This window comes from Streptomyces sp. NPDC059256 (genome assembly GCF_042753785.1).
Taxonomy (GTDB): Bacteria; Actinomycetota; Actinomycetes; order Streptomycetales; family Streptomycetaceae; genus Streptomyces.
Genome location: NZ_JBHYZO010000014.1, coordinates 1 through 57394 on the forward strand (window position 1 = coordinate 1; position 57394 = coordinate 57394).

Annotated in this window: 48 protein-coding genes and 3 pseudogenes (1 of these 51 cut by a window edge); 23 read left to right on the plus strand and 28 right to left on the minus strand. The window is 67.8% G+C overall.

Annotation, left to right across the window (positions count from 1 at the left end):
- Positions 1-357: 357 nt before the first annotated feature.
- Together ACFXJL_RS25240 and ACFXJL_RS25245 are read right to left on the minus strand one after the other, a co-directional pair.
- Complete coding sequence (locus tag ACFXJL_RS25240; protein WP_384695892.1) at positions 358-732, minus strand: hypothetical protein; 375 nt, start codon at positions 730-732, stop codon at positions 358-360.
- Between the two features lie 213 nt (positions 733-945).
- Positions 946-1875 carry a LysR family transcriptional regulator gene (locus ACFXJL_RS25245; protein WP_384695894.1) on the minus strand — a complete coding sequence of 310 codons (930 nt, stop codon included), beginning with the start codon at positions 1873-1875 and terminating at the stop codon, positions 946-948.
- A gap of 61 nt (positions 1876-1936) precedes the next feature.
- Between ACFXJL_RS25245 and ACFXJL_RS25250 the strand changes: the two genes are divergently transcribed.
- The 3 genes from ACFXJL_RS25250 to ACFXJL_RS25260 all read left to right on the plus strand — a co-directional run bounded on the left by ACFXJL_RS25250 (position 1937) and on the right by ACFXJL_RS25260 (position 3031).
- On the plus strand, positions 1937-2302 hold the full coding sequence (locus tag ACFXJL_RS25250) for a DoxX family protein (RefSeq protein WP_384695897.1): 366 nt from the start codon (positions 1937-1939) through the stop codon (positions 2300-2302).
- Between the two features lie 274 nt (positions 2303-2576).
- The gene (locus tag ACFXJL_RS25255) at positions 2577-2837 is read left to right on the plus strand and encodes a hypothetical protein (RefSeq protein ID WP_384695900.1); all 261 of its coding nucleotides are present in this window, start codon (positions 2577-2579) and stop codon (positions 2835-2837) included.
- A 53-nt stretch (positions 2838-2890) separates the two neighbouring features.
- On the plus strand, positions 2891-3031 hold the full coding sequence (locus tag ACFXJL_RS25260) for a hypothetical protein (protein ID WP_384695903.1): 141 nt from the start codon (positions 2891-2893) through the stop codon (positions 3029-3031).
- 822 nt (positions 3032-3853) lie between these two features.
- Here the strand turns inward: ACFXJL_RS25260 and ACFXJL_RS25265 are convergent.
- The 5 genes from ACFXJL_RS25265 to ACFXJL_RS25285 form a co-directional block, all read right to left on the minus strand.
- The gene (locus ACFXJL_RS25265; RefSeq protein WP_384695906.1) at positions 3854-4108 is read right to left on the minus strand and encodes a hypothetical protein; all 255 of its coding nucleotides are present in this window, start codon (positions 4106-4108) and stop codon (positions 3854-3856) included.
- On the minus strand, positions 4105-4344 hold the full coding sequence (locus tag ACFXJL_RS25270; RefSeq protein WP_384695908.1) for a hypothetical protein: 240 nt from the start codon (positions 4342-4344) through the stop codon (positions 4105-4107). The genes ACFXJL_RS25265 and ACFXJL_RS25270 overlap by 4 nt, the downstream gene beginning before the upstream one ends.
- Positions 4345-4920: 576 nt before the next feature.
- Positions 4921-5142: a hypothetical protein gene (locus tag ACFXJL_RS25275; protein WP_384695911.1), complete on the minus strand. Its 222-nt coding sequence runs from the start codon at positions 5140-5142 to the stop codon at positions 4921-4923.
- Between the two features lie 370 nt (positions 5143-5512).
- Positions 5513-6421 (minus strand): DUF4240 domain-containing protein, encoded by a 909-nt coding sequence (locus ACFXJL_RS25280; RefSeq protein WP_384695914.1) that lies wholly within the window; start codon positions 6419-6421, stop codon positions 5513-5515.
- A gap of 734 nt (positions 6422-7155) precedes the next feature.
- Complete coding sequence (locus ACFXJL_RS25285; RefSeq protein WP_384695917.1) at positions 7156-9342, minus strand: BTAD domain-containing putative transcriptional regulator; 2187 nt, start codon at positions 9340-9342, stop codon at positions 7156-7158.
- 158 nt (positions 9343-9500) lie between these two features.
- Between ACFXJL_RS25285 and ACFXJL_RS25290 the strand changes: the two genes are divergently transcribed.
- Positions 9501-10040 (plus strand): hypothetical protein, encoded by a 540-nt coding sequence (locus ACFXJL_RS25290; protein WP_384632971.1) that lies wholly within the window; start codon positions 9501-9503, stop codon positions 10038-10040.
- Positions 10041-10794: 754 nt separating this feature from the next.
- Here ACFXJL_RS25290 and ACFXJL_RS25295 read toward each other — a convergent pair.
- Positions 10795-11913, minus strand: coding sequence for a LuxR C-terminal-related transcriptional regulator (locus ACFXJL_RS25295; RefSeq protein WP_384695922.1), 1119 nt, complete (start codon positions 11911-11913; stop codon positions 10795-10797).
- 601 nt (positions 11914-12514) lie between these two features.
- Here ACFXJL_RS25295 and ACFXJL_RS25300 point away from each other — a divergent pair.
- Positions 12515-13501: a tetratricopeptide repeat protein gene (locus tag ACFXJL_RS25300; protein WP_384695925.1), complete on the plus strand. Its 987-nt coding sequence runs from the start codon at positions 12515-12517 to the stop codon at positions 13499-13501.
- Between the two features lie 205 nt (positions 13502-13706).
- Here ACFXJL_RS25300 and ACFXJL_RS25305 read toward each other — a convergent pair.
- Positions 13707-14012 (minus strand): annotated as a pseudogene (locus ACFXJL_RS25305) (transposase); the annotation flags it as partial.
- Between the two features lie 184 nt (positions 14013-14196).
- Here ACFXJL_RS25305 and ACFXJL_RS25310 point away from each other — a divergent pair.
- Entirely contained in the window at positions 14197-14568 is a 372-nt protein-coding gene (locus ACFXJL_RS25310; RefSeq protein ID WP_358880656.1) for a cupin domain-containing protein, read from the plus strand.
- Positions 14569-14759: 191 nt separating this feature from the next.
- On the opposite strand, the gene ACFXJL_RS25315 is transcribed toward ACFXJL_RS25310, so the two are convergent.
- Positions 14760-15377: a hypothetical protein gene (locus tag ACFXJL_RS25315; protein ID WP_384695928.1), complete on the minus strand. Its 618-nt coding sequence runs from the start codon at positions 15375-15377 to the stop codon at positions 14760-14762.
- A gap of 74 nt (positions 15378-15451) precedes the next feature.
- Complete coding sequence (locus ACFXJL_RS25320) at positions 15452-16279, minus strand: CPBP family intramembrane glutamic endopeptidase (RefSeq protein ID WP_384695931.1); 828 nt, start codon at positions 16277-16279, stop codon at positions 15452-15454.
- 736 nt (positions 16280-17015) lie between these two features.
- Here ACFXJL_RS25320 and ACFXJL_RS25325 point away from each other — a divergent pair.
- A complete protein-coding gene (locus tag ACFXJL_RS25325; RefSeq protein WP_384695934.1) occupies positions 17016-18989 on the plus strand; it encodes a SulP family inorganic anion transporter in 1974 nt (657 codons plus the stop codon).
- Between the two features lie 351 nt (positions 18990-19340).
- Here the strand turns inward: ACFXJL_RS25325 and ACFXJL_RS25330 are convergent, their stop codons facing one another.
- The 4 genes from ACFXJL_RS25330 to ACFXJL_RS25345 all read right to left on the minus strand — a co-directional run bounded on the left by ACFXJL_RS25330 (position 19341) and on the right by ACFXJL_RS25345 (position 23218).
- Positions 19341-20567 (minus strand): cation:proton antiporter, encoded by a 1227-nt coding sequence (locus ACFXJL_RS25330; RefSeq protein ID WP_358880660.1) that lies wholly within the window; start codon positions 20565-20567, stop codon positions 19341-19343.
- A gap of 6 nt (positions 20568-20573) precedes the next feature.
- Positions 20574-20801: a hypothetical protein gene (locus ACFXJL_RS25335; protein ID WP_384635177.1), complete on the minus strand. Its 228-nt coding sequence runs from the start codon at positions 20799-20801 to the stop codon at positions 20574-20576.
- A 713-nt stretch (positions 20802-21514) separates the two neighbouring features.
- On the minus strand, positions 21515-22219 hold the full coding sequence (locus ACFXJL_RS25340; protein ID WP_384695938.1) for a response regulator: 705 nt from the start codon (positions 22217-22219) through the stop codon (positions 21515-21517).
- 3 nt (positions 22220-22222) lie between these two features.
- The gene (locus tag ACFXJL_RS25345; RefSeq protein WP_358880671.1) at positions 22223-23218 is read right to left on the minus strand and encodes a HAMP domain-containing sensor histidine kinase; all 996 of its coding nucleotides are present in this window, start codon (positions 23216-23218) and stop codon (positions 22223-22225) included.
- Positions 23219-23697: 479 nt separating this feature from the next.
- On the opposite strand from ACFXJL_RS25345, the gene ACFXJL_RS25350 reads away from it, so the two are divergent.
- Entirely contained in the window at positions 23698-23979 is a 282-nt protein-coding gene (locus ACFXJL_RS25350; RefSeq protein WP_384695941.1) for a DUF3040 domain-containing protein, read from the plus strand.
- Between the two features lie 161 nt (positions 23980-24140).
- On the opposite strand, the gene ACFXJL_RS25355 is transcribed toward ACFXJL_RS25350, so the two are convergent.
- The 3 genes from ACFXJL_RS25355 to ACFXJL_RS25365 form a co-directional block, all read right to left on the minus strand.
- Positions 24141-24890, minus strand: a complete 750-nt coding sequence (locus ACFXJL_RS25355; protein WP_384695944.1) for a hypothetical protein — start codon at positions 24888-24890, stop codon at positions 24141-24143.
- 279 nt (positions 24891-25169) lie between these two features.
- Positions 25170-25835 carry a 1,4-alpha-glucan branching protein gene (locus ACFXJL_RS25360; protein WP_384695947.1) on the minus strand — a complete coding sequence of 222 codons (666 nt, stop codon included), beginning with the start codon at positions 25833-25835 and terminating at the stop codon, positions 25170-25172.
- Positions 25836-26037: 202 nt separating this feature from the next.
- Positions 26038-29361: a S8 family serine peptidase gene (locus ACFXJL_RS25365; protein ID WP_384695949.1), complete on the minus strand. Its 3324-nt coding sequence runs from the start codon at positions 29359-29361 to the stop codon at positions 26038-26040.
- A 445-nt stretch (positions 29362-29806) separates the two neighbouring features.
- Here ACFXJL_RS25365 and ACFXJL_RS25370 point away from each other — a divergent pair, with 445 nt between their 5' ends.
- The gene (locus ACFXJL_RS25370; protein ID WP_384635167.1) at positions 29807-30040 is read left to right on the plus strand and encodes a hypothetical protein; all 234 of its coding nucleotides are present in this window, start codon (positions 29807-29809) and stop codon (positions 30038-30040) included.
- A 6-nt stretch (positions 30041-30046) separates the two neighbouring features.
- Here ACFXJL_RS25370 and ACFXJL_RS25375 read toward each other — a convergent pair whose 3' ends face one another.
- The 3 genes from ACFXJL_RS25375 to ACFXJL_RS25385 form a co-directional block, all read right to left on the minus strand.
- On the minus strand, positions 30047-31192 hold the full coding sequence (locus ACFXJL_RS25375) for an MFS transporter (protein WP_384695952.1): 1146 nt from the start codon (positions 31190-31192) through the stop codon (positions 30047-30049).
- A gap of 573 nt (positions 31193-31765) precedes the next feature.
- The gene (locus ACFXJL_RS25380) at positions 31766-32512 is read right to left on the minus strand and encodes a GntR family transcriptional regulator (protein ID WP_384635161.1); all 747 of its coding nucleotides are present in this window, start codon (positions 32510-32512) and stop codon (positions 31766-31768) included.
- A gap of 14 nt (positions 32513-32526) precedes the next feature.
- The gene (locus ACFXJL_RS25385) at positions 32527-33054 is read right to left on the minus strand and encodes a VOC family protein (protein ID WP_358881898.1); all 528 of its coding nucleotides are present in this window, start codon (positions 33052-33054) and stop codon (positions 32527-32529) included.
- 185 nt (positions 33055-33239) lie between these two features.
- Between ACFXJL_RS25385 and ACFXJL_RS25390 the strand changes: the two genes are divergently transcribed.
- The 3 genes from ACFXJL_RS25390 to ACFXJL_RS25400 all read left to right on the plus strand — a co-directional run bounded on the left by ACFXJL_RS25390 (position 33240) and on the right by ACFXJL_RS25400 (position 37599).
- Complete coding sequence (locus ACFXJL_RS25390) at positions 33240-35426, plus strand: thiamine pyrophosphate-dependent enzyme (protein ID WP_384635158.1); 2187 nt, start codon at positions 33240-33242, stop codon at positions 35424-35426.
- Complete coding sequence (locus ACFXJL_RS25395) at positions 35426-36808, plus strand: dihydrolipoamide acetyltransferase family protein (protein WP_384635155.1); 1383 nt, start codon at positions 35426-35428, stop codon at positions 36806-36808. The genes ACFXJL_RS25390 and ACFXJL_RS25395 overlap by 1 nt, the downstream gene beginning before the upstream one ends.
- Positions 36809-37122: 314 nt before the next feature.
- The gene (locus tag ACFXJL_RS25400; RefSeq protein WP_384695956.1) at positions 37123-37599 is read left to right on the plus strand and encodes a VOC family protein; all 477 of its coding nucleotides are present in this window, start codon (positions 37123-37125) and stop codon (positions 37597-37599) included.
- A gap of 87 nt (positions 37600-37686) precedes the next feature.
- Here ACFXJL_RS25400 and ACFXJL_RS25405 read toward each other — a convergent pair whose 3' ends face one another.
- Positions 37687-38094, minus strand: a complete 408-nt coding sequence (locus ACFXJL_RS25405) for a DUF1992 domain-containing protein (RefSeq protein WP_358881901.1) — start codon at positions 38092-38094, stop codon at positions 37687-37689.
- 91 nt (positions 38095-38185) lie between these two features.
- Here ACFXJL_RS25405 and ACFXJL_RS25410 point away from each other — a divergent pair.
- From ACFXJL_RS25410 to ACFXJL_RS25425, 4 genes and pseudogenes are all read left to right on the plus strand, one after another.
- Positions 38186-38688, plus strand: a pseudogene (locus tag ACFXJL_RS25410) (immunity 49 family protein).
- Between the two features lie 326 nt (positions 38689-39014).
- Positions 39015-39404, plus strand: coding sequence for a hypothetical protein (locus ACFXJL_RS25415; protein ID WP_384695959.1), 390 nt, complete (start codon positions 39015-39017; stop codon positions 39402-39404).
- 237 nt (positions 39405-39641) lie between these two features.
- A complete protein-coding gene (locus tag ACFXJL_RS25420) occupies positions 39642-40712 on the plus strand; it encodes a hypothetical protein (RefSeq protein WP_384695962.1) in 1071 nt (356 codons plus the stop codon).
- A gap of 19 nt (positions 40713-40731) precedes the next feature.
- Positions 40732-40926 carry a hypothetical protein gene (locus ACFXJL_RS25425; protein ID WP_384695965.1) on the plus strand — a complete coding sequence of 65 codons (195 nt, stop codon included), beginning with the start codon at positions 40732-40734 and terminating at the stop codon, positions 40924-40926.
- Here the strand turns inward: ACFXJL_RS25425 and ACFXJL_RS25430 are convergent.
- A complete protein-coding gene (locus tag ACFXJL_RS25430; RefSeq protein ID WP_384695968.1) occupies positions 40881-41753 on the minus strand; it encodes an alpha/beta hydrolase in 873 nt (290 codons plus the stop codon). The genes ACFXJL_RS25425 and ACFXJL_RS25430 overlap by 46 nt on opposite strands.
- 377 nt (positions 41754-42130) lie before the next feature.
- Between ACFXJL_RS25430 and ACFXJL_RS25435 the strand changes: the two genes are divergently transcribed.
- The gene (locus tag ACFXJL_RS25435) at positions 42131-44056 is read left to right on the plus strand and encodes an NAD(P)-binding protein (RefSeq protein WP_384695971.1); all 1926 of its coding nucleotides are present in this window, start codon (positions 42131-42133) and stop codon (positions 44054-44056) included.
- Positions 44057-44230: 174 nt separating this feature from the next.
- Here ACFXJL_RS25435 and ACFXJL_RS25440 read toward each other — a convergent pair whose 3' ends face one another.
- Positions 44231-44962: a class I SAM-dependent methyltransferase gene (locus tag ACFXJL_RS25440; RefSeq protein WP_384695974.1), complete on the minus strand. Its 732-nt coding sequence runs from the start codon at positions 44960-44962 to the stop codon at positions 44231-44233.
- 121 nt (positions 44963-45083) lie between these two features.
- Positions 45084-47402, minus strand: coding sequence for a hypothetical protein (locus ACFXJL_RS25445; protein WP_384695977.1), 2319 nt, complete (start codon positions 47400-47402; stop codon positions 45084-45086).
- A gap of 335 nt (positions 47403-47737) precedes the next feature.
- Between ACFXJL_RS25445 and ACFXJL_RS25450 the strand changes: the two genes are divergently transcribed.
- From ACFXJL_RS25450 to ACFXJL_RS25460, 3 genes and pseudogenes are all read left to right on the plus strand, one after another.
- Positions 47738-48115: a hypothetical protein gene (locus ACFXJL_RS25450; RefSeq protein ID WP_384695980.1), complete on the plus strand. Its 378-nt coding sequence runs from the start codon at positions 47738-47740 to the stop codon at positions 48113-48115.
- Complete coding sequence (locus ACFXJL_RS25455; RefSeq protein WP_384695983.1) at positions 48112-49212, plus strand: winged helix DNA-binding domain-containing protein; 1101 nt, start codon at positions 48112-48114, stop codon at positions 49210-49212. The genes ACFXJL_RS25450 and ACFXJL_RS25455 overlap by 4 nt, the downstream gene beginning before the upstream one ends.
- Positions 49213-49255: 43 nt before the next feature.
- Positions 49256-49467: pseudogene (locus ACFXJL_RS25460) on the plus strand (alpha/beta hydrolase); the annotation flags it as partial.
- Between the two features lie 139 nt (positions 49468-49606).
- Here the strand turns inward: ACFXJL_RS25460 and ACFXJL_RS25465 are convergent.
- The 3 genes from ACFXJL_RS25465 to ACFXJL_RS25475 form a co-directional block, all read right to left on the minus strand.
- On the minus strand, positions 49607-50368 hold the full coding sequence (locus ACFXJL_RS25465; RefSeq protein ID WP_329026344.1) for an SDR family oxidoreductase: 762 nt from the start codon (positions 50366-50368) through the stop codon (positions 49607-49609).
- Between the two features lie 229 nt (positions 50369-50597).
- Positions 50598-51680 carry an FAD-dependent oxidoreductase gene (locus ACFXJL_RS25470; RefSeq protein ID WP_384695987.1) on the minus strand — a complete coding sequence of 361 codons (1083 nt, stop codon included), beginning with the start codon at positions 51678-51680 and terminating at the stop codon, positions 50598-50600.
- Positions 51681-52269: 589 nt separating this feature from the next.
- Positions 52270-53052, minus strand: a complete 783-nt coding sequence (locus ACFXJL_RS25475) for a LuxR C-terminal-related transcriptional regulator (protein WP_384695990.1) — start codon at positions 53050-53052, stop codon at positions 52270-52272.
- 461 nt (positions 53053-53513) lie between these two features.
- Here ACFXJL_RS25475 and ACFXJL_RS25480 point away from each other — a divergent pair, with 461 nt between their 5' ends.
- The 3 genes from ACFXJL_RS25480 to ACFXJL_RS25490 all read left to right on the plus strand — a co-directional run.
- Positions 53514-54680: a helix-turn-helix domain-containing protein gene (locus ACFXJL_RS25480; protein ID WP_384695992.1), complete on the plus strand. Its 1167-nt coding sequence runs from the start codon at positions 53514-53516 to the stop codon at positions 54678-54680.
- 183 nt (positions 54681-54863) lie between these two features.
- On the plus strand, positions 54864-56594 hold the full coding sequence (locus ACFXJL_RS25485; protein WP_384695995.1) for an FG-GAP repeat domain-containing protein: 1731 nt from the start codon (positions 54864-54866) through the stop codon (positions 56592-56594).
- A 452-nt stretch (positions 56595-57046) separates the two neighbouring features.
- Positions 57047-57394: the 5' portion of a hypothetical protein gene (locus tag ACFXJL_RS25490; protein ID WP_384695996.1), read on the plus strand. The gene runs 150 nt beyond the window's last position; 348 of the gene's 498 nt are visible here — the first part of the coding sequence; the start codon lies at positions 57047-57049; the stop codon falls past the right edge of the window.

Sequence of the window (57394 nt, forward strand, 5' to 3'; positions counted from 1 at the left end):
GATCTGGCGCGGACTCGCCACTCGGTACGACAAATCTCCCGAGAGCTTCGAGGCAGGACTTCACCTCCGAGGATCAATCATGTGGCTGAAGCACACCGGTAAGAGAGACCGAGCAGGAACTGCAGCACACAGACGGTGGCCAGCTGAGCGGGCGAGACTCCCCGGCCGCCCGTCACGCGGGTACCAGTCGGCGAAGTCCTCGTCACACCACAGGCCATCCAGCCGGCCACGCACCCATTACGCCGTCGTGCCGTTCGGGTTACTCGCCCGCGCAACCTGCGCAGTCAGAGGCGGGACTTGCTCACCGGAACGGGGGCGAAGGGACAACGGACACCTCGACAAGTTCGTCGGCCGGAACTACCTGAGCATGCCCGTTGACCATGCTGTCGCACTGGGAAACTTCAAGATCCCCGACAGAGTCAAGCTCAGCGCGACTTCGTTGCGGGAGCTGCTCCCTGCAGCCACCAGTGGGGCCAAGCTCCCCCGTTCCTGGATGCCCGATCCGGAACTCCTGCTACCGCCATCCGCGCGCAGGGGTTCCTCGCCCTCGCGGTGGAACGGCGCGCCGTCCAACTCGATGGCGAACTGGGCCAGGAGGTCGGGCCAGGGGGCGAGGGCTGTCTTCAGCTCGCCGATGCTCTGCGGGCCTTCATCCGACGCGAGTTTGCACGGCGAGCGGGTCGGCAACATGAGTCCGTCCGGTGTCGCCTGCTCACGGGTCGGGTCACTCATCGCGCTTCCTCCCGGGCCGGCGGCGGCCACCCCTCAGTGTCGTCCACCAGCCGCCCCCAACCCAGCACCCCTCACCCCTTCGAATGACACGGCCCAGCGTGATGACACCGCCCCCGCAGGACCGACGTGTGGAACATCAGCACGTCCACCCACAGCACAGGACCATCCCCGCAGCGCGGGGCCGACCACACAGGCCCCTTCCCGGGGTCGTGTTCAGTCGGAGCATCCCCGCAGCGCGCCGGCAGTCTGTCGGCCCCGTCGCCAACTCCAGCTCAGCCGCCGCGCGATGGCCTCCAACAGTTCATCCAGTGCCGCCTCATGCGTCCGCCCCCGAGGCCGGGCCAACCCCACCCGGCTGGGCGAGACCCCGGAGACGGGACGGAACACCACGTCCGGGTGGGAGTAGAAACGGGGCACCGACGCCGGGGCCAGGGCCACGCAGCCGCCAGCCACCGCCCCGAGCCACTCGTCGGGACGGCTGGTGACCGCGCCGACCCGGACGGGGTGCCCGTCCCGCTCCTCCGCGGCCAGCCAGTGCTCCCTCCAGGCTCCGGTCTCGGCTCCGGCCGCGACGAACGGCTCATCCGACAGCTCCCGGAACTGCACCGTCTCGCTGTTCGCCAGCGGATGCCGGGCTGGTAGCAGCACCCCACGCTCCTCAACGAACAACTCCCGCACCGCGAAACTCTCCTGCCCTGGGAACGGCAGACGCACCACTGCCGCATCCACCTCCCCCCGAGCCAGGCCGGCACTCGGGTCCGACCAGTCGAACTGCCGCAGTTCCACCCGCCACTCCGGCTGCGCCTGGCGGAACTCGGCGATGACCTCAGGGACTGCACCCACTGCGCCCGCGTCCAGGAAGCCCAGACGCAGCACCCGCGCCGCTCGGCCGGTTGCCTGCACCGCCTCGTCCCAGCCGTCCAGCAGTGCGGGCACCCGCGAGGCGAGCTCACGACCAGCCTCGGTCAGCGCCATCCCTGACCGCGAACGCGCGAAGAGCCGTACCCCGAGACCGTCCTCCAGGCGCCGGATCTGCTTGGTCAGCGCAGGCTGCGAGACGAACAGCCTCTCCGCTGCCCCGGTCAAGCTGCCCTCCTCCGCCACTGCGGCGAAGTACCGAAGCAGGCGCGTGTCCAGGTCCATACCAGCAGGTTATAGAAACAGGTATTGGACGCTGCCGAATTGCACCGCGGACGCTGAAGACATGACCGGTACCCCACGCGCGCTCCTCGTCGTCACCCTGCTCACCGCCGCCATCAACATCGGTATCGCGGCCGCCGACCTCACCGGGGCACGCTTCGTGCTGGCCAACTCGGCGGAGGTGGGTGTTCCCCGATCCTGGCTGCCCTGGCTGGCCGCCCTCAAGCTGGCTGGTGCGGCGGGCCTCCTCCTCAGCCTCTTCGACGCCGCACCGCGCCTCCTTGGCGCCGCCGCAGCCTGCGGTCTCGCCCTGCTCTACCTGGGCGCGCTCGCCTTCCATCTTCGCGCCCGTGTGCTCTACAACCTCGCGTTTCCCGGCTTCTACTTCGCCACCGCCGTCGCCTCGCTGGCATTGACCGTGTCCTCCTGATGGCGGCACCACTCAATGTTCGATGAGAACACTCAGCCTTCACTGCAACAGGTCAGCGAAGGCTGAGCGTTCTCACCGAAGACTGATCGCGGCCACTGCGGCCTGCGCCGAGCCCGCAGCCTGTTCGCTGACCGGCGAGGGAGTGCAAGGGGCGGGGAGCGCCGGAGCCGGTTCTGGCGGCAGGGCTCAGCGCTCGCCCGAAGGGTCGATACAGCCCGCGCACAGCGCCGGAATTCCGCACCCGCCGAGTCAACGCCCGCATTGCGATGCGCAGATGAACGAGCTGGTCCCGTCCCTACGGCGCACCCTGCACAACCGCGGGCCGCTGCGTCGCGCGCTGCTGGACAACTCCGTGCTGACCACGGACATCATCGCGGCCACCCGCCGGCGGGACCCGTCGTCGTTCGTCGCCGGGGCGCGGGCGGGGACGGTACGGTGCATGATCCCGGTCCACGTCTGGGAGGAGGTGCCGCGGGTGTTGGCCGACCGGCACCGCGAGGGTGGAAGTTCAACCTGGGGCGGGCACTGGCGCTAAGGCAGACCCGATACGCGCCCGTCCTCTGCGTCGTCGACACCGCCGGCCTGCCGATGACCCCCGAGGCCGAGGTCCTCGCAGGGCGGGATGCCTCCGAAGTGCCCATGCTGCTTCTAGGTGGGGTGATCGCCACGGTGGTCATCATCGGAACCGATGCGGACCTGGTCGACAGTGGACTCACGGACGCCGACTGAGTCGCCCTCCGCAAGGCCCTGGGGGACGTGGGGGTGACTGAGGGCAAGATGGCTGACCTGGAGCGGCAGGCCAGCGTTCTGCTGAACATCACCTTTCACCTGGCTAAAGCGGTGGTGGAGCAGCTGAGCAGTCGCAAGCCGCTGGCGGTCGCGGCGGTCGCAGCGGCGGCGGGCGGGATGCTCGTCTGGCAGCATCGAAGGCGTCCGCGGGTCCCTTCGCAGCGGAGGCCGGTGCTGCCCGTGGTGCTCGACCACATGGCGCAAGGGATGGCCGCACTCGACGCGCGGCACACCCGCGGAGAGGACCGGTGGCAGCAGGCGGAGCTGGGGACACCCGGCGACACACTGCTGCACTGGGTCGCCCGGCTGCTGGTCGGAGCCCCGGAGCCCATGACCCGCACGGCGATCGTGGAGCATCTGGGCGACGCCGCCCCCGGCGCCGGTCACACCGCGAGGATGGCCGGCGTCCGGAAACGTGCTGACCGCCCACCCGATGTTCGTGGACGTCACGGGCCGGGGACACTGGCAGGTCGGCCGCCTCGGCGGCCGGTAACCGGTGATCGGACAGTGTCCAGCGAGTGCGGTCGTAGCCCTCGGCGTCGTGCCACCCGGCCCACATTGCGCAGACAAACGGGTTCCAGTTGTTCATGCGCTCATCGAGCCACTTGTCCGGCACTGGCTCGCGGGGGTAGTCGGTCTCCATGTCCCTAGTTCCCGGCGCCCTTTCCTTCTCCATACCGTGTCCTGGCAGGTTGGCGGTCAGGGCCGACGTCCATGTTCGGCTTCATCACCGCGTGGAACGAGTTCCCGAGGTGCTGGTGCTCAACAAGGAGCGGTGGGACGAGCCGGGACCGCGGTGACGGTGAGGGCGGCCTGGGCAACGTAGTAGACGACGAACACGTCCCGGACCGTTGCGGTGCGCCGGTCCCGCTCGCCCCTCATGGCCTCCGACCCGTGCGCGTACGGGTCCCGGCCCAGGGTCTGTTCCATCCGGGACCGGAACCTGGCCGGATCGCTGACCTTCTTCAGCGTCTCCTCGGCGACGGGCGCGTACGCGATCGTATAACCGCGGCTCACGCGGCTCCCTGTTCCCGCAGCTGGGTGAAGATCTCCTCGTCCTCGGGGAACGAGGCCAGCTCGACGATCCACCGGCGCACCACGTTGTAGAGGTCGTTGACGTTCGCCGCGTCGATCTCCGTGTCGAACTGGGCCCGCCGCTCCCCGGACAGAGCGGCGCGGATCCCGCCGATGGTGGCCGGCACCTCGACTCGCTCGCCGTCGTGCATCGTCCACCGCACATCGTCCTCGGCCATCACCGAACACTCCTGTCTACAGCGGGACTGCCGTCCCGGCCACGGTAGCGAGAGCAGACGGCCAGCCGGTGCCGAACGGCCAGGACTTCACCCCAGGAGACCAGGCACCGACACGACAGGACGCTCGCGGCCACCGCCGCCGAGATCCTCGGAGCCCGTATCCCGGCAGCTCGGCGGGCCAGTTGACGAGACAGCGTGTGACACCTGGCCGCACCGGATGGCCTTGTGGTCTCGATGCTCAGAGGAGATCGGGTGCCTACTCGCGCGGGTCGGCGTGGTCGAGGCGGAGGGCGATTGCACGGGCGCCGGCCCTGGCGAGTGCGCCAAGTGCTGCGGCCAGGTCAAGGTGGACCTGGTTCTGTTTTCCCCGCGTAGGCGGGGGGCGTTGCTGCACGAAGAGTGCGCCTGCCTGGCGTTGTCGGCGCTAGGTCGACCAGCTCGTCGCGTGGCGTCGGCCCGGTGTCGGCGCAGGTGTATGAGTCGGGGGCGACAAGCTGGCGGGAGTCGCCGAACCTCCGCCACGGTGAGTTCGACGACTCCGGCTGTCTCACCAGTTCGGCCCCCTTTTCCAGGGGTTCAGTCGAGCTGGATCCGGGTCGCGACGCAGTGGGGTTCGTCGGCGTCGGTGACGTACTTGGCGACGCCGAGGGATTCGTCCGGTCCGAGCGGGACACGGCGCTGCTGGGGCCACTTCGACGAAGCGGTGCTGCCCGGGACGTAGCCCTTGGTCTCGTTGACCTGGGCGGCCGCGCGATGATCGCCGATCCCGCGCAGCGGACTCGACTCGTGGAGATACACGAGAACTCATCGACCGCATCACTGAAGCGACAGAAGGGCTGGTTCGGTGAAGTCGAAGGACTCCGCGTCAGCCTCGCCGACGCAGAAGGGAAGCCGCTCAACTGGAGACCAAGGAGAGCCGGGAGTTGACCGGCCTGGGCGTCGGCCTACCAACGTTTGGACAGATCACCACACGGACCAGTGGCGTTGCAGGCCATCACGGGGCCGAGCAGCGAACGAAAATGAGGCGCGCGCCGATCAGTGAGCTAGCCACCGCCGTGGCCCAGTGGGTCCTTGACCTGTACGCCCGCACCTTCGAAAGGGGGCCGCTCAGCAAGGACGAATACGTCCTGTCAAGCGACGAGAAGACCTCGATCCAGGCCCGCTGTAGTCAGGGGCGTCGTCGGTGTCGTTGCCGCAATTCCTCCAGCCGTGTGCGGGCGGCGTCATTCTGCCTCGTTGGCGGGGTGGCATGCGCCAGACGTTGTACCTGGGGTGGGGTGGGCAGGTTCAAAGACGTGGATACGCGTGCGAACACGGCTTCCAGGTCAGTGGCGGCGAGGTGGGCAAGGCCACCCTTGTTCAATCCTCGAAAGCGGGAGCTGTCCTTGCGGAACGAGGCCCAAGCCCGTCCTTTTCGGGTAGCGATGTGAGAGCGTTCTGCCAGCGAGGTGTATGCGATCTCGATGTTCAGGTCGCGCTGCTCGGCGTGTGACCACCAGGTATGCCACTGCGGGTCCTTGTGGACCATATCGACCGTGGTGTTGGCTGCGTCGAAGTAGGCCGTGGGAATGTCGATGTCGCCGTGCAGAGCGAGGCTGAGCCAGGTGGGACCCGCCGACATGAGGTTGGTCGACTCGTCGGGTTCATGGATGTGGAATCCAGGGGGTGGGCCTAGCCATGGTTGTCCTGTGGTGATCTCGTAGGCGGTGGAGACAGCCTCGGCAAGGCGATCCGACTCGCTGAAGTCCCAAGCGCAGTTGGCTACCTGGTCCGGATTCTTTCGAATTTGCTGGAATCGTGAGCTGCCTGCCGCCACAACTGCGAAGTGAAGATTGATGAGCGCGTCGCCAAACAGCGGCACCGGCTGTGCATCTGATGGATCATTCATGTCTCGGGCTGCGGTTCCTGAGAGAGGCTCATTGGCAAGGCGCCGTAGTTTCTCCGCCAGTAAATCGGCGAATTCTTCAATACGAACCTTCCCCTGTTGTGCCAGGGCTTCTGTCAGGGCGGGAGTTGTCCGCTGGTTTGCCACGCCTCCAAGGGTGCTGACGAGGGACCAGAACTCTTCTTCTGTCATTGATTGGCCTTCTGTCCACCGATGGGGAGGGGCAGGTGGGTGGGACGCCTTGGTCGCGTCCCACCCACCTGCCTACCGTTCACTCAGCTCTGTAAGGCACGGCATCTTACACGCAGACTCTCTTCACCTGTCCTGGTGGGCAGTGGCGATGCCTGGCCACGTACTTGGCGATCATGCCCCGCTTCCCAGCTACGGGCTTTGAGCCATCCTGTCATTGTCCTCATGACGGCGTATTTGCATCCGCTGGTGCCGTAGTACCTGTTGCAGGAACTGATCTGGCTGTTTGGCCTGCTGGTTCCGACACGGGAGATTCCCTATTTCCAGACCTTTCCCTTGTGGTAGATCATGTAGCCGATGCATTTGGTATTCCTGCACTTCTTGGCAGAGTTCGAATTCTTGTTGGGATGGCGATATTGGGGCCGGGTAGGCTGATCGAACACCCGATTTGCCCACAGATCCAACTCGTAGCCAGAAGGATGATGTAGGCGACCAGAACTGCGGTTCCGACCGAGAGCAGCGCGGGGGCCGCAAAGGGAATGGCGTAGCGGCCGTCCGCGTCCATGAAGTTGACCGGGTCGGCGGGATAGCCGTAGGCGTTGGCGTTTCCCCCACCACGGGGTCAGGTGAGAGGAGGTGCCCGGACCACCACCTCCAGCCCGTCGATTACGACGCCGCTATGTGTCCACCGTTTCAGGAACCGAGCACTAAAGCGGGTTCGTACCGGCCCTGCACGCTCAGGGTGGTGGCCCGGTTGTTGCGGGTGTGGCCCTCGCCGCTGCGGTCGCCGGTCCGGCGTGCCGTCGCGACACCGACCGGTCCGCCTCCACTCGGTCCGCCGGGTACGGGCCAGGCTGGAAGTGGCTCCAGAGCACCACGGGCAGCTGCCCGGCGTGGCCGTCGAGGCCGTGCTCGGCGGCGTACCGGACGATCTCCAGCAGGTGGGAGCGCTCGATCTCGCACCACCGCCGCGCCTCGGCCGGAGTGGTGAAATTCGCCGGCTCGTACCAGGGGCCCACGGCGGTGAGCGGCAGGCGCTGGCGCTGCGGGGTGAGCAGGCGTGCCGCCGCCTCCGCGTGGTGCAGGTACCAGGAGCAGAGGCGTTCCCGGGCGGCGGCGCGTTCGGCGGGGCCGGTTTCGGCGGTGGCGCGTTCGGCGGCGTAGCAGCGCAGCAGGTTGTGCAGGCGGTAGCGGTCCGGTCCGGCGGGGTTGACCAGGTGGGCGGCGGCGAGATGTTCGAGTACCGGCCTGGTCCCGGCGGTGGCCAAGCCGGAGAGCGCGGCGGCAGCGGCCGTGCTGATGCAGCTGTCGGGGGCCAGGCCGAGTAGTCGGAAGAGCCGCTGGGGGGCGGGTTGCAGGGCGCGGTAGGAGAGGTCGAAGGCCACCCGGAGGGCGGAGGTGGCGTCGCCGTCGATCTGAAAAGCCGTCAGGCGATTCTCTGAAGCGTGCAGTTCGGCTACGTGTTCCGCCAGGGTGCGGTGGGGTCGTTCCGCGAGGCGGCCCGCGGCGATGCCGAGGGCGAGCGGCAGGTGGTCGCAGGCGGCGGCGAGTTCGGCGGCGGCGCGGGGTTCGGCGCGGGTGCGGTCGGCTCCGTTGATCCGGGCGAGCAGTTCGACGGCCTCGGACTGGGGGAGCACATCGAGCACCAGCCGCCGGGCGCCGTCGCAGGCGGTGAGCCCGGCCAGCCCGTCCCGACTGGTCACCAGGGCCAGCGAGCCCGCGGAGCCGGGCAGTAGCGGCCGGACCTGCTCGGCGTTGTGGGCATTGTCGAGCAGTACCAGAACCCTGCGGTCGGCGAGCAGCGACCGGTATAGGGCGGCGCTCTCGTCGATGGTGCCAGGTATCCGCTCGGGGTCGGTGTCGAGGGCCCGCAGGAAGCGGGCCAGCGCCTCGTACGGGGCCAGCGGCGGGCCGAAGGCGTACCCGCGCAGGTTGACGTAGAGCTGGCCGTCAGGGAAGTGCTCGCGGACCTGGTGGGCCCAGTGAACGGCGAGGGCGGTCTTGCCCGTCCCGGCGCCGCCGGTCACCACGTCGATGCCGGCGGCGACGGCCGGGCCGGCGAGGCCGCGGTCCAGGGCGCCGAGTTCCGCTCTCCGTCCGACGAAGGTGGCCAGTGCGGGCGGCAGTTGGGCGGGCCTGGGGGCCTGCTGCCGCGGGCGGGTCGAGGGGGCGGCCGGGACGGGGCCGCCCTTCAGTAACTCCCTTTGCAGAAGCTGGAGTTCAGGGCCGGGGTCGAGGCCCAGTTCGTCGGCCAGCCGTCGGGCGAACCGGCCGTATGCGGCGAGCCCGTCGGCCTGTCGGCCCGCCCGGTGCAGGGCCCGGACGAGCTGTGACACGAAGCGGTCCCGGAGCGGGTGTTCGGCGACCAGTGCGGTCAGTTCCGGGATGATCTGGCGGTGCCGGCCCAGTTCGGCCTCCAGGTCGAGGCAGTTCTCCCAGGCGGTGAGTCGAAGCTCGTTCAGTGCCACCGAACCGGCGGCCAGCAGGCTGCCGGACAGCCCGTCGAGCACCGGGCCGCGCCACAGGCCCAGCGCAGCGCGGAATTCCTGCACGGCGGCGACGGGTTCACCGTGCTCGGCCAGTTGGCGCGCCACCGACACCCGGTGGGCGAAGGTCCGGGCGTCCACCTGGTGACCGTCCGGTGCGATCCGGTAGCCGGGTCCGTCGGTGAGCAGCGCCGGCGGCCCGTCCTGGGCGGTGGCGAGCTTGCGCCGCAGCAGCCCTGCCAGGTTCCGTACCTGGCGGTGCGCCGTGGCCGGCGGTTCGTCGTCCCAGACCGCGTCGACCAGTCGGGCCACAGGGACTACGGCGCCGGCGTTCAGCAGCAGGACGGCGAGCATCCGCTCCTGCTTGGCCCCTTCCGTCCGGGCCCGCCTTCCGTCGTCCGTCCACACTTCCAGTGGCCCCAGAATCCTGAACTCCATCTATCCCTCTCGTGGTTGGCCGACATCGAGCCGACTCAGTGCTTTCGAACGCCGTGACCACTCGATGAAGGAATCGTGTCAACTTCGTGCAGGTGCTTGGGAGTCTTCTTCCACTGGCCCGCATGGGCCGGCTCCCCTCACACTCAAGGAGCAGTCGGATGAAGCGTATGAAGCGGACCGCAGCCCTGGCCGTCGCCCTCGGCCTGGCCATGGTTCCCCTCTCGGTGAGCACCGCGCAGGCCGCCGGGCCGGCGACCCACAAGGGGATGACCTGGCAGACGCTGGGCACAGGCCCCGACGGGACCGTCCGGGTCGGCGGTCCGGCGCACCTGACGCCGAGCGACCCGTACAACGGCGACACCCTTCCGTCCGTCTCGCTGCCGGTCCTCTGCATCAACGTGGACGGCAGCCCGGCGCCGGAGGGCATCAGCCTGGGCTTCTACAACGGTTGGGCCGGCGGCACCGTCGCGCTCAGCCCGCCGGTGAAGGGCTCCCGGCTGAACAGCCAGGCCGCGGCCAACAGCGTCTGCTCGGCGGCCTTCGGCATCGGCTGGCGCCAGGCCGAGTTCCACGACGGCCGCTACGGTGCGGACCTGGAGAATGTCGGCGGGTGGAGCTTCTGGGCATACGGCAACATCGCCCCCAATGCCCGCTTCTGGACCGCCATCAACGACCAGCAGGCCAACCCCTGGAACTGACGGCGGCACAGTAGCGTGACCGGCCGGGCGGGCAGTGAGTAGTCCGCCCGGCCGTACCGCCGTCGATTCCGGTTTCGGTCCGGAGCCCTTGGGGCACGGCGCGAGGGCTCCCGTACGAGGGGCCCGGTCACCCTCGGGTGGCCGGGCCCCTCGGCGGTGCGGGAGGCCGGGCGGGGGTCTGGCCGGTCGGCGGGGACTCCGGGGTGAGGGGCACGTGGCATGGGGCGGGAACTCCTCTGCCGGGGAAGTGTCATGGGTGCGGGGCGGCGGACCTCGTTGCAGGAGTGGTGGCACCGGGACAGACTTTCCCATTCGGCGGCGACCGGTGACATCCCAGGTTTGCGGGGGGTGCGCCTATCTGTTTCGTCAACCCTGGTGGGGTGGATTCGTTGGGGTTCCCGGCGGGTCGGGTGCGGTGCGCTGGAGCAGGCAGGGTGGGCGGGTCGTCAGGCCCCTCATCAGCGGTCAAGCGGTGCCCCGAAGCCCGGCGGCAACACCCCCGAGGTCATCCACTTCGACAGGGGGCACACAGCCGTACCGGGCCCGGAAGCCAGGCGCCCCATTGCCGGACCACGAAAGAGGGGCAACGGGGGAGGCTCGACGACCTCTTCCCTGTGGTACGGAGACAACCTGTTGCGGACCGTTCCTCGGCACAGCCCCAGTTCAACGGCCTGGGGCTTTCGTGCTGTCCGGCCTCGTGCCGGGTTTCGGGGTGGGGTGGGTAGAGCTGGGGCGGGGATGGTCGGGCGGGGCGTCAGGCCGGGGGGCGGCCGAGTCCGGCGTTGTACGGGGCCGCGAGGAGTGCGACGAGTTCGCGGCGGCTGCGTACGCCGGTCTTGGTGAAGGCCGACTTCAAGTGGTCCTGGACGGTGGCCGGGCTCAGGAAGAGCCGCTGTGCTATGTCCCTGGTGCTCAAACCCCGTACTGCCTGAAGGACCACTTCCTGCTCGCGGGGGGAGAACCGGTGTGCCAGCAGGGACAGCGGGATGACCTCGACCGGGCTCGCGGGCTGGGCGACCAGGGCGACGCTGCCCCGCGGGCACTCGTCGAGCAGCGAGGCGTGGACGGAGAGCCACTGACCGTTGGGGCGGCGCAGCCGGGTCCAGGCGTGGGAGCCCGCCTTCCAGGAGGTCGCGTGGGCGCGGGCTCGCTCGGAGAGGTAGACCAGTGCGGTCGGTACTCCGGCGGGGCGGTACTGCGTCTCGGAGAGCTCCTCGAACAGTTGCCGGGCCCCGGAGTCCGCGGAGGTGAGCCGACCGGTGGGGCCGATGACGGCGACCCCCATCCAGTACGGTCCGTGCTGCGGGTCCGCTCGGAGGTTCTGCCCGTCAGGGATGCCTGCGGTGGGCCGCGCATAGTCGCGCAGGGCGGCGGCCACAGCCCGGGCGGCCCGTTCGGCCAGCCTCTGCTCGCTCGCGCCGAAGGGCGCCGATCCGGCCTCGCGCATCATTGCGGCGGCTCCCCACAACCCGCCGCCGACATCGAAGTTCATCCGCAGCTCGTCGCCGTGCCCGTATTCCGCGAGCAACTCGCGGTAGCGCACGCTGTGTTCAGGGCGGCCACCGGTGGCGCGGTGGACGGTCTCCACGATGCGGCCGGCGGCCCGGATGTCGACGAACCGAGTGGTGTCTTCGGACCACATCTCCAACCAGATGGCGTGCTCGAAGGGGGTCGGCTGCAGACCCTCGGCAACGGTGGAGGTCAGGAAGCCGGTGACCGGATCGGCCCCGTGCAGGCAGCCCGCTTCAAACCCGAGAGCGGGCCTGAGGACGGTGAGGAGCTGCCGGAAGAACTGTTCCAGAGGTAACTTCGCTGCCGCCAGATCGTCGATCTCTCCCAGCATCCGGCGTCCCCGGTCACGGAATGAGGTCATCTCCTAACCATAGGGCTGAGGTTGGCGTGCCCCCAGTAGTCCTGGGATGTTGCCGGTCGCCACCGGCTGAGAAGGTCGGTCCTGACGCTGGCTGGGGCGGCCACGGTGTCCACGCAGACAAATTGCTTGATCGGTCATCACCCTTGGCTACGTTCAGGGGAGTTGCTGACGGGCTCCACCTCATGGCCGATCGTCCGGTCGTCGGCCTCCTCCACTCTGAGGGGCTGTGTGCGATCCCGGACGCCGGCGCGTCGCACGGAGGCATTTTCCGCGCTAACCGCGGCTTGGAGGCATTGCTGGAGCGCTACCGGCCACGACCACGCCGACGCGTAGGCTTCAGGGGTCCTACACTTTGAAGGCTGCGGACAAGCGTTTGACCTGCAGTGATGCGCTACCGTCGGATCGCTGCGAAATCATCTCCAGAACACAGCCCTTGATCCGCGTCCACCAGCAGCTTTACCCTCGGTGGTCCTCATCAGCCCAAGAGGGTTCGCAACTTCGGGACCGCCGCGAACCGTGGCGGCCGATCGGCGCCGTGTCCTCATCACCTCAGGAGGGTTCGCAACCTGATGTCGTAGGCCATGAGGGCCAGGGCCGGCCGGTGCTCCGCTTCACCGACGGGACGACCGTCGTCCTGATCACCTCCCGTCACACCCTCGACATCGATGCCCGCCTGCACGACCTGAACGTCCTCGATTCCGACGCGTCCGTCGCCCTGCTGCACCAAGCCCTGCTGCAGACCCGCGGGCCCGCCGACACACGCGTCCAGGACGACCCAGGAGTAGCCGCTGATATTGGTGATCTATGCACGGGCCTACCGTTGGCCCTACGGATCGCCGCAGCCCTGCTCGCAGACACCCCCACCCGCCCACTGACGCCCCTGGCCCAAGCCCTTCAGGCAGAGCACTCCCGGCTGGACCGGCTACGACGCGAGGATCGCGCAGTACGTGCAGCATTCGACCTGTCCTACCGTCATCTCAGCAACGCTTCGGCGCGGCTGTTTCGACTCTTCCCCCTTAATGCTGGCCCCGACCTGTCGACGGAGAGCACCACTGCCCTTGCCGACCTCGATGATTTCACCACCGAGGAAATCCTCCAAGACCTGAACCGCGCCCACCTGATCGAGACCTCCGGGTCTACTTGGGGACGCTGGCGCATGCACGGCCTGATCCGTCTTTACGCCGATGGCCACAGCCTTGATAGCGAGCATCACGCCCAGCGAACGGCCGGAATCAAGCGACTCTACGCTCACTACCTGGCTATGGCGCTGGACGCCTACCTGAACCTGAGTCGATCCTTCGCTGTTGCCGTAGCACTTCACGAGGCGTCCCTCGCATGTGCCGTTCACCTTGGCAGCCTCGAAGGACGGGCGAAATCCCTAAACAATCTCGGAATCGATTACAACGAGGTCGGCCGCAACGAAGAAGCCATAGCGGCGTTCACTCACTCCGGGCAGTTGTGCGCCGAACTGGGCGATCACTCCGAGCGGGCCAAAACGCTCAACGGCCTTGGCACTGTGCTGCGCGAAACAGGGAATCCCGCTGAGGCGGTAAAAGCGCATCAAGAAGCCCTAATACTCCAGTCGTAGTTTGCTATCGCTGCTGTTCAGGGGCCTGTTCGTGAGTGCACTCGACTGACGCCTCGTCAGTTTTGGGAAGTTCGTGACCTAGAGTGCGGCGGTGATAGTGGCAGCGTCGCGCGGTGGCCTGGTGACGTCGTCGCCAGCGGAACCAGCTCATCGCGAGTCCGATGCGCCGCAGGTGTGTCAGCGGGGGGTGCCCCTATGGGTTTCGTCAGCCTGTGGGGGTGGGTTGGGGTTCGTAGAAGGTGCCGTCGCGGAGCATCGCGAACAGCACGTCGGCTCGGCATCTGGCGAGGCAGAGGAGGGCCTGGGTGTGGTGCTTTCCCTGGGCGATCTTCTTGTCGTAGTAGGTCCTGGACGCCGGGTCGGCCAGGGCGGCGAATGCGGACAGGGAGAAGGCCCGTTTGAGCTGCTTGTTTCCGCGTCGGGAGGGTTGTTCGCCGCGGATCGACGAGCCGGAACTGCGGGTTGCCGGGGCGAGGCCGGCGCAGGCGGCGAGGTGGGCGGCGGAGGGGAAGTTGGCTCACGGGTGTCTCACAGTGTTCCCGCCCTCACGGATGAGCATCGGGCCCCTCGTCCACGGTTCCACTGCGGAGACGTACGGGTGCAGCGACGCACTGACCAGGGCCGTCGCACAGCTCCCGGCACCGGACTAGGCTGGAGGCGAACTCGGGGACGTTCCCGCCGGGAGGCGGTCGATCATGGCTGAACTGCTGATCCGGAGTTTCGACTCCGCCGATGAGACAAGACCCTTCCCCGATGGCACGGGCAGGCTGGATCTGCTCGAAACGCCCGGCGGACCGGTCGGCCGGGCGGTCTTCGAGCCCGGTTGGCGCTGGTCCGAACACATTAAACCGTTGGCCGGTACCGCAAGCTGCCAGGAAGCCCACACCGGATATGTGGTGAGCGGACGCATCAGGATCGTCATGGACAGCGGCGAGAGCGCCGAAGTAGGTCCGGGCGACTTCCTCCAGATCCCGCCCGGGCATGATGCCTGGGTGCTGGGCGACGAACCCTGTGTAGCGGTGGACTGGACCGGCTACGGCAACTACGCGAAGCCCTCGTCCGCATAGGGCGCCCGCCACGCACGGATGCACAACGCGTACGAGTGCGGCACCAGCTCCGGCGCGACTCCTCTGACACTGCTCGCACGGCCGGGGCGTGGGAGGCACTGAGCACCGCGGCACCTGAACCGCCGCGGTGCCCCGGCTCCGAGCGAAGATCCACCCAGCAGCAGCGTGGGCGATCCTGCGGGTCGAAGGGCCTAGCCGTGTCGCTTGAAGACTTCACGGACGCCGAGCAGGTCCGCTTCCCTCTCCTTGTCGCCCTCGTAACGACCGTTCTCGTCCCGGGTCGCCACGATGGCCTCCGGGGTGAACTCCCGGCCGAAGCGGTAGATCTTCAGGCAGTAGTCGAAGCCGGACTCGCCGAAGAGGTCCACCTCCTCGCGGCGGCAGTACTCCGCCAGGCCGTCGGCCACATGCCAGTGCGTGCCGTCGTACCAGAAGACACCGCCTGCGTAGTGAATCGTCCGGCCCGTCGCGGGGTCCGTGAGGTTCAGTGACTCGTAGTTCTCGGGACGGTCGCGGACCAGGGCCACGAGGGATTCGGGGACGCCCTGGTAGAAGGACTCCTGGAGGGCGAAATCCTCCTCGGCGTACAGATTCAGCGACGACTCGTGGTCGAACGTCAGCAGCAGTACGCGGCCGTCGTCCGCGAAATACCAGACCGCGGACTGGCCACCGCCGTCGTTCCAGCCCAGACGGCGCGCGCCGGTCACCGTCACCGGTTCGACCTCGGCGAGGTCGTTCACCACGGCCGCGCGGCGCTGCACTTCCGGGATGGGCGTCGCTGCCAGGGCATCCCATATCGCATTGCTCATTCCCGCAGGGTATCCACCGCCCACGACACGGCACCGGCATCCCCGGCCCGGCCGCAACGGCCGGGCCCGATCAGTCAGCCGGCCACCGTGCCAGGACCGGAGGCAACGGTTGATTGCGGAGGTACGGGCTCGATCGAACGGCGCCTGACGAGGAGCACCACGATCAGGACGATCTGAAGGAGGATGACGAGGACCATCCCGAAGGCTGTCTGGGGTTGGGCACCGACGAGGTTGGAGATCAGACTGATGTCCCACAGGCCGTGGACGAGCATCGGCAGCAGGATCACACCTCCGACACGCAGACAGAGATAGAAGAAGTAGCCGGACGTGGAGACGATGGCGGCCTGGATGAGGGCCTCGGCTCCCGCACCGACCGCATTGCTGACGTGGACGAGCCCGAAGACGAGTGAGGAGTAGAGGGCCACCTTGCCCTCGGTGAACCCGGCTCGACGGAACACATGCACACCCAGGCCCCGGAACATGAGTTCCTCACCGACACCGACGAACAGCCCGAGCAGGAGCAGACAGACCACGAGGGAGAAGCTCTGCTCGGAAAGGTGCCAGTAGTTCAGCCCCAGCACGGCGACGACCAACATGGAGATCGGTCCCCAACGCACCCACCGTCGCACCGGAACCCGATGGTGCAGGACCTCGCCCCACCAGCCGAGCCAGGTGATCAGGCCGACGACGAACACGATGGACGCGCCGATCGGTATGAGTGCGTTGCGCACCATCGACTCGGCGGTCGGGAACTGACTGTCCGAGCCGCTGGTGTCCACGCCGGTCAGGAGCCCGATGCCCTGGATGATGCCCGCGTAGACGACAACCGCCACCAGGAACCACGGCCACGAGAACCTCCGGCCCACCGGACCGCCCTGTGCTGTTTCCATCTGGTCGTGCATCGGACCGTCCTTCGTCGCGTGGCGATGGCCCGCGACCCCGTTGGGTACGGTCCTGCGTCGCCGGGGCTGCCGTCAGCGGAGCATTCTCTCACCCCACTCCAGACAAAGGGAACGGACCACTACTGATCGGGCGATACGGCCACCTCCCCACTCACCCGGGGCAGTGGAGCCATCTCGACTGCCCGAGCACCTGTGACCGCGACCTCGGCACCCACCATGAGCGCGTGGCCCGGCTGACTCCTCCTGTCTCTCGCAGGGGATCGAGAAGCGGTTGTTGGATTCCACGCCGCTGTTCCCGCGCCCGTCCGCTCGGACCGTATGAGAACTCTCTCATCGTGATCTCACGGCTGACTCATGGCATGGGCGCATGCTTCCGGGCGCAGGACATCCCCCGGGTATGTCTCCCGTTCCGGCTTGCCGAGCTGGCTCTTGGAGGAGTGTGACCATGAAGCGGCTGCTGGGCAACGCGCGGGACTTCTGGCATCGCGTGGCCCCCTGAAGCAGTTCGCTCCGCCGGTTCGCCCCGGCGATGGCACGGACGTCCCACTACCCACCGTCCTCGGCTCGCGGACGAGTCCCGTTGAGGTCTCCCCACGCCCTGGACCGTTGGCGGCGTCCCGCCCACGTGCCAGCCGTCCCGCGTGAGACACCCGGATTCGCCTCCCCCCTACGTGCCCATCGACCGGATACGAGTTCCTTTTGCCCGTCGGCCGATGGACGCGGTGAAAGGATCACTGTGTCGTCTGAACGAACACGTCCCGGCACGGGCCGACATGCGAAGAGGAGCGCCGGCGGCCGGGCGAAGAAGTCCCCGCCCTCGCCCGGCCTCACCAACTCGATCGGCACCGATTTCGTGGCCTCCGTCGTCGTCTTCCTGGTGGCCCTGCCCCTGTGCATCGGCGTGGCGGCTGCGTCGGGTGTCTCGGTCTCACTGGGAATCATCTCCGGGATCGTCGGCGGACTGATCGTCGGTTTCCTTCCCGGGAGCACCTTCCAGGTCTCCGGGCCCGCCGCAGGGCTCGCCGTCCTGGTCCTGGAGTTCACCACCGAACACGGCGTGGAACTCCTCGGACCGGTCGTCCTGATCTCCGGCCTGCTCCAAATGGCCCTGGGGATGATGAAGATGGGCAGGCTCTTCCAGTCCATCTCCCTCGCCGTGGTGCAGGGCATGCTCGCCGGAATCGGTCTGCCGCTGATCCTGAGCCAGACCTACGCCCTGGTCGATTCCCAACAGCTGGGCGCCGCCCTGAAGAACCTCGCGGGACTGCCGGACCTGGCGACCGACGTCCTCTCGGACGGACAGAAGGGGGGTGCGCTCCTCCTCGGTGGACTGACCGTTGTGCTGTGCTTCCTGTGGAAGAAGGTGCCCGCTCCCCTGGGTCGGGTCCCCGCACCCCTGGTCGCCGTGGTGCTGGGATCACTCGCCGCGGCACTGCCGATGTTCGATGTGAAGAAGGTCGTCGTCGATGACATGTTGGACGCGATCGACGTCGTCGGCCCGACCGACCTCGGCGGTCTGCTCGACCCCGCCGTGCTCATGATGATCGTCACCTTCACCATCATCGCCTCGGCGGAGAGCCTGTTCAGCGCGGCGGCCGTCGACCGCATGCACACCGGAGCCCGTACCCAGTACAACAAGGAGTTGTTCTCGCAAGGGGTCGGAAACACGGTGTGCGGCCTCTTGGGCGCACTGCCGATGACCGCCGTCATCGTGCGCAGCGCGGTCAATGTCCAGGCAGGTGGCAAGACGAAGATCTCCCGGGTGCTGCACGGCGCCTGGTTGCTCGGCTTCGGTCTTCTGCTTCCGGGGCTGCTCGGCCTCATCCCCGTCACCGTTCTCGCCGGCATCCTGCTGCACGCCGGTTGGAAGCTGTTCAATCCGCCCGCGTTCGTCCAGATGTGGAAGGCCGACCGCGGTGAAGGCATCGTCATGTTCATCACCACGCTGGCCATCGTGGTCGCCAACCTCCTCGAAGGCGTACTCGCCGGGCTGGCCGTCGCGATCGTCCTCACCGTGCTGCGCATGTCGACCATGACGATCCGTCGGAGCACCGAAGGCGACTTCGCCCGGCTCGAACTGCGCGGCAATGCCACGTTCCTCCGGCTGACCCGTCTCATCGACGCTCTGGAATCCGTGTCCGGCGCCTCCCGGGTGGAGATCGACGCCCGCGGAATCGTCCATCTGGACATGGCGTGCCTCAGTGAGATCGAGGGGTGGGCCGAGCAGCGCCGCAAGGCGGGTGCCGAACATGTCTCGGTCCGCCTCCGTGGCGACCAGTCGGCGCAGGAAGCCGCCGAGTCCGCAGTGGCGAGGGCTCAGATCGACCCCGAGCAGTCGGCCACGGCGCATTCCGAGGCGATAGCCGCGCACCCGCATGGAGCGGAATCGGAGCCCGTACCGCAACTCGCGGCCCGCGGGTACGTCCACGGTACGTACGTCCACGGTACGGTGCATCCGGCCGACCCGCCCCAGCCCCAGCCCCAGCACGATCACAACGGGAGCCATCACCACGGGGGGCGACCATACGTCCACGGTGCGCCCATCGAGGTCGAGGGTGAACTCGCCGACGGACTGCGGCCGGTGCAGCCGATGTTCGATGAACCCGCGTACTACCAACCCTGGTACTCGGGGCCGGTTGTCGACTCACGGCAGTGGGATGGGACGGGGGACCCGCCCTTCCACCCCTACGACGAAGGACACTTCCGCTAACCCCTCTCTCCTTTTCGCATGCTCTCAAGTTGCACAAATATGCAATTGACCAGATGCGATGATGACGCTAATTGCAGTTGGCGGGGGTTCGGGTCTCCCCGCCAACTGCAAGGGGAGAGCAACGAGATCAGAACGGTTAAACACCGGCCGGAGCACGAACGGAGCGCCGGCCGGTGTGCCACCGTGGACGGCCACCAGAATCACCGCAGCCGGGAGCGGATTCCGGACCGGCCCCTCTCAGCAACGGTGAGGAGACATCCGGAGAGCAAAAGCCGCCCGGTGGGGTCAGTCGGCCCCCACAACGGCCGCGACCAGGCATTGCCGAGCAGGCTTCGACCGACGCACATTCCCTCAGGTGTTCGTCGCCACCGGGTCGACCGCCTCCGTCGCTGGACCGGGAGGCGTCGTCGGAGGGTTGGGAGGTGTGGAGCGGCGGGTGAGGCGGCGTGCGACGGGTTCGGTCCAGCGAGCAGCGAGGGGACCGACGATGACCAGGATCAGGACGTATGCGGTGGCGAGCGGTCCGATGCGCGAGTCGACGCCGACCGCGAGGCCGGCGATGACGATGGAGAACTCGCCCCGGGCGACGAGAGTGCCGCCGGCGCGCCAACGTCCGGCCGTCCTGATGCCGGCCCGGCGGGCCGCGTACCAGCCGGTGGCGATCTTCGTGAGGGTGGTGATCGCGGCGAGGATCAATGCGGGAACGAGGACCGGCGGTATGTCCGCGGGGTCGGTGGAGAGCCCGAAGAAGACGAAGAAGACTGCCGCGAAGAGGTCGCGCAGGGGCGTGAGCAGGCTGCGGGCGCCTTCCGCGACCTCCCCGGACAGGGCGATTCCGACCAGGAACGCGCCGACCGCCGCGGAGACCTGGAGTTCCTGTGCGATGCCGGCGACGAGAAGCGTCAGGCCCAGGACGACCAGCAGCAACATCTCGGCGCTGTCGGACGAGACGGCCTTGCTGATGAGCCGACCGTGACGCAGGGCGAGGTAGAGCACGGCTCCGACGGTGCCGAGGGAGATGAGCAGTGTGGTCGCGCCACCCGCCAGACTCACACCGGCGAGCAGGGCGGTGAGGATCGGTAGGTACACGGCCATGGCCAGGTCCTCGATGACCAGGACTCCCAGGATCACGGGTGTCTCCCGGTTTCCGAGCCTGCCGAGGTCACCGAGCACCTTGGCGATGACTCCGGATGAGGAGATCCAGGTGACGCCGGCGAGGACGACAGCGGCCACCGGACCCCAGCCGAGAATCAGTGCCGCTATGGCACCGGGAGCGGCGTTCAGGACGAAGTCGACCACGCCGGACGGGTACTGGGATTTGAGATTGGTGACGAGTTCGGAGGCGCTGTATTCCAGGCCGAGGAGGAGAAGGAGGAGGATGACGCCGATCTCGGCGCCCGTCGCGGTGAATTCTTCGCTGGCCTGGAGCGGAAGGATTCCTCCATGGCCAAAGGCAAGCCCGGCAAGGAGATAGAGGGGAATGGGCGAGAAGCCCACCCGCCCGGCCAGCCGCCCGAGCAAGCCGAGGGCAAGAATGATCGCACCGAGTTCGATGAGCAATTCCGTGGTGTCGTGCACAGGCGTCTATCCTCCGGTTGTCAGTTCGGCCACGGCCTCGACGCCTTCTCCACCATCGGCCGCCACCAAGGGGCCGCCGATGGTGAAACGGAACGCGCGAGGAGGCGAGGGAACGGCCGTGGTGCGGCGCGGTGCTGCGATGAGCGACAGATGGCGGCCGGCCTCTGTTTCAAGGTCGTGGCGGCGGCCGATTCCCGGCGACTCGGTGGTGCGAGGACTGGCGGTTGGCTCCATGGCGTACTCCCGGGGCACGAAAGCGGACGTGCGGGCATCGCCCACCGGCACAGGGAGACCAGAGGTCCGCGCGCACTGCCGGTGGTGAAGAGTTCTGCGTCAGCCACGAGGATCGACCGGATTGCCCAGGTGCGGGGCTAGCCCTGTTCCACGCGGACGAACGAGGCGATGAACCTCAGACGGAAAGGGCCGGCCGGACGGCTGACGAGAAAAGACGCTCGAACTCGCCGGTATCCGGCACGCTGTCGCGAGCGGGAGTCTCGACTCGCACAGCCCAAGGCGTGGGCGGGAAAGGGAAGCGGCAGCGAGCGAGGCCGGTCACGGACAGGCGCAGGGCACATGTGTACTGAGCCATGTCGTGCCCTCCCCCGATGGTCCGATATCCCTGGGTCCTACGCTCCAACGCTAGGAAAGACCCCACCCGTTGTATGGAGCACGTGCTTCGGTCAGGAATTCTAGCGCAGGGCAAAGCACAGCAAACTTACTGAACATCACCATAGGGTGGGAAAAGTTAGTGAGCTGTGGTGCGCGGAGGGTGAACTCTCGTGGCGCTTCGGAGCGGACGACGATCCCGGAGAGCACCACTGGCACCATCTGACACAGCGTCCGACCCGCTGCACTGACCAGGCGTTCGGCCTCTGAGGGCAGGGGTCGAACCAGGGCTGTCCGATGATCCGTGGTGATCAGCCGGGTACTACGGGACAGCCCAGCCCCTATGGCTCGATGAGTCCGGCACGGATGGCATAGCGGGCGAGTTCCAGTCGGTCCTTGAGGCCGAGCTTTTGTAGCAGATTGGCCCGATGCCGTTCGACCGTCTTCACACTGATGACGAGGATGCCGGCGATCTCCTTGGAGGAGTGGCCTTCAGCGACGAGCTTGAGGATCTCCTCTTCACGGTCGGTGATGGCTTTCGCCGGTAGTGCGCCACCGTCCCGGGCATGGTCGAGGTAGCTGCGGATCAGCGTGTTGATGGCGCCGGGGTACAGGAACGGCTCGTCCCGCATGGCTGCACGGCAGGCTTCGACGAGGTCCCGGTCGGCGACGGACTTCAGCACATAGCCGGCGGCACCCGCCTTGAGGGCTTCGAAGAGGTACTGCTCGTTGTCGTACATGGTCAAGATGAGGATGCGCAGCTCCGGCTGGAGGCGGGAGAGCTCACGCGCGGTCTGGAGACCGGTCAGACGCGGCATGGCGATATCGAGGATGGCCAGGTCCGGGCGCTCCTCGCGCGCCATCTCGATGGCTTCGGCGCCGTCGCTCGCCTCGGCGACGACGGTCAGGTCGGGTTCGTTGTCGAGGATGAGCCGCACCCCACGCCGTACGAGTGCGTGGTCGTCGGCGAGGAGGATGCGGGTCCTGGCTTCCTCGGGCGCGGTGTCGGCGGGCATGGTGTGGTCAGGCATGGTGTGGTCAGGCATGGTTCAGTCGCTTCCGTTTGCGGCGTTCGCGATGGGTACGACGAGACGCACATCCGTGCCACCCCCGGGACCGGGCTCAAGGTGCAACTGCGCCCCGATGAGCAGGGCACGCTCACGCATGCCGCGGATGCCCGCGCCTTCCGGGGCACCTTGGAGCCCCCGACCGTCGTCGCAGATCCGTAGTTCCACTCCGCCGTGGATCCGACGGAGCGTGAGTTCGACGTGCGAGGCCCGGGCGTGACGTACGGTATTGGTCAGACTCTCCTGGGCGACCCGGTACAGGACCAGTTCGACGTCCTTTCCCAGCTCCGGCAGGTCCATCTGGAGTCGGCGCCCGACCGTGAGCCCGCCGTGGGACGGAACCTCGTTGACCAGCGATCTGAGGGCGCTGACCAGACCGAGTTCATCGAGGACGCCGGGGCGCAGCCTGCGGGCGATGCGACGGATCTCGTCCAAGCTGCCCCGTGTCGTCTCCTGTACGTGGAGCAGTTCCACCCGAACGCTGTCCGGAGCCTGGTCCGCGACCCTCTTCAGTTCGAGGAGGACGGCGGTGAGGGTCTGGCCCACCTCGTCGTGCAGTTCCTGAGCGATGCGGCGGCGCTCCCCTTCCTGTGCGGACAGGGCACGGGCGCTGCTGGTGGCCCGTTCGGCCTCCAACCGGTCGAGCATGCTGTTGAAGGTCGTGATCAGCTCGGCGATCTCGCCGTGTCCGGTGGCGGCAGGCCGGGGTGCGGGGCGCAGCAGGTCGAGCGTGGCCATGGTCCGGGCCAGGCGCTGAAGCGGGGAGAGGCCGAGCCGCAGGAGCGCTGCGTTGGCGATGAGCATGATGGCCAGGCCGGCGCTCAGGATCAGTGCTTCGGCGAGGACGACCGGTGTGGAGACGGTGACGGGTCCCAGGAGCAGAAGCGCGGTGGCCAGGGTGAGCACTGCGGCGTTCAACAAGAAGATCCGCCAGAACAACGAAAGGGCCGAAAGCGCAGCCGGTGACGACTGTGGCATCAACGACGACAGCGACGACAGCTTCGACGACAAAGAAGCGAACACGGACACGGCGGTGCCCCCTCCTCTCCATTGGGTGTCTCCACTATGGCCCCTACCTGCAGCAACGGCTCCCCCACCCCCTGACCGACCCTTCGGGCCGTCCGGCCAGCGTGCCGGTCGGCATGGTCCGTGTCCATCCGTGGCACCACCCATCCCTCCCCGGAACGAACCCGCTCTACATGGTCGCCGCCGCGGAGATGGGTGGTGCCACGGATGGTGTCGACCATCGGCCTCAGGGATCGTGGGAGCCAGCGGATGACCGGCACCCCGTGGGGCGGCCACCGCGGGCATCGCACGGCAGGCCCGGGGTGGAAGGCTGCCCGGTGTGAGGCGCTCACCGCGGTATGAAGGGTCGGGCGGACGAGGCGTTGGCTGCGACCCTGCCGCAGTCCGGCAGGGGAGTTCCGGGCCCGTCCCTGTCGTAGGGAGGAGGCATCATGGCCAGGAGCGGAAACGACCCCCTGCATGACCTCGCGCACCGAATGAGGTCCGAGGATCCGCGGTTCGCCCGGGCGATGGACCGCGGGGAGCCCTGCCGCCCCCGGGAGTACCGGCACCGATCTGCCTGGTTGCTCCTGGCCGCCGCCGGCGTGTTGTTCGGTGTCGGGGTGGTCATCAGCGACGGGCTGCTGATTGCTTCCGGGCTGGTGGTGGCGGGTGCCGCCGGCCACCTCTTCGATCCCCAGCGCGATCGCCCCGGTCTACGGCGGCCGAGCTAGTCGGGCGCTCGGGGGCCTGTATCAGGCGCTCACGGGTGGGCCGAGGGCAGTGTGACGCGAGTACGAGCGGTGGGTCGCCCCCAACGGCGGCGGCCCCGACGGTCATCGGTCGGCCAGGGGCATGTGGTTCGGCGGGGTCGAATTCCGCCGAACCAGCACCATCAGGCTTGCTGTGCCGTGTGGAGGCGTCGGACCTGCGTCGCGATGAGCTGGCGGGGGAACGCCTCCTGCGCATTGTGGAAGACGGCGATGACCGCACCGGTCCGGACCGCCGTCCTGTAGCTCGTGTGGTCCACCGCGCCTGCGGTGCCCGGCCGGACGGGCATGGCCTCGGTGCTCATGGGCATGGACTGGCGCAAGCTCACCGCCTGGTCGCCCAGCTTGAGTGGTTCCTCGGTGGTGACGGTCGTCCAGAACCGTCCGGTCCAGCCTTCTCCTTCGTAGGATCGGCACTCGGCTGCGGCCTTCTCCAACCGGGTGAAGGCTCGCCGCGCCTCCTCCGGGGAGCGATAGGCGGAGATCGTCGTCCCACCTCCTGCGCTGTCCGCCCACTGGAAGCTCTGGCTGACCACAGCGACCGCCTCCTTGCCCTGGAGCACATCGATCAGTGGATGGCACTCGGGTTCCGACACCGGGGGAAACGGCTGTCGCTCCTTTCCTGGTGGGAGCTCCTGCACCGGTGGCGCTTGATCGCTCATCAGGTCGGGCACCTCGCCCTTCCTCAGTGTCAGCTCGGCCAGGCGATCCGCGGTCAGGGGCGCTGCCGGTACGCGCGCAGCTGCCTGCGTCCCCGTATCAGGAGCGTCGGTCCTTCCCTGCTTCGCATCGCCCGTGGAACACCCCGACACCGCGACTGCCGCCATCAGCACCGCACTCCACCGGGCCCGTAGCGACGACCGGGAACGCATCATGTTCTTCCTCCTCCGGGCACCGCCGTCCTGCCGACCACCACCGAGCGGTTGCACTGGTGCACCGCCCCAGGCAGGCACCGGTCGCCACTGCACAACGCGCCCCGGGGGAATCCTGGACGAAGGCCCCTTTATGCACACGGAGATGGGATGCTAGCGCAGAGCTCTTCCTCACTGGGCATGGGAGTCGGAACCACACTGGGTGGGGCCGTTCTGCACAAGCTGTCCGCCGGGTGCCCGGGCCGCGCGGGACCCGGGGCACCTGCTCTCCGTCGGACCTCGCTAGGGCTGCGGGCTGCGGTGCAGTACGGCGAACAGCCCGCGGGCGCGGCTGCCGTCCGGCAGTTGCCAAGAACCCTCCACGCTGCCGCTCGCATCCTCGACGGACGACGACGAGCCGTCAGGGGCAGGGCGTAGGACCCGGTGCAGGCGGAGGAGGCTGCCGGACGGTGCGGACAGTTCGGTACCGCCTCGGTCGTCGGTGACCGTGGCCCCGAAGTCTCCGGGAACGGGGCCTTCTCCGGTGTAGGAGCCGAAGACGTCGTGGTCGGGGGTGTCGCTGGTGTTCTGGTCCTGGGCCCCGACACGGCCCTCGATCAGGGCGAGCAGTTGGGTGACCGCCACTGGGTCGTGGCAGGCGTCGTAGGCCCAGCGCCGGCCGAGGACACCGTGTTCCATCGTGCCGACGAGTGCGTTTTCCGCTTCTTCGAGCGGGGCGCCGCGATAGGTCAGTGGGACGAGGTAGTCGGTCGGTCGAGGTCCCACCGCGTCGGTGACCACGATGAACTCGATACCGACCTCGCCGCTCGGATCGTCCAGTCGGAATCCGCCTGCCTTGGCCAGCTTCGGTTCGCCCGCATCTCCGCGGTACCACGGTCGCGTGGGCAGCCAGTGAGTGAGCAGTTCCAGCTTGGTCGGCTCAAGGACGGTGTGGTGAATGACGGCCATGCCGTGGTTTCTCTTCCGTCGATCGGATGGGTGTCCGTACACCTTCCCATCCGGCGCGGTGCGATGCGGGGTTCCCCTCCCGTGGGCCGTACTCCCCCGTACGGCCGACAACGGCTCGCTGGAACCCTCCGATGTGGGTTCCAGCGAGCCGCCGCTGTCAGCCGTCGTACCGCTGTGCAGTGATGCAGTGATGCAGTGAGATCTACTTGCCGAAGAAGGCGTCGTACACGGTCACCTGGTGGGAGCCGCCCTGCTTGTCGGTCACTCGGGCCCGCAGAGTGATCGACTTCCCCTTGGCCGGGTTCTTCACCACTGCCTTGCTGTTGGTCACCGTGAGCTTCCGCCAGGTCTTGCCACCGTCGTACGACGCGTGCGCGGTCAGTGACTTGACGTTGCCCTTCGCCGCCGCTCCCTGGATCTGGAGGGGAATGGACTGCGTGGCACCCGCCGGGGCGGTGCTGTCCAAACCGACCTTGGCATCGGCGAAGCGTACGGTCGAGACCGGCAACATCACCTCCTGGTCAGTGGGCGCCGCGCCCGCGCTGAAGGCCCATTCGGCATCGATCCGGCTGCTCACCCGTGCCATCGTGACATCGCGCAGGACCGATGTCGTGAGTTTGAACTGACCGGCCTCCCGGCCGATGGGCAGGAACGTCCCGCTGGTCAGTTCGTCGGCACTCTCACCGATCTTCACCCCGTTGCGGTACAGCGTGGTCTTCGCGGATTCGATCGAGGAGGATCCGGTGTGACCCCGGCCGTCCGCGAACTGGGGCATCACGGCGAACAGATGGCCCCCGAAGCGCCAGAAGCCCGACCTCGCGTCGATCTGCGGACCGAAGACCGCGGTGTTGAAGGTCTCCTGATGGGCCTTGCCCACGCGATAGGTCTTGGGTTGGGACGACATCATGACGTCGATCACATAGGAGCCGTCGGGGTCGACGTCGGTGTTCTGGCCGACGTAGAAGTTCCACTTCGCCTTGTCACCGGTGGAGACGTACATCGTGCGGGTGTCCGGCAGGGGCCGCGGGATGCTGAAGCCGACCATCCCCCAGTGGCTCCCCTCGAAGTGCGCGGTCGGCTCCACGGTGCCCTTCTTGCCCTTGGCCGAGGCACCGATGCCGACCTTCACCGCCGCGAACTCCGCTGCCTTGAAGTCGCGCTCGTAGCCGGTGGCGACCTTCTTCACCACACCGCCGGAAGCAGCGTTGTACTCGGTGCGGGCGTTCTTGCGCCAGTTGCCCGCCCACACCTGGTGCAGGGACCCGTCCGTGATCTGCGGGCCGAGGTGGGCGACGCGCAAGGCGTCGAACGAGACCACGTCGTAGAAGACACCGATGCTCTGCCCGACAGCCCCCGTCCGCGTGTACTCCATCATTCCGGCTGCGAGTACGGCCTTCCGGTCCGGCACGGTGAGCTTCACGGGCTTGGCCCGGCGGGCGTCGAGTGTGATCGACTGCGCCTTGTCGATCACCAGTTTCGGCTGGAGGAGCACATCGAGCCCGCTGGCGGGCTTGTTGGCGTCGACGGGAGCCTGTGCGTCGAGAACGTACTCGCCCTTGGGCATGCGCACGGTGAGGTCACCGGACGACGATTCGACGAAACTCGGCACCGGGGCGATGGTGAGGGGAAGCAGCGTCGATGTGAAGTGCTTGCTTGGCTTGCCGTCCCGTCCGATGTGCTTGAAGGCGACGTCGTACGATTCGACCTCGCGCTCGATGGCCGCGGTGGACCGGACGGTCTGGCCTCCCCCGGACGCGACGACAGCGGCTGCGTAGTGGCCGTCATCGCTGCCCCGCCGGGTGTCGGCGGTGAGATCGACCGAGGCCGTGCCCCCGGCCGGGACGGTGATCCGGTTCGTACCGAGGGTGAAGAAGCCGGCGGGAGCGGGCTGGTTCCGCGGACCGTAGCCGGTCACCGCCAGGTCCAAGGCGATGTCCGCCGTGCCGCTGTTGCGGTAGGTGATCTTGTTGGAAACCGGAGTGTCGTCGGTGTGCGGCCACTGCTGGACGCCGAAGTCGAGGGAGCTCTCATCGGGCACCACGGTCTGGGTGACGGCCCGGTCGACGGCGATCCGGCCGGTGCCCTGCTCATGGGGGGTGTGTCCGACGTCCTTGGCGGACGAGGCGAGCGCGTTCTTCAACTCCTTCGCCTTCCACCCGGGGTGCTGCTGTTTGAGCAGGGCTGCCGCACCGGCGACGTGCGGCGTCGCCATCGACGTACCGGACATGGCCGTGTATCCCGTGTCCCCCGGGGATCCGGTTCCGGCCGCGGCTGCGGCGGAGATGTCCACTCCCGGTGCTGCCACATCGGGTTTGATCCTGCCGCCACCGACCCTCGGGCCGGTGCTGGAGAAGGGGGCGAGCTTGTCCTGAGCGTCCACGGCACCGACGGTGAAGGCACCGTCGGCACTGCCCGGTGAGTCGATCGCGTTCGGCCCGACGTTGCCCGCCGCGACGGCGAAGAGCACACCCGTCTCGGCCGAGACCTTGTTGATGTGCGCTTCCAACGGGTCGATGTCCGAGGTGTCCCGGCCACCGAGACTGAGGTTGACGATGTCCGCGCCCTGCGCGACCGCCCACTCCATGCCCGCGATGATCCCGGAATCGCTGCCAGCGCCATGGTCGCTCAACACCTTGCCGTTGAGGATCTCGGCCTGGGGTGCGACGCCGCGATGGGTTCCGTTCGACCTGGCCCCGCTGCCCGCGGCTATGGAGGCCACATGGGTGCCGTGGCCGACGCGGTCCTTGGTGTCCGGGGACTGGCTGAAGTTCTGGGCGGCGATCACCCTGCCGTTGAGGTCGGGATGGTCGGCGTCGACGCCCGTGTCGAGGACGGCGATCTTCACACCCTTGCCCTGGAGGCCGGACTGCCACGCCTTCGGTGCGCCGATCTGGCCCGTGCTCTTCTCCAGCGTGGCCTTGCGCAGGCCGTCCAACCAGATCCTGCTGATCCCGGACGCGGCCGACCGCGCCTGGCCGTCGGTCCCCTTGGTCAGGGTTCCCCACAGCTCGGGCGTGCTGGTCACCACGTCCGCGTTGAGGATCTTCAGCGAACGGTTGAGCTCGGTGCCATCGGCTGCCCGGACGGCCTTTCGCGCGTTCGGGCCGGCGGAGCCGCCGTACGCCACGATCAGTCGCAGCCCGTCCCGATGTGCCTGCCGGCTCTCCGGCCTGCTCAGCTCGGTGATGTCGAAGAGCCGTCGGTCCAACTTGCCTTCGGCGATCAGTCGACGGGCGTCATGGGGCACCACATAGGTGTGACCGCCCTCGGTGTACCTCTGTACGGATATGCCGACCCGGCCGTCCGCATGGTCGAAGCCGGTGACCTTGCCCTTGCCGTCCACCCTGACGCGGTCGCCGGTGATCAGGGTGACCCAGGTGGATCCGCCGGACGCCGGCCTTGCCTCTGCCGTACCCGGCGGCGGGGAAGCAGTGGCAGTGCCGGCCCCGGTCATCCCGGCGACCAGCGCCAGGGAGACCGCGGCAGTGAGCGCCGCCCCCGCGGCGCGCTGCTGTCTAGTGAACACATGCCCTCCAGTCGGAAGTTGAGCGCGCCCAAACGGCTGCGCTCACCAAGGGAGAAGTGGCATTCACGTGATGCGGGTTGGTCGGGAGATCACCAATGTCCAAAAGGGGCCGGCCCAAGGACGTATTCGGGCCGAAGTCCCGGACCCGGTGAACGAGCGGATTCGTCCTGGACTCTCTACTGAACGGAGGAATCTCGAAGCTATGAGGCAGCGGTGAACACCCTGGGAGCGCCTCGTTGGCCCGCCCGCGCAGGTGTGAAGCCGACCCGTTGCCGAGCAGTGCAGCGCCCAGTCGGCCATGTCGTCGGTCAACCGCTCTCCAGCCGTCCCGGGGTACCCATTCGGGGGCTCCGAGGCGCGGCATCCGCCGTCGAGTGGCATGCCTCGGTCATGCTGGCACGGGCACCAGGCGATGCTGTGCCCATGTGACCGAAGGAGAACCTCGATGCCCCATGACTCCGTTGCGAGATTCCTTGCCGCCTTGAGCCCCGAGGATCGGGAAGCAGTCGGGAAGCAGTCGGGCGCCGAGCAGGAGAAGCTGGCCGCCGCCTGGGAGGCAGAGTTGGCCGGGGACGATCTCGACACCTTGGACGAGCTGTCGCCGCCTGCGGCCGAGAGTGAGGCTGCGCGACGTGCTGTGGCCGGGACTGCGCCGGAAGCGGAAGAGACAACCGATTGAGTGGCTCTAGTCGGTTGGGAATCGACTTTCGGCCGTGGCGCTGACGGCGGTGATGAGGAGGGTGATAGCGACACCGCCGAGGATCGCGGCGGAAGGGCTTCCGTGTTCGAGGGCGGCGGCGGACAGGGACGCCGCGAGACCGTAGCCCACGCCCCCAACCGCGTACATGACGGAGTACGCGGCGGCGTGCGCGTGTGCGGGGAGGCGTTCGCGGAGGCTGAGGTTGCGGGTGACCATCACACCGGATTGGAAGACTCCGGCCAGGAGAAGACCGAAGGCGATGCCCACCGGGCCGGGTAGGACGGTGACCAGTACGAGGCACGCGGCAGTGAGCACGAGGAGCACCAGGCTCTGGGCGCGCAGGGAACCCGGCCAGGTCCGCGAGCCGTAGCAGAGTGCTCCGACGGCGCTGGCCAGTGCGAAGCCTGCGAGCAGCGGCCCCGACCATCCAACGGCGATCCGCTGTGCTTCGAGGAGAGCGGGTAGGACCAGTTCCGCCGTGGCCAGCATCGCCATGGAAGCGGCGCTGGTGAGATAGATGGGCCAGCCGGCGAGCAGGGTCCGCGTGATCGGCGCGGTAGGGCGCTCGGCGGGTTCCGGTTTCTCCGTCTCGGGAAGCCTAAGCAGCAGGATCGCCGCGGTGGCCGCGAGTATCCCGCCCAACACCAGCGGGGCTCCGGCATGGACCCGGAGAGCCAGGACGACGACCAGAGGAGGCGCCGAGGCCCAGGTGATCTGGGTCAAGGTGGTCTCGACGCTCAGTGCGCGGGTCACCGAATCATCGGCCACCAGTTGGGTGAGCATGGCTCGGATGCCACCGGGGCAGGCGGCGGGCGCGGCGCCTGCCAGGAAGGCAAGGCCGATCGGTAGCGGAGTGGGGGCGGCTATCGAGAACGGTAGGGCGCAGAAGGCTAACGCCCCGACGGTGAGCCCGGCGGACAGCCGTCGTCGCATCCCGCCTCGGCCGATGCGGGCCCCGAGTAAGGGGGCGCCGACCACTTCACCCACGACGTACGCGGAGGCCAGGCCCGCGCCGAGCGTGTAGCCGGCCGGGCTCTCCCGGCTCAGAAACACCAGGGCCAGCGGTGCCATGGCCACAGGGGCCTTGCTCAGGAGGGCGAGGAGGCCCCACAGCAGTAGTTCACGAGTCATCAGGTCGCGGTAGGGGGAGTTCGTTGCGAACAACTGGATCCGCCTTTCGCACGGAGGAATGCGAAACCGGTCCGCGACGGCCCTCCCTCGTCGCGAACGTGTTCCCTTCCCGGGCGGGCCCGTACGCGCGGCCAGTCATCGGCCAACTGTGCCGTCCACCGTGCTCACTCGACCGATGCCGGGCCTCGGGCTCGCGATGTGCTCGGGATCCCGAGAGTGGCCAAGGAACCGTGCGCCGAGGGGCGAAGCGTAGGGGCGTAGGGGCCAGTCAGGGCGTGCTGCGGTGTCACGGAGAGCGCAGTTCGTCGTCGAATCTTAACGAGACGCCACAGGCCGCCATGCGCCTTCGGCGGAGGGGCACACTTCCTTCACCCTCCCACAGCGGCACCATCGCATGGCGGCCCTGCGCACTCCCCGCGGGTGGCCGCCGCAGGGCGGCCTACGCACTCCCCCCGGGTGGCCGGTCCGGATCAACGACCGGTTCAATCCGGATCACGACCGCTTCGCGGTGAACGCGGTCGAACCCCCTGGTCGCAGCGACCGTCGAGACGGGGGATCGGGTACCGCGAGGCGTCAACTCGGCTTGGGCGTTGTGGTGTCGAAGAGTTCCGGATGCTGGGCGAGCGCCAGACGGGTCCGGCGGATGTGCCCGCGCATGACGAGGCCCGCCTGATCGTCGTCGCCTTCCCGCAGCGCACGGACCAGCATCCGGTGCTCGTCGTGGACGATCGCACTGCCCTGCTCGTCAAACAGACGCACAAAAGCGAGCCGGTACTGCTGGGTCATGTTCCACAGCCGGCAGACGAAGTCCGAAAGCACGACCGTCTCGGCCCCTGAGTAGGAGAGGTCATGGAACTCCCGGTCGAGATGGAGGAACTCCTCGGGAGTGCCCGCCCGTTCCATCCGGGACGCGAGGTCGTCCATCCGGTCGAGCTTGTCGGCCGTCAGACCGGGCCTGCTCGCCCGGAGCAGGAGCGGTTCGATCTGCTCCCGCAACTGGTACGCCTCTTCGCACTCGGCGAGGTTCAGTTGCGCGACCCAGGCCCCCGCGTTCGCCACGAGGGTCACCAGGCCGTCGGACTGCAGGATGTTCAGGGCACCACGCACCGGGATACGGCTGGCTCCGTAATTCGCCGCGACCTCCTCCTGGCGGATCCGGGTTCCGGGGGGCAGTTCCCCGGACAGGATCGCGGCACGGAGGCCGTCGGCGATGCGACGGCTCGCATTGCCGTGCCGTCCTGCGCCCGCCCCGCTCTCCCCGGGGAGAGCGGGGCGGGCGTCCTCGGGCGTGCTCGGGGTGGGCGTGGCGTTGTCGCTCACGGTGCAGGGCCTCCTCAGTCTGCTGGGCGCGTCGGGTTCCACAATGTCACTGGCGCACCCGCTTCATATGCCTTGCCCTGAGGAAAGCTGACCAACTCGAACTGCATCCCCCACGGAGAGAGGAAGTAGACCCAGCGCTGGCCCGCGCTGGCGTTGGCGCTCGCGACGGGTTCACCGAGGACCCGCACGTTCCGCGACTTCAGATAGGCGACCGCGGCGTCGAGATCGTCGACGTAGAACGCCAGGTGGTGGCCGCCGACGTCGCTGTTGCGGGGCTGCGGGAGCTGGCCGTCCGCGGCCTCCCACTGGAAGACCTCGAAGTTCGGCCCGATGCCACAGCGGTAGAAGTACAGCTTGCGCATGATCGAGCGCGGGTGGACGTTCAGCTGCTCGCTCATCCAGTCCCCGCGCTCATGCGCGAACGGACCGAGCTCGTAGATGCGCACGCAGCCGATGACGTCCGTGAAGAAGGCGTCCGCCTCTTCCAGGTCGGGAACGGTGAATCCGATGTGCTCGGTGCCTTTCAAGCCGGGCAGGGACATGTGCCTTCCTTTCCTCAAGCCTACGAATCCTCACCGTAGCATTGGATACAATGAGCGACCAGACTCCGACAATTTCTGGCACATGACACGACAAGGTATTGCGATTGGATCCTATTGGGTCTACTTTTGCCGCAGCTTCGACGGCGCGACGACGCGCTGTTGCGCCCGACCGCCACGGAGGAGCCTTGCCGCGCCAACGACGTTTGGAACCGATCCGCCCTTGGGTGGAGATCACCGCCACACAGGCCGACTGGGGAAAGGCCGATCCCGACCTGCTGCGCGGCATGCTCGCCCAGCTGCACCTCATCCGGGCCTTCGAGGAAACGGTGCTCGACCTCGCCGGTGAGGGACTCGTACACGGCCCCGCCCACTCCAGCATCGGGCAGGAAGGCGGTGCCGTCGGCTCAGGGATCGGATTGCGGACCTCCGACGGCATCAACGGCTCGCACCGCAGCCACCACCAGTTCCTCTCCAAGGCCCTCACCCATGTCACCAAGGGCGAGGTCGACCTGGAGAACCTCGTGGACGACAGCGTCCGCACGGTGCTGCGCCGCACGCTCGCGGAGATCCTCGGACTCGCCCAGGGATTCACCAAGGGGCGCGGCGGTTCGATCCACCTCCAGTGGCTCGAAGCCGGCGCCCTGGGCAGCAACGCGATCGTCGGAGGCGGCGTCCCGCTGGCCGCCGGCAACGCCTGGGCGCAGCGCCACTCCAACACCGACGACCTGACCGTCACCTACTTCGGCGACGGAGCGGTCAACATCGGATCGGTCCTGGAGACGCTGAACCTCGCGGCGGCCTGGGACCTGCCGCTGTGCTTCTTCATCGAGAACAACCTCTACGCCGTCTCGACACGGGTCGCGGAAGTCACCCGCGAAGACCGGCTCTCGGGCCGTGGACTCGGATTCGGCATTCCGTCGTGGCGGGTCGACGGGATGGACCCCCTCGCCGTACACCTCGCCATGACCCAGGCGGAGGAGGTCATGCGCGGTGGCGGAGGGCCGTGCATCATCGAGGCCGACGTCTACCGCTACTTCCACCAGAACGGTGGGTACACCGGCAGCGCCTTCGGGTACCGCACCAAGGAGGAAGAGGCGGCCTGGCGCGAACGCGACCCCATCCTGAAGACCGAGCGGGAGATGTCCCGCCTCGGGCTGCTCGACGGAGCAGCCGCAGCCGGGGTCCGTGAGCAGGCGCGCGAGGCGATGCGACAGCTCACGGAAGAGCTCGTCGAAGCCGATCCCGACAACCGGGGCAAGCGGCGGATCGTGCCGGCGCTCTGGCCCGACCCCGCGACGGCCAACGACGGTCTGCGCGGCGACGCCAGCGAGCTGGCCGGCGCCCGTACCCTCGACCCGGCGACATACGAGGGACCTGCCGAACAGAAACGATTTGTCACGGCGGCTTCCGATGTCCTCGGACGCCGGATGACTCAGGACCCGAGGGTCGTCGTCCTCGGCGAGGACGTGCACCGCCTCGGTGGCGGGACCAACGGCGTGACCAAGCGGGCACTACAGGTCGCACCCGATCGTGTACTCGGTACGCCGATCAGCGAGAACGCCTTCGCCGGCCTGGGCGCCGGACTGGCGCTGGACGGTCGGTTCCGGCCCGTCATCGAGTTCATGTACCCCGACTTCCTCTGGGTCGCGGCCGACCAGGTGTTCAACCAGATCGGCAAGGCCCGCCACATGTTCGGCGGCGACAGCGCCGTCCCCCTCGTGCTGCGCACCAAGGTGGCCATGGGTTCCGGTTACGGCTCGCAACACCTCATGGATCCGGCCGGAATCTTCGCCACCAGTCCCGGCTGGCGCATCGTGGCCCCTTCCACCGCGGCCGACTACATCGGGCTGTTCAACACCGCCATGGCCCTCTCGGATCCGGTCCTCGTGATCGAACACGTCGACCTGTACGGAGTGTCACAGGACGTTCCCGAGGGTGATCTCGACTACCAGCTGCCCCTGGGTGTCGCGGCTGTGCGCCGTACCGGCTCCGACATCACCGTGATCAGCTATCTGTCGATGGTGCACAAGGCACTCGAAGCGATCGAGAGCACCGGTGCGGACGCGGATCTGATCGATCTGCGCTGGCTCGACCGGGCATCGATCGACTGGGACACCATCGGTGCGAGCATCCGCAAGACGAACGCGGTGCTCATCGTCGAGCAGGGCGCACAGGGCACCTCCTACGGCGGCTGGCTCGCCGATGAGATCCAGCGCCGGTACTTCGACTGGCTGGACCAGCCGGTCGAGCGGGTCACCGGTGGTGAGGCGAGCCCCAGCATCTCCCGGGTGCTCGAAGCCGCGTCCATCGCACAGGTCGATGACATCGCCGCCGCGCTCCGGCGCAGCCTGGCCGCCATGGGAGGGAACTGATGGCCCTTGTCATTCGCATGCCCGAAGTCCTGACCGGCATGGCCGAAGCCATCGTGCTGGCCTGGCACGTCTCACCGGGCCAGGAGGTGGCGGTCGGACAGGCGATCGCGGAGATCGAGACCGAGAAGGCCGCGGTCGACTACGAGGCCGAGCAGGCCGGTACGGTCGCCGGATTCCTCGTCGAGCTCGGCACGCCGGTCACGGTCGGTACACCGATGCTCGTACTCGCCGTCGCAGGTGAGACGGCCGAGCAGGCCCTGGCCGAGTTCTCCGGTGGACCTGGTGCGTCTGGTACTTCTGGCACGTCTGGGGACGGTGAAGGTGACTCCCCGGCCGAGACAGCCACGGCTCCCGCCGAGGCATCGGCTGCCCGCGCTGACGCGCAGCACAAGGAGTCCACCGAGAACTCCGTGCCGGTGGCAGAGTTGCCGTCCCGGGAGCGTCTGTTCGCCAGTCCGCTCGTACGCAGGCTCGCCCGCGATCGGAAGGTGGATCTCACCACGGTGGTCGGCACGGGCCCCGGCGGACGCATCGTCCGGCGCGACCTCGACCGGTTCCAGGCCGACGAGGCACAGCAACCCGTTGCACCGCCCCTCACGCAACCGGCTGCACCAGCGGTCCGGCCCGAGGCCGTACCGTCACCGGCGACCGGCGAGGCGACCCGACCCGTTCCGCACCACGCGGACGACGGCGAGTTCACCGATGTGCCGCACACCGGTATGCGCCGTGCGATCGCCCGGCGACTCACCGAGAGCAAGAGCACCGTTCCGCACTTCTACATGGACATCGACTGCCGCGTCGACTCCCTGTTGGAGCTGCGTCGGACGATGAAGGCCGACAACGGCCCGGACACACCGACCCCGTCCGTCAACGACTTCGTCGTGAAGGCGGTCGCCGGCGCCCTCCGGGACGTACCCGAAGCCAATGCGATCTGGACGCCGGATGCGATCCGTAGGTTCACATCGGTCTCGATCGCGGTTGCGGTCGCCATCGACGGCGGCTTGGTCACCCCGGTCGTACGCAACGTCGACACCCGCTCGATCGGCGACATCGGCCGCACCGTCGCCGATCTGGCGGGGCGGGCCAGGGAAGGCCGACTGAGCCAGTCCGACCTCGAAGGAGGCTCGTTCACCGTTTCGAATCTCGGGATGTACGGGATCGAGCGGTTCGGCGCGATCATCAATCCGCCGCATGCGGGCATCCTCGCGGTGGGCGCGGCCAGGCGTCGCGCGGTCGTGGACGACGACGGTGGCATCACATCGGCCACGATCATGACCGTCACCCTCTCCGGCGATCACCGTGTCCTGGACGGGGCACTCGCCGCGCAATGGCTGGGCGCCTTCAAGGAACGCATCGAACACCCGATGCGCATCCTGCTCTGAGCCGGCATCCGCTCTGAGCCCGCTCCGAAGTCGGAGCACGTTGTTGGAGTCGACGCGTGCAGTCCCGCAGGGATCTCCCTGCGGGACTGCACCGCGTCGGCTCCATCCGTCCACGGGGTTCCGATCGATGTGACGGCCGGTCGTGCCATCGAACGAACCGTGTGCCACCGTCCGGCGAGACCCGATCATGTCCCGCACCATGGAACTGTCGGTCCTCGGAGCATCCGGCTGGTCGAAGACGATGAGTTCCGGGCGGCCCGACGGTCCACACAGAGAAAGCGGAGAGAGCCACCGACGACGACAAGGGGAATGCGATGCCCATCGTGACGCCCAATCTCTGGTTCGACACCCAAGGTGAGGAAGCAGCGCAGTTCTACGTATCGGTCTTCCCGAACTCGAAGATCACGAACGTCTCGCACTACGGCGAGGCCGGTCCACGCCCGGCAGGCACTGTACTGACGGTCGACTTCGTCCTTGATGGGCAGCCGTACACCGCGATCAACGGCGGCCCTGAGTTCACCTTCAGCGAGGCGATCTCGCTCCTGATCAACTGCGCCGATCAGGAAGAGGTCGACCACTACTGGAGCAAACTGTCCGACGGCGGCCAGGAAGGGCCGTGCGGCTGGCTGAAGGACAAGTACGGGCTGTCCTGGCAGGTGGCCCCCGCCGCACTCGGTGAGCTGCTCAGCGACCCCGACGAAAATCGCGCCCAGCGGGCCATGAAGGCGATGCTCGGCATGAAGAAGATCGACGTCGCCGAGCTCTACCGGGCGGCGGACGCCGAAGCCTAGGAAGCGGGCCTTCGTCCCATCAGCCTCAGAACTACTCTGGCCCCACCAGCCTCAAGGCTATGGGTGCAATGCGTCCGAGGGCGGTTTTCACCGGCCGGAATCCCTCGTCCGGCGCCACTCGCGCAGGATCTCCTTCACATCGAGACGCTTGATTCCCAGCGGTGGCCCCGGCGGAGGCATCAGCAGGAGATCAGTGATCTTCTTGTTGAGGTCCGACACCCGCTGCCGCACCTCCGCCTCACTCGTCATCCGCGAGAGGGCTGCCGGCAGATCCTCGACCTCCTTGCGGCACTCGATGACCGGAGAGAGGTAGGAGGCTCCCTCACGGGCCATCTTCGCCTTGATCCACCACATTTCGTCATACGGAGCACTGTCGTTCGGCAAGGGCTTCCCAAAACCGGGAAGACTCGCGAACTCGCCGCGCTTCTCCGCTTCATGGATCTGGTGGTCGACCCAGCCCTCGAAGGAGACACCGGGCGGCTTCCGTTGCGTCATACCACCATGATGCCAAACCACAACGGTCGTCGGTAAGGCGAAGTGAGCCATCACCGGGCCTCCGCACCGCCCTTCACCGGTGGTGCGCCCGGTGTGGAGCTCCCCGACGTACGGGGCGCCGTACTCATTTCCGAACTCGACGTCGGATCCGGCCGACCTCGCTGAAATGGACGCGCTCTGCGGCTACCTCAGGCAGGCCGATAGCCAGCTCCCACGGGACTGGCCCACCGTGCCACTGCGCAAGCCCCCTGCTGATGAGCGCGCAGAAGCGGCACGGAATCTGGATGCCTCCGACACTCTGACACCGGACCGGCGACTCCTTCGCGTACTCCTCGACGACGACCAGCAAGCCTTCGAGCGGGCTCTCGTGGCCCGACTCATCGAGCACCGCGAGAGCACGGGCCCCGATCCCGCCCCCAGAACCTGCTCCCGTTGGGCATCCTCGGTCTGGCCTGCCTGGCGGTTCACGTGCACGGATGGGGGTTGGACGTCAGGTCCGGCTATCTCCCGCACACGGTGCTGGGGTCGCCGGAGGCGCTGCGACGGGCAGCGGACACTGGTGAGAATCATCTGGGGCTGTGGGCGGCCAGGTAACCAGATCCCTCGATGGGCGGCCCTGTGCGGTCTGCCGAGCAGGAAGATGGTTCACCGCCGAACCTTGCGAGCGCGGAGCACGGAGCCTTCGGGAGTGCCCTTGGGGTGCGCCTTGCCTCGACGGGGATTCGCCGCGGCCGTTCGCTCCAGGGGCGATCGTCACCTACCCGGCCGATTGTCGTTAGACCCGGTGCGCGTACTTGTCCGCCGCCGGCTCATCGTGCCGGTCGGCTGAGGAGTGAAGAGCGCAAAGGGCGGAGCGTCGAGGTCTTCCGGCCTCGGACCGTCTGATGGAGCGTGAAGCACCGGGGGAGGAAAGCGTGGTCGTGTCGAAGGGCATGAAGGTTGCGATCATGACGGGCGCGGCGGCGGCGATCGCCTCAACGCCCCTGTACTGGCTGCTCGGCGGCCCCGATAGCGGTCGGTTGGTCGCCGCTTCTGTGCAGGGCGCCACGGGAGTCATCGCTCTGGTGTGGAGCCTGTTCACCTCTCCCGGTTCTCCCGAGCCCCGTACCGCGACGGATGCGGTGGACATCGTGAGCGGTTCGGGACGGGCAAGCGCGAGCGACGGAGGCACGGCGGTCAGCGGCGGAGTGCGCGGAAGCGTTGCCGACAGCATCCCGATGCGGGTGCAGGACTCCGGGAAAGTCACGGCAGAGGGGCCAGGCAGCTTCGCCTGCTCGGGTGTGTACTCCGCCGACAAGCCCACGACCTAGCCGGGAGTCTCGCGAGAAGGCACCGGACGCGCCGTGGTATCCGCACAGGAGGACCCGCCCGAGGAGAGTCGCCCCTTACCTCTGGGGCGCGGCGCAGTCCAACCCGGTGATGTTGATCCGACGGCCGGACCATCACTGATACGACCGCCGAACGAAACCCCCGTACAACAGGCCCGGGATACGGGAGACGCGTACGCGGGGCCCGGCGGCTTCGCCAACAGCGGCATCGTCCAACTCGTGTTGGACGCGAATGATGCCGAGCGCTTCAGTACGACGCTGGTGTGGAAGCTGCTGGAGGCCATCGATTCACTGGAGTCCCAATTGCGTGGGCTCGACGACGGGCCGGTGCCGAGCACACGGGGCTTGCGGACCGTCCAGTTGGAGCGGAACCAACTCCGACAGCGCCTTCGACGGGCCGAGTCACAGCTGAGACGGGCCAGAGCGGACAAGAAGCGGGCCAACCGGCTGCGGCACGCCGCTGAGCAGCGGGCGGAGAAGTGGGCCCTGGAGCACGCTCGAACGGGCCAGGTTCCCCGGGCGACGGTCCACCGGCCGAGGCTCATCGAGCCGGCCCTCCCGTCAAGTCCCTTCGGGGGTGACCACGACGAAGTGCTCCGGATCATCGCATGGGAGCTCGATGCCAATGCAAGGGAACTGGGCCGGCTGCGTGGGCTGCTGCGTGCAGGTCGGCGCAAGCGTCGTGCGGCACTTCTGATCGCGGCGGTGATCACGACCGTCATCGCCATCGCCCTCGTCGTCAGCGTGCCCTTCTCTGCAGAGCCGGGCCGTCAGGGGATTCGCGCACCCACGACCGGACCAGCCGACGGACTCACCACGACGATGTCCCGCTCCGCGTCCACGACTCCCCCACAAGCACCGCCGCGCCGACCCGCGCGCCCCCAGGACAACAAGGCCAGCACGGACGGCCCGGCCAGCGAGGCCACTGACTCACCCCGTCCTTCGTCATCACCTGCTGCGCCATCGAGGAAGTCCACCCCCCGACGACCGGTGCCGCGAGGGACCCCTTCCACCTCTGCGCAGTCCAACAGGCCGTCGAGCAAGATCTTCATCGTTCGGGGTCATCGGAATGAGATGAACGTCAACATGACCGGCTTCGAGCCGGACGAGGACATCATGATCTACGCATACACGGACACGGACACCACCGACGGTCCGTACGATCAGAGAATCCACACCATCGACGCCGACGGCACTCGCGAGTTCGGCGCCTTCCCCATGGAAGCCCCCGGCCGCTACTGGGTGGTCGCATCGGGGGTGAAGTCGAACGTCATCGCTTGGACCGGGTGAGGGGCACAAAGAGGTGCCGATGACCATCCCGACCCAGACGACACAGCGCACGGTGCACCGCATCGGGCCCGGGGTGTTGGCCCGGGCCCTCGGGCACCACGTCCATGCCCCGCACGCACAGGGGCACCACCGGAGCGGACCACATGGCGTGGAGGAAACGCCGGTCCGCTACTGGGCGTTGCCGACGGTGGTGTGTGCGGCGTTGCGGATCTGATCGGCGACGAGATCGGGGTGGGACATCATCGCCACGTGTGAGGATGCGACCTCGACCGTGTGGGACTTGGCCCTCGCAGCCTCAAACCGCTCCAGGTCGGGGGCGATGGCCTTGTCGTTCTTCGCGACGATGAACCAGGACGGAATCGTCCGCCATGCGGCGGCGGTCGCGTTCTGGCCGAAGCCCGCCTGAGCGACGGGGCGCTGCTCCACTGCCATGACCCGCGTCTGGGCCTCGGGAAGGTCCGCGGCGAACACGGCGTGGAACTTGTCGTTCTGGATGTACAGATCGGTGCCGCTCGTGGTGCCGTCGGTGTAGGGAACCGGGCGCAGCGCGGTACCGAGGTCACTGCCGGTGAACTTCGTGGACAGCGCGGCAGGGTTCTCGCCCACGTCCGGCATGAAGGCCGATACGTACACCAGGGCCTTCACGTTCTCGTTGCCGGCCGCCGCCTGGCTGATGACCGCCCCGCCGTAGGAGTGCCCGGCGAGCACGATCGGTCCCTTGATGCTCTTGAGGACGGAGGCGACGTAGGCGGAGTCGCTGAGGACGCCGCGGAGCGGGTTCGGAGGGGCGACCACCGGATAGCCGCGGTGCTGGAGCCGCTCGACCACGGCGTTCCATCCGGACGCGTCCGCGAAGGCACCGTGGACCAGGACCACGGTCGGCTTCACTCCCTGTGCGGTGGGTTCCGGGTTGCTAGCTCCGGAGGGGTCACCGCCGGCCATCGCGGGACCGGTCGCGAACACCGCTGCCGTCAGCGCGGCGGACAGAGCGGTCACGCGCACTATGCGGCGCCGCGCGCTGGAGGAGGGTGGTACGGGCATGGGGGGTCTCTCTTCTGCTGGGGGAAAGGCTGGTCCCACCTTCATTCGCGGCGCTGCTTCGCGCTCTCCGCGATGGGCGGGAGAGTGAACCGATCGGCCGTCCGGGTGACAGAGGTATGGACGCTCCCCAGGGCGGTGGGGCTGCCGGCCACCGGCGAGGCGTGTGCAGCAGGACGGGGACGATTTCAGCCACTCAGCCCTGCACAAGACATTCACCGCAACTGATTTCGCATCAGATGGGCCATTGAACAACGAATTTAGTTATTACAAAGCCGGTTATGTGCGGTATAGCATGCCCAACTAGCAATCCAGGTCCGGAATTCGCACATCTCTCATAGGGGTTGGGTATGCCCAGATTCAGTGATCGCGAGCTTGGAATGACCCGGAAAATCACCCGCAGGGACTTCCTGGACGGGGTGGCCGTCAGCACCGCCGGTGTTGCGGTGGCGGCAGCACTGCCCGGCGTCGCCCAAGCCGCACCGGGACCTCGCCATGACAAGGGCCACGGGCACGGACACGGTCACGGCCACGGTGGACACACGTCGTACCCACCCACTGAGACCGGCCTGAGGGGACAGCAGGCCGGTTCGTTCGAAGTCGCCCACTCGGTGCGCGACGGCAAGTTCGCCCCGGGCTCCATCAAGGACACGCGTGAGTCCTACGATCTCGTCGTCGTCGGCGCGGGACTGAGCGGGCTGGCCGCGGCACACTTCTACCGCAAGGCCGTCGGATCGCGCGCCCGCATCCTCATCCTCGACGCCCTCAACGACTTCGGTGGACACGCTCGGCGCAATGAGTTCCGCGTGGGCCGCCACACGCTGCTCTCCCACGGCGGCACCGTGAACATGGACACCCCCAGCACCTGGTCCCGCGAGGCGTACAGACTGGTGACCAGGGATCTCGGTGTCGACTTCAAGGCACTGGAAGCCACGGTCAAATCCGATGCCTACCAGCAGTACGCGCTGCGCAGTGGGACCCTCTTCAACTCGGAGCGCTGGGGCAAGGATCGGCTGGTGATCCGGGAGTCCGGCGAGTCCTGGGCCTCGTACGTCACCAAGCTCCCGATGAGCGATGCGAGCAGGGCGGCGCTCGTCCGGTTGTACACCACCACCGAAGACTTCTTTCCGGGAATGACGGACGCCCAGAAGAAGGCAGCGCTGGCCCGTACCCCGTACGAGAGCTATCTGCGCGAGAAGATCGGAATGGATACCGACGCGCTGGCAATCATGAGGCGTGGGACCAATGGGCTGTGGGGCGTCGATGTCGACCGCGTCGCCGCCGCCGACGCCTGGGCGACCGGGCAGCCCGGCTTCAACGGTCTCAATCTGGAGAGCACGCCCTGGCCAGGCGCCGGGTTCACACCTCTGATGCAGCTCGCGGCGACAGAAGGGGATGGCAACTACTACTTCCCCGAGGGCAACGCCACTCTGGCGCGGCTCCTCGTCAGCAAGTTGGTACCGGACGCCTTCAAGGACCGCCGCCTCGACTGGAAGGAGGCGCCCACGGCGACCGCCCGCTACGCCAACCTGGACGACTCGGACTCCTCGGTTCGGATCCGGCTGTCGAGCACGGTCTTCCAGGTCCGCAACGAGGGTCGACACGGCGCGACCGTCAGCTACTCGAAGAACGGGCGCAGCTACCGGGTGCGCACCAAGGGCGTTGTGATGGCCTGCTGGAACTCGGTGGCCTCCTACATCGTTCCTGAACTGCCCGCCGACCAGGTCCAAGCGATGCGCTACGGAGTGAAGGTACCGCTGGTCTATGCAAGGGTGGCGCTGCGTGACTGGCGTGCCTTCGCCACGGCGCGCGTTTCCCGGGTGAGCACCCCGTCCATGTACTTCAGTAGCTTCGGGCTTCCGACGGTGACCGAGATCGGCGACTTCAAGATGCCGCACCGCCCCGAGCTGCCGACCGTCATCGCCTTGTCCGCGACTCCGAACCAGCCCGGCCTCGGCGCGTGCCGCGAGCAGCACAAGGCCGGCCGACGCGCCCTGGCCAGGATGCAGTTCGAGAACTTCGAACGGGAGATCCGCGATTCCATGGCTCGCTCGCTGAGCGACCACGGATTCGATCCCGGCAAGGACATCACCGCCATCACCGTGAACCGGTGGGCGCACGGGTACTCCTACGAGTACAACTCGCTCGACGACCCGGCGCTGTTCGGACCCGAGAGCCAGCGGCCCTATGTCAAGGCCCGTCGTCCCGTCGGTCGGATAGCCATCGCCAACTCGGATGCCGAAGCCTTCGGCTACACCCACGCGGCCTTCGACGCGGCCTACCGCGCCGTGTCCCACCTGGTGTGAAGCACGCCGGGCCGTAGGGCATGGCCTTCGTGAGGGTGGCCTGGTCCGCATGGGGAGCGCCGTCGATGAGCGCATCCCCGAAGGGCCCGTAACAACGCGGAGACCTGCTCGCCATCGTGCCCCGGCCCGTCCTGATGGGCTGGGGCACGGTGGTGGTGGATGCGGCTCGGTCGCTCAGGCCGAGCCTTGCAGTCGGTAGTGCAGAAGGGTGGCTCCCGGCGTGGCCAGGACGGATTGCACCGTGAGGCCGGCGGTTGCGGCGAGGGCCTCGAACCCGGGGCGGGTGTGCCAGTGGATCACCCAGGGGCGATCGACGGTGGTACGCGCGCCGTCACCGCGGCGCTCGTAGCGCAATAGCGTCGTCTGCGTACGGTCGACATCGCTCCGCTCCTCGGACACCACCGACACGCGCAACTCGGCACCGTCGTCCGCGATGGCGGTGCGCACCTGACCGATCTGGTCGGCAGGAGTGGGCGAGGGGGTGAACAAGGGCACCAGGGCCGTCCCGCCTTCGGCGAGGTGATCGCGGATGCCGCGGAGGGCGGCCAGTGCGATGGTGTCGTCGGGTAGGAGATTGAAGGTCGGTCCGGCGAGGAAGATCGCACGGTAGCGATGTGGCAGATCGAGCGATTCCATCCGCTGGTGATGGACGACCACGTCGATGCCTTGCTCGTGCGACCGGCGACGGCACCGGTCCAGCATGTCCACCGAGGAGTCGACGCCCTCGACGTCCAAGCCACGGCGACGCAGGTCGAGCAGCGGATCACCGTCCCCGCACCCGAGCTCCAGGGCCGGAGCGCCGAGTTCCTGGATGAAGTCCGCGTAGGGCTCGGGGTCTTGCGACACCGATTTAAGCGGTCCGTATAGATCGGCGACGATGCCGGTGTAGAAGTCAGCTGGGTCCACGGTCAGCACCCTATGGTGCTCCGGCCTGGTCGTCCTCCGATTTTTCAGCGGTCCGCCCTGACCTTGTCGTCGTGGCGTGAACGCCTCGTCCATGGTGCTCTGACCTGTGCCGATGGCAGAGTCAGCGGCCGGAACGGCGTCGTGCCCTCCTGCGTAGGACGAAGAGGACGAGCAGCACGGGGAGCAGTGCGGACAGCCATCGCAGGGCGGCGGACGCCATGTTCCCGGCGGATGCTTCCTCACCGTCCGACGTGCCGGGCTCCGTACCTTCGTCGACGCTCTGCGCGCCGCCTCCGAGCCACACCTGTCCCTGTTGGGTGTCCGTGACGGGCTGTGCCAATGACCGGCTCACGTCTCGGGTGAGTGTGGGCCAGCGCTCCTTCAGCCGGTCGCCCGACATGGAGGTGAAGGGGACGGCGGTGAAGTCGACGCCCCCGTAGAGATATGTCCTGGTGTACTCGGTGTTGCCCTCGCGCGTACGGTGCGTCACCTTGAACTCGCCGTTGGTGTAGGAGCGTACGTACTGGTCGAAGGTGTCGCGGGGCGTCCAGCTCTTCGCCGTGGCGTACGCACTGATGTCACCGTTGTCGATCATCGAACCGTACGTTGTCTTCGTACGGGTGCTCAGTTGGCGGTACCACTCCGCCGCGACCCTACTGAGGTACACCCGTCGCAACTCTGCGTACTGGGGTGCCTTGTTCACGGCTTCGACCACCCTGGGCAGGATCATGCGCCGAAACACCTTCTCGTTGTGCTCCTGCACGGATGTCGACTGCTCCGCACAGGACATGGTCGCCTTCGCGCCGCGCGACTTCAGATACTGCGTCTCCATCTGCACATTCAGCGGTGCGTCGAGGATGTGCAGTTCGCCTTTTTTCTGGTGCACGGTCGCCTGCGACGGCACGATCCAGGTGCGGAACGACATGCAGTTCCCCGACAGTGCCTCCCAGTAGTCCGCGCCGAGCTTCGTATCCGGGTGGATGAATGTGCCGGTCGTCTTCTTCAGCAGCAGATCGGCTTCCAGCAGCACCCGTCCCGCATCGGTCCGGCCCAACCGGGAGTCAACGATGCGGTCGGGTTCATTGGGGTTGAGGTTGACCCAGAACGTCGAGGGCTCCAACCGCAGCCAGACGAAGAAGGCGTCCGACGACTCCTTGGCACCGGCGAGCCCGGTCGATCCGCTCCCCTTGTCCGATGCCGTCAAGGGGGCCTTGAAAGCATAGCGAAGACCACCGCCATCCGCCCCGGGATCGCTGAGGTAGCGCAGTTCAAGACGGGAGAAGTCGATACCGCCTGGTGCCTCGTGCGGTGTTGTCAGACCCTGTACCAGACCGCCTCTGACCTGCTCGTCCGCGCCATCACAGCCGGCGATCCGCGGTGTGGAACGGGCTGCAAGGCGAAAGGTGGCTGCTCCGGACTGTGCGAGGCTCTGGGCCTGCGGCCTGGGGCAGTTCGATGGAGCCGCAGTGAAGAGGGACCTGGCCGCGGTGTCGGTCTTGCGTGCCGTGTTGATGTCCTTGCGGAGGTTGCCGCGAGCCGTGGCTGCTCGGACGCTCTCGATGTCCCGGTAGCGGTCGATGATCTGCTGCCGAGCGGCCTCCGCGGTCTCCCGGCGAGCGGCCACCTTCTCCATCTCCTTCTTGATCAGTTTCCGCTCGTTGGCACGTTGTGCGGCCGGCAGTTTGGCAGCCTTCTGCGCCCGTTCGACGAGTTGCCTCTGACTGTTCGCGGCCTTGTGAACTTCGGCTTCGGCCTTCTTCAACTCGGCGTTGCGCTGGGCCCGCTCCTGGCGGCTCAGACCGTACTCCTGCGCGTGATAGGTCGGTGTGCCGTCCTCGATGACCTCTTCGTCGCACTCTTCGCACGGCCCCCGATCGGTGTACCAGGAGAGTGGTTTCAGAGCGGCTCTGCCGGTCCTGCGCTCCTGTAGCACATTCCTGATCAGCTTCTCGGAGTGCAGGCCCGTCTTCTTGCGGCCTTCCCGTAGGCCGGGAAAGCTCATCGCCCGCACCATCAGCAGGTTCTTCACGCCCTCGGCGCGCAGGTTCCGATAGTCGCCGGGCCGCAGATAGCGTTTCCACGTCTCCAGGGGCACCAGCTTGAAGTCGTACGCCGGTGCCTCCTCGGGCCGGGCCGTCCGCAGTAGGGACTGGAGTTCCTCGTCGGTCCGCCCGCGTGGATCAACGAGCGCGGCGGCGACATTGGCGAACTCGCTGTAACCGTTGGCGTACTGGCCCGACTCATGGATGTAGGCGCCTCTGTACTCGGTGCCCAGACGGTCCCGGAAGTCGAATCCCTCCTGGCTGAACTGGTCCTCGTAGTACGGGACGAGCCCACCGGCGCCGTCCGCCACGGAACGCGTCGCGGCCTGTGCACCGGATACGACATCGACGCCGATCAGCGGAGCTGCCGCGAACCCCGTCAGGCAGCAGGCCGCCATCCACCGCCGCCACCTCGGCGCCCGTGTCCTTGAGCGTTCCCCAGTGTTCCCGCGCATGATCGAGTGCACCCCCGGATGTGCGCCTGTAGGACATCGGCGACCGTAGCCCGGGGGCGTACGACCCGCCGTTCATACGTCACGCATTACCTCGAAAGAGCGGCGCCTCGATCCGCCCCCGATCGGGTTCATGGCGACGCTCATGGGCGGGTGCCGGCCGCGGAGTTCATCTATCGACGCGCGCGCTGGGGCGCATGCCTGCCTCAGTTCCGGCATGGTGTCCATACGGGCGGTAGTAGAGGTCACATCCTGTCCGCTACTCCTGCGATGGTGGTCGTATGGCAGACAGAAGAATCCATGACGCCAGATCCGGGCCGGTGCAGACCATCGGCCCCAACCCGGTGGGGTGGCAGCCTGACCTGGTGCGGTGGCAGCGGGGCACCGGCACCCGGATTGAGCAGGCCGCACCACCGGGGTCAGTGGACGCGCAGCGGGACCTGACCCGGATTCGTAACTTCGATGGGAACGACAGCACTGTGACAGCAGACGAGCAGGAACAGTTCCGCACCCGGGCAAGCGCCCAGGGCAGCGGCGGCAGGACACCCTGCCAGAAGACCGGCACCATGGCGGGCGATTGTCATATCGCCGGGGGTCATCTGCCCGCCCCCGCCGGGCAAGGGGCCGGTGGGGAAGAGTTCGGAAGCATGACCCGATGAACGTCCTCGACACCCGGGCACTCAACCGTGCCACGCTCGCCAGGCAACTGTTGCTCGATCGCGCCGACCTGCCCGTACTCGACGCCGTCGCCCACCTCGGCGGTCTGCAAGCGCAAGAACCCCAGGAACCGTTCGTCGGGCTGTGGTCGCGGCTGAGCCGGTTCGACCCCGAAACGCTCTCGAACCTGCTCACCCAACGGGACGTGGTACGGATGCACCTCATGCGCCGTACCGTCCATCTGGTCACCGCGGACGATGCCTTGGCCTGGCGGGCACGACATGACGGCATGCTGCGCCAACGGGTGCTCGGCACCTATCGCCGAGAACTCGACGGCGTGGACCTCGATGAACTCACCGCGGCCGGCCTGGAGGTCATGGCCGACGAAGAACCCCGTTCGATGTCCCAGCTCGCCAGGGCGCTCGCCGAGCGTTGGCCGGACCCGGGGCCGCGAGCGCTGGGAGAATTGCTGATCGCCGCCCTCCTCCCGACGACACAACTGCCGCCGCGCGGGCTGTGGCGCACCAAGGGGGGAGCGCGGTACGCGCTGCTCTCCTCATGGCTGGGGCGCAGCATCGACCCAGCTGCCGCGCCGGGCACCGACCCGGTCGGTGAAGCGCTGGTGCGGCGCTATCTGACCGCGTTCGGTCCCGCCGCATCGGCCGACCTGCGTGCCTGGTGCGGTCTGGCCGGACTCCCGAAGGCGATCGCCGCGATGCGCGAACGCCTGGTCAGCTTCCGCGATGAGCGAGGTCGCGAGCTGCTGGACCTCCCCGACCTCCCACGCCCCGACCCCGACACCCCCGCGCCGGTGCGGTTCCTCCCCGCCTTCGACAACGCAATCCTGGGCTATCACGATCGCAGCCGGATCATCGACGACGCCCATCGCGGCCTGTCCGTCGCCGGCGAGCGCGTCGTCCTGGTCGACGGCCGGGTCTCCGCGACGTGGGGCGTCGACGACGACACCGTGGTCGTCACCCCGCTGCGCCCCTTCTCACGGGCGGATCGTGCCGGCGTCGCCGAACAGGGAGGTGAACTGGCGTCGTTCCTCTCCGGCGACGCGAGCGATCGCGTTCGGATTGCCGCGTCTCCGCGATGAGCCGGCCGTCGACCGCTCTTAGCTGCGTCAAGCCGTCTCGACCTACGCCCAGGCGATCTGGCAGGTCGGCGCCAAGCCGAACTGCACGTATGGCCGGGCGCGTTCCACGGGTTCGACGCCCTCGTACCAGGAGCGGCACTCGGTCAGGACGCCCGCAACGCCCGGCTGCGCTGGCTCCGACGTCTCCGCGCCCAGTCCCACGAAGGCAAGGGGCTACCGCTTGAGCCCATCACGCCGGGGGGCGTACGTCGATAAGGGAAGCGCTACAGGCCGAACTCCCGGCGTGGTGTCCTGTGAAGGCGGCACATGGAGTCCTCGATGCGTCCAGTCCGCCATCAGCGGGCCCTGTCTGATGGCGGACTGGCGGTGCTACCGTCCTACGTCCTGTCCGGGGTCACACGGCGAGATAGCCGCCGTCGACGGGAATCGCCGCTCCGGTGACGAATGCCGAGCTGTCCGAAAGGAGCCAGGCCACGGCCTCGCCGACCTCGTTCGGCTGGGCGAATCTGCCGAGCAGGTGTCGCTGGCGGAGGCCGTCGAAGATTCCCGAGAAGCTGGGCTCCTCCGCGATGCGAGCGACCATGGGGGTCTCGACGATGCCCGGCAGTACGGCGTTGACACGGATGCCGTGCTGTCCGTAGTCGGCAGCGGCAGCACGGGTGAGGCCGATGACACCGTGCTTCGCGGCCACGTACTCACTCGCATTGGCAACGGCCACCTGCCCCAGAGCGGACGCCGTGTTGACGATGGAACCGCGGGTGCCCGACTCCAGCATCGCCGTGATCTGATACTTCAGGGAGTAGAAGACACCGGTCAGATCGACCCGGATCGCCCGGTCCCACTGCGCAGCAGTGAGCTGGTGCAGCGGCGTCGCGGCCTGCTCCACACCGGCGTTGTTGAACGCACCGTCGAGTCTGCCGTAACGGTCGAGGGTCCTGGCCACCAGCGCCTCGGCCTCCTCCTCCACGGTGATGTCCGCACGCAGGAACGCGGCGTCTCCCCCCGCTTCCCGGATGGCCTCGGCCACCGCCTCGCCCGACTCGCTGATGTCCGTGACCACGACTCGTGCACCCCTGCTGCCCAACAGCTTCGCGGTCTCGGCACCGATCCCGCCGCCGCCACCGGTCACGATGACTACCCGGTCCTTGATGTCCATGGCTCTGTGCTCCTCAAATCCGTTGGGAAGTAGCTCTGCCGAACTCAATGCAGGAACGTTTCAGCGATAGCGATGGGGTCCTGCTCAACCCACCACCCGTGTCCGGTAACCGCCCGCCTGCGGTAACCGCTCGCGTTCGGCCCGAGGACACGTACTCATGACGCCCTCCGCTGAAGGCCGCACTCGTCCGAGCCGTGCCGCAGGGCGTGGACGGTGCGCACGGTCCTACTCATCCGCTGAGCCCGAAGGTTTCGGAGAAGCGGCCGACCATCAGGTCCGCACCCTTGTACTGGGCCGTCACTTCGGGCCCCAACAGTTCGCCGCCGGGCAGTTCCGTGGCACCGCCGGTGGGGCCCAACGGCAACAGGATGGCGGCCGGACCGGGCTCGTACGACGTCAGCTCCTTGCCGCCCTCGATCAGGGCCGTGATGTTTTCCGCGATCACCTCGGCGTGTCGCATGGCGGCCCCGGCCCGCTTGGGTTCGGCCACATCGGTGATGTCACCGAGGGCGAACACCGTGGTCTGGCCCTTCACCTGAAGGCTTGGCAGCACTTCGACACGGCCGCCGTCCAGCCGGGCCGGGGCGAGCGAGCCCGAGAGGTAGTCGCTGGCGGGTGTGACTCCGTAGGCCCTGAACCAGACCTGCGCGCTCACCTCGGCGCCCGAACGGGTGGTGACGTCGAACGCCCCCGCCGTCCCGACCTCGGTCGGTGGCTCCTGGGCGAGCGAGTCGTTGAGCAGCAGTTCCACACCGAGTTGGTCCAGTTGGCGCAGGATCTCCTCGCGGAACGCATCGGAGTAGCCGCTCAGGATGCTCGGGGCCGGGTCGATGATGACGACCTGCTTCTGCGGCCATCGGGCCTTGATCTCCCCCGCGAACTCAAGGCCGACGGGCCCCGCTCCGAGGAGAAGGACCTTGTCCGCCACGGTGAGCTGCTTCTGCGTGGCACCGAACTTCTCCAGGGAAGCCGAGGAGTCATCGAGGTCGCTCTTGGCGGGGAAGGGGTAGCTGGAGCCGGTGGCCAGGACGATGTAGTCGGCATCCAGCGCGTTGCCCGAGGCGAGCGAGACCGTGCCGGGCTCGACCCGGACCGCGCGGTCACGGACGATACGGCCCCGGCTGAGCAGATGGTCGTAGGGCAGGAAGATCTGGGGGGCGAAGTCAGAGTCGACGGCGGCACGCAGGGCGCCGACATTGTGCAAGAAGGCGTCCTTGGGCTCGACGAGGGTCACGTCGGCCACAGCATCCAGGGCCTTGGCCGCGGCGCTGCCGCCGTAGCCGCCGCCGACGATCACAACTTTGGGGGACATGGTCTCTCCAGTACGAGCATGAGAAGCGGTGTCGGATCGAAGCGATCCAGAAATCCTGCGGGCCCGGCCGGGGCAAGAAGCCCGGTGGGCTCCGTCGGAGCAAGAAGCCCGGTGGGGGCACGTGTACACACCCGCGTCGTCCCGGTGCGTCGACGGTGCCCGTGCGGCGGCCGGAGCTGGGGGACGACGTGGCGGGCGGCAGACCGCTGTCGGGACGCCCGGGGGGACCGGGGCGGCGCTACCGCATCACGTGACACAAGAACTCCAGGGTCAGGGCCTGTCGCTACGACACATGAAAACTGTACAACCGTTTACTTTTATTCCTCGGGCGCAGGGGCCGGCCCTGTCTGCGGGAGATTCCGCCTCCGGGAGGTTCCGCAAATCCGGGAGGTTCCGCGAATCCAGGGGCGGAGCAGCCGAAGCAGTCGTCCGTACGCATGCCGTCCGGGGCTCCGTCGAGCCGACCAGCGGAGGCCAGCACGGGCAGTGCGATCCCGCACTCGACGGCGGTACCTCCCCAGGGCGCGTTCGCGCCCCTGCGACACCCGGGTACGGGGATCCGGGTCAGGGACCGTCGGTCGTCTCCTGCCTACTCTGTGTCGTCTCCGGCGCGCCCTGTGGGGTCCTGGCCGTCCCATCTCCAACCGGACGTCGCCAACAGATAGCCCAGCTGGGCCCGACTGTTGCTCCCCAGCTGTTTTGAGACCTTGCGTATGTGCTCGGAGACGCTGCGTCTGCTCATGCCGAGCCTGCGCGCAATGGAGTCGTCGGTGTCACCGGAGACAACTGCCCGCAAGATCGCCTGCTGGACCTCCTGGGTGACCCGCGGTGGACGCGGCCTGCTCTCGCCATGCACCGGGAGCGAACGGCTCCACGCGCTCTCGAAGAAGAGACAGATGAAGCGGACCATCCCGGGGTGACGTATTTCCAACGCGGCATCCGCACGCTGGTCGGAGACCGGGATGTACGCCACCTCGCGATCCAGGACGATGAGCCGTTCGAAGACCTCCGCGAGGGTGCGCACCTCGGCGCCGGCCCGAGTGGTGGCATCGACGTAGGCCAGGGTCGGCTGGTGGAGGCGGATGGTGTGCTGGTAGATGGATCGCTGCCGCACTCCCCGCGCCAACATCCGTAGATCGCGGGTGATCGCCTCTTCCAGCACATCGACCGGGCGTCCTCCGCCCGGCTGCGCGGTCATCACCTCGTGATGGACGTTGTTCACGGTCGCTTCGAGGGTCCTGCTGATCAGTGCCGCTCCGGTGAGAAGGGTGGCACCCGGCATCTCGGAGCGCTGGGCTTCCGTGTACAACTCCCCGAAGCGGGCGAGTGCCGCCCGGGCGGACCGCAGGTTGCTGCGTTGCTCCGCGAACACATCCTCCAACGGTTGCAACGCGGCCGGCGCCGCGGTGTCGGGCGGAACGGGGAGGACGGATCCCGGATCCCGTGGATCGTCCGCGAGCAGATGGAGTTGCCACAGACAGGACGGGGCGTCGGTCCCGGGGAGCCGTCCTGCATCGAGTAGGCGCCGGTAGAAGTCCTGGGCGGGCCCACAGGCCCCTTGCGCGGTCGTTTTGCCACATCCGCACGGTAATGGTGCAGATTGATTGTGCTTCACAAGTACGCAGATTACATGCGTACGCAGGCTCGACGCGGTGCGCGATGGCACCCCCGTAGCAGGATGCGAACCGTGCCCTTGAGGCACCCGCACGGGCGATCACAACCCATGGGTGTCATCGCACCACCGCGACCTGGACCGGTGCGCAGGGCTGGGGCGAACGACATCACAGCCGTTTCGCCACCTTGAACTTCGTTGCGCTCAGGGGGATTCAAGCGATGTCCGTACGCACACTCGTCCCGCCACGGCGACAGGCCCCGGATGCAGGACCGTTGACGGGCCCCTGGGACCATCCCGGACCGATCGATGGACCCACACCTCACTCCGATCTGTGCGTCGCAGCACAGTCCGCATCGCCGTCGGCCGGCCGGCCACTGCCGTCCGTCGTGCTGCGTTCCACCGGCGTTCCCGCTGCCGATCGATTCGACTACTGGCGTGACCTGATGAGCTCCACGCATGCCCCCATGGATCTCTGGAGTGACGACGCCCGCGACTTCCGGGCGCGCCAGCGAGTCATCGAGCTCGGTGATGTGACGGTGTGGCCCGCCGCCTTCCCGCCGGTGACCTTCCGACGGACGGCGCAGCACATCCGTCAGTCGGACCCCGAGAACTACCATGTGTCCTTGCTCCTGCGCGGTGAGGGCCACATCGTCTGGGGGCGCCAGGAGATCAGCCGATACCCGCTCAGCTACCACACCAACGACACCTCACGCCCCTACGAGATCGTCTCCGGCCAGCAGCGCATCCTCCTCATCGGCGTGGAAGTGCCGAAGGCGGTGCTGCCGTTGCCCCGCCACCGCGCCGAGCGTGCGATCGGACTGCCCATGTCGGGGCGGGAGGGCATGGGGGCGCTACTGGCCCAGTTCCTCGCCCAGTTCACACGGAACCTCAATGACTATCGGCTCAGTGACGCCCCGCGTCTCGGGGCAGTCCTCACCGACCTGGTGGCGGCGATGTTCGCGCATGCGCTGGAGTCGGAGAACCTCCTGCCGCCAGACACCCGGCAGCGCGCGCTCGTCCTACGGATCAAGGCGTTCATCCAACAGCACCTGGCGGACCCCCACCTCACTCCCACGCACATCGCCGCCGCCCACCACATCTCCGTGGGCCATCTGCATCGGCTGTTCCGAACCGAGGGCACCACCGTGGCCGCACTGATTCGTCGCAGCCGTCTGGAGAACGCCCGCGCGGACCTCTCGGACCCGATCTGCGCCGGGCAGCCGGTCCACACCATCGGAGCTCGTTGGGGCATGCCCCAGGCGTCGGAGTTCAGTCGTGCCTTCCGTACCGCCTACGGCGAATCCCCCCGGGAGTACCGTCACAACACCCTCGCTGCGCCGGGTGCGTTCCTCGGCGCGGGCGGTGATGCGCCCACCGGAGCGTAGGCGATCACTTCATGTGCGGCCGAGCCGCCGCAGGGCGGTGACCTGTGCTTCCGTCCCAGGTCATGGGGCACGCAAGCCAGGACCGACACGGTGTCGACGAGCGGGACCACATACCTCCCGTGGCTGGCCCCGATTGAATCGGCTGTCAGTGGGGCGTGTTACCGTCCGCCGATCGTTTGATTGATGGGGGTAGCTTTGCGAAAGCTCGTGGGAACCGGTGTTGCGGCGACACTGCTCGTCACCGGTGGTGTCGTGGGGGCGGGGACGGCCGTGGCGGCCGGGGATCCGACGTTCTACTTCGACCCGGTGCAGGACATGGCCCTGATGCCCGGTGTGGGCTGGGAGGAGTTGTCACCGCCGGCCACCGGCGGGCAGCAGAGTGGGGAGGCGGACGGCACCTTCGTCTACGCCCTGAGCAAGAAGCCACTCACGGATGCGCGCTGGTCCAGCGGCGGAGTGCCGACCGGGTTGAAGGTGGACCCGACGGCCGACTGCAAGGCGAAGACCGGGGTCACCGGTGTGTACCTGTGCAGCGTGAAGGGCTGGGGTGCCCCGGGGCCCACTGTCTCGGCGGCGAGCAGTGCCGCGAACGGCACGACGCTCTACTACGGCCTTGTCTACGTGCCGCGCGGGAAGAGCGTCGACGCGGGGATCAAGGAGGCGCAGACCGCCGGCTCGAAGGCCATCGGTCCGCGGCGCGCACACGCAACGGTCACGGCGAAGACCAAGGCACACGTCGCGAAGAACACCATGGCCCTGTCGACGGCGACACTGCCGGCCGGTGGCTCAGTGCAGCACACGGTGAAGCTGCACGCGGTCGACAAGGGCGAACTCCAGTTGAGCCTGTCCCAGGCTCCGGGCTTCCGGCGCTGGGACGAGGGCGAACTGAAGGTCAGCGTCGACGGCGTGAACGCAGGCGCCACCGGCGCCGAGTGCGATCACTCGCTCGGGGAGCTGGGCTGGGGCAATGACATCCGCTGTACCGTCAAGAAGCCCGGCGACTACACGGTCACCTACCGGTTGAAGGCCGCTGCAACGGCTCCGGCATGGCGGCTGCGGAACACCGCGGTCTACGAGGTGTACGGCTTCGGCACCGGAAACCCGCAGAAGTCGTCGGACTTCGCGGTGAGCAGTTCGATCCCGGTGACCGAGCGCTTCCGGGTCGTGGGCCGAGGCGCGGATGGCGAGCTGTACGACTATCGCGGCACGGGCAAAGCCTCGAAGCCGTTCGCTTCGGTCGAGCTGGTCGGCAGCAGTGTGAACTGGAACCAGTACTCGGCGCTGACCCGGCTGGCTCCGGTGACCGTCCAGAGCAGCGGCCCCGGTGCGGTGGCACGGGACAAGAGCGGTGTGTTGTGGTTCTACCGGACCTCCGGTGACGGAGGCATCTTCAAGAGCCGGCTGAGGGTCGGCGGGGGTTGGAACGCCTTCACCTCCCTGACCGGTGCGTCGGATCTGACCGGCGACAAGAAGGCCGATCTGCTGGCGCGGGACGCCAAGGGCGTGCTGTGGCTGTACCCGGGCACGGGAACCACCACGGCGCCGTTCGGTGCCAGGACCAAGGTGGGTACCGGCTGGAACATCTACAACTCGCTGGTGGGCGGCACCGACGTGACCGGTGACGGCACGGCGGATCTGCTGGGCCGGGACTCGACGGGCAAGCTGTGGCTGTACCGGGGAACGGGAGTGGCGTCGAAGCCGCTCAGCGGTCGGGTGCAGGTCGGCACCGGCTGGCAGATCTACAACTCCCTGGTGGCACCGGGCGACCTGAACTCGGACCGCAAGGCGGACCTGGTCGCACGGGATGCCGCGGGTGCCGTCTGGTTCTACAAGGGCACGGGTGACGCAGCGAAGCCGTACGCGGCCCGGGTGAAGGTCGCCTCCGGCTGGAAGAAGTACAACCTGCTCTTCTGACGGGCTCCGAACGCGGCTGACGGCCTCCGTCCTCAGTGGGCGGGGGCCGTTGTGCTGCCGGAAGAACGCCACTGTGTTGCCGTTCCCGCACCTCCTGGTCGGCGTCCGGGCAGCAGGCATCCGAGCGCCCAGACCCCAGGCGTCCGGGCAGCAGGCGCCCAGCAAGTGGGCAGCCCCGCTCCGAGGGCCGATCCGCGCGTACGCCGCCATCGGATCGGGTCCACGAGCCCGGGCCGTACGGCTGCCGAAGCCAAGGAACATGGTCACCGTGCGGTGGCGACGGCCGGTTCGGGCACCGACCGGTAGGCGCTCCGGCTCTGCGCAGCCCCCTCCTTCAGGTGAATCGAATGGCCTGTCGGCATATCCGGCTGCATCCGGAAAAGGATCGTGTGGGCGGGGTGACGTCCCGATCACCCATCCGTTCGCCGGGCTCTGTAGAGAGGACTGCACCCATGGTCACGAGGAAGATCCGCATGCCCGTCTGGGCGGTCACGGCCGTGGTGCTCCTCGGCGGCGCGGGCGTACCGACCGCGTTGTCTGCACCTCCCGCCCTGGCACAGACGCGGTCCGTCCTCGCGCTACCACCGCAACAGAACATCCCCGAGCTGGAAGCAGGGGGCCCGGCCAGGAGGGTGGTGCTGCCTCCGGACCGACAGGTCCGCCGCGGACCCGGCTACCTCGATGTGGAGGCGCCGCCGTACACCAGGATCGTCTCCCTGAACATCAACTGTGAGTCGCCGGGATGCACTTCGCGCGTCGCCCCGGACGGGCTGAGCGCGAGCGGGTACTTCCCGGCCAAC

Coding starts and splice junctions, on each gene's coding strand:
- ACFXJL_RS25240 (WP_384695892.1), bottom strand. CDS start 732: ATGAGTGACCCGACCCGTGAGCAGGCGACACCGGACGGACTCATGTTG.
- ACFXJL_RS25245 (WP_384695894.1), bottom strand. CDS start 1,875: ATGGACCTGGACACGCGCCTGCTTCGGTACTTCGCCGCAGTGGCGGAG.
- ACFXJL_RS25250 (WP_384695897.1), top strand. CDS start 1,937: ATGACCGGTACCCCACGCGCGCTCCTCGTCGTCACCCTGCTCACCGCC.
- ACFXJL_RS25255 (WP_384695900.1), top strand. CDS start 2,577: ATGAACGAGCTGGTCCCGTCCCTACGGCGCACCCTGCACAACCGCGGG.
- ACFXJL_RS25260 (WP_384695903.1), top strand. CDS start 2,891: ATGACCCCCGAGGCCGAGGTCCTCGCAGGGCGGGATGCCTCCGAAGTG.
- ACFXJL_RS25270 (WP_384695908.1), bottom strand. CDS start 4,344: ATGGCCGAGGACGATGTGCGGTGGACGATGCACGACGGCGAGCGAGTC.
- ACFXJL_RS25280 (WP_384695914.1), bottom strand. CDS start 6,421: ATGACAGAAGAAGAGTTCTGGTCCCTCGTCAGCACCCTTGGAGGCGTG.
- ACFXJL_RS25285 (WP_384695917.1), bottom strand. CDS start 9,342: ATGGAGTTCAGGATTCTGGGGCCACTGGAAGTGTGGACGGACGACGGA.
- ACFXJL_RS25290 (WP_384632971.1), top strand. CDS start 9,501: ATGAAGCGTATGAAGCGGACCGCAGCCCTGGCCGTCGCCCTCGGCCTG.
- ACFXJL_RS25295 (WP_384695922.1), bottom strand. CDS start 11,913: ATGACCTCATTCCGTGACCGGGGACGCCGGATGCTGGGAGAGATCGAC.
- ACFXJL_RS25310 (WP_358880656.1), top strand. CDS start 14,197: ATGGCTGAACTGCTGATCCGGAGTTTCGACTCCGCCGATGAGACAAGA.
- ACFXJL_RS25315 (WP_384695928.1), bottom strand. CDS start 15,377: ATGAGCAATGCGATATGGGATGCCCTGGCAGCGACGCCCATCCCGGAA.
- ACFXJL_RS25320 (WP_384695931.1), bottom strand. CDS start 16,279: ATGCACGACCAGATGGAAACAGCACAGGGCGGTCCGGTGGGCCGGAGG.
- ACFXJL_RS25335 (WP_384635177.1), bottom strand. CDS start 20,801: ATGGAGCCAACCGCCAGTCCTCGCACCACCGAGTCGCCGGGAATCGGC.
- ACFXJL_RS25340 (WP_384695938.1), bottom strand. CDS start 22,219: ATGCCTGACCACACCATGCCTGACCACACCATGCCCGCCGACACCGCG.
- ACFXJL_RS25345 (WP_358880671.1), bottom strand. CDS start 23,218: ATGCCACAGTCGTCACCGGCTGCGCTTTCGGCCCTTTCGTTGTTCTGG.
- ACFXJL_RS25350 (WP_384695941.1), top strand. CDS start 23,698: ATGGCCAGGAGCGGAAACGACCCCCTGCATGACCTCGCGCACCGAATG.
- ACFXJL_RS25355 (WP_384695944.1), bottom strand. CDS start 24,890: ATGATGCGTTCCCGGTCGTCGCTACGGGCCCGGTGGAGTGCGGTGCTG.
- ACFXJL_RS25360 (WP_384695947.1), bottom strand. CDS start 25,835: ATGGCCGTCATTCACCACACCGTCCTTGAGCCGACCAAGCTGGAACTG.
- ACFXJL_RS25370 (WP_384635167.1), top strand. CDS start 29,807: ATGCCCCATGACTCCGTTGCGAGATTCCTTGCCGCCTTGAGCCCCGAG.
- ACFXJL_RS25375 (WP_384695952.1), bottom strand. CDS start 31,192: ATGACTCGTGAACTACTGCTGTGGGGCCTCCTCGCCCTCCTGAGCAAG.
- ACFXJL_RS25385 (WP_358881898.1), bottom strand. CDS start 33,054: ATGTCCCTGCCCGGCTTGAAAGGCACCGAGCACATCGGATTCACCGTT.
- ACFXJL_RS25395 (WP_384635155.1), top strand. CDS start 35,426: ATGGCCCTTGTCATTCGCATGCCCGAAGTCCTGACCGGCATGGCCGAA.
- ACFXJL_RS25400 (WP_384695956.1), top strand. CDS start 37,123: ATGCCCATCGTGACGCCCAATCTCTGGTTCGACACCCAAGGTGAGGAA.
- ACFXJL_RS25405 (WP_358881901.1), bottom strand. CDS start 38,094: ATGACGCAACGGAAGCCGCCCGGTGTCTCCTTCGAGGGCTGGGTCGAC.
- ACFXJL_RS25425 (WP_384695965.1), top strand. CDS start 40,732: ATGACCATCCCGACCCAGACGACACAGCGCACGGTGCACCGCATCGGG.
- ACFXJL_RS25430 (WP_384695968.1), bottom strand. CDS start 41,753: ATGCCCGTACCACCCTCCTCCAGCGCGCGGCGCCGCATAGTGCGCGTG.
- ACFXJL_RS25435 (WP_384695971.1), top strand. CDS start 42,131: ATGACCCGGAAAATCACCCGCAGGGACTTCCTGGACGGGGTGGCCGTC.
- ACFXJL_RS25445 (WP_384695977.1), bottom strand. CDS start 47,402: ATGGCGGCCTGCTGCCTGACGGGGTTCGCGGCAGCTCCGCTGATCGGC.
- ACFXJL_RS25450 (WP_384695980.1), top strand. CDS start 47,738: ATGGCAGACAGAAGAATCCATGACGCCAGATCCGGGCCGGTGCAGACC.
- ACFXJL_RS25455 (WP_384695983.1), top strand. CDS start 48,112: ATGAACGTCCTCGACACCCGGGCACTCAACCGTGCCACGCTCGCCAGG.
- ACFXJL_RS25465 (WP_329026344.1), bottom strand. CDS start 50,368: ATGGACATCAAGGACCGGGTAGTCATCGTGACCGGTGGCGGCGGCGGG.
- ACFXJL_RS25470 (WP_384695987.1), bottom strand. CDS start 51,680: ATGTCCCCCAAAGTTGTGATCGTCGGCGGCGGCTACGGCGGCAGCGCC.
- ACFXJL_RS25480 (WP_384695992.1), top strand. CDS start 53,514: ATGTCCGTACGCACACTCGTCCCGCCACGGCGACAGGCCCCGGATGCA.
- ACFXJL_RS25485 (WP_384695995.1), top strand. CDS start 54,864: ATGGGGGTAGCTTTGCGAAAGCTCGTGGGAACCGGTGTTGCGGCGACA.